44 protein-coding genes and 1 other RNA gene are annotated in these 49849 nt (G+C 35.6%); 16 read left to right on the forward strand and 29 right to left on the reverse strand.

Annotated elements, in window-relative coordinates; all coding sequences use genetic code 11:
- Nucleotides 1-1109, forward strand: a 1109-nt coding sequence (locus B6C99_RS09150) for a hypothetical protein (RefSeq protein WP_216819445.1), incomplete at its 5' end; no start/stop codon positions are given.
- A 574-nt stretch (nucleotides 1110-1683) separates the two neighbouring features.
- Here the strand turns inward: B6C99_RS09150 and B6C99_RS09155 are convergent.
- The 3 genes from B6C99_RS09155 to B6C99_RS09165 all read right to left on the reverse strand — a co-directional run bounded on the left by B6C99_RS09155 (nucleotide 1684) and on the right by B6C99_RS09165 (nucleotide 5320).
- Entirely contained in the window at nucleotides 1684-2208 is a 525-nt protein-coding gene (locus B6C99_RS09155; protein ID WP_086359549.1) for an MltR family transcriptional regulator, read from the reverse strand.
- Nucleotides 2209-2214: 6 nt separating this feature from the next.
- Nucleotides 2215-3375, reverse strand: coding sequence for a mannitol-1-phosphate 5-dehydrogenase (locus B6C99_RS09160; RefSeq protein ID WP_086359550.1), 1161 nt, complete (start codon nucleotides 3373-3375; stop codon nucleotides 2215-2217).
- Between the two features lie 76 nt (nucleotides 3376-3451).
- Complete coding sequence (locus B6C99_RS09165) at nucleotides 3452-5320, reverse strand: PTS mannitol transporter subunit IICBA (RefSeq protein ID WP_086359551.1); 1869 nt, start codon at nucleotides 5318-5320, stop codon at nucleotides 3452-3454.
- 398 nt (nucleotides 5321-5718) lie between these two features.
- On the opposite strand from B6C99_RS09165, the gene B6C99_RS09170 reads away from it, so the two are divergent.
- Entirely contained in the window at nucleotides 5719-6027 is a 309-nt protein-coding gene (locus B6C99_RS09170; RefSeq protein ID WP_086359552.1) for a hypothetical protein, read from the forward strand.
- A gap of 378 nt (nucleotides 6028-6405) precedes the next feature.
- On the opposite strand, the gene glmS is transcribed toward B6C99_RS09170, so the two are convergent.
- From glmS to B6C99_RS09185, 3 genes are all read right to left on the reverse strand, one after another.
- A complete protein-coding gene (glmS, locus tag B6C99_RS09175; RefSeq protein ID WP_086359553.1) occupies nucleotides 6406-8238 on the reverse strand; it encodes a glutamine--fructose-6-phosphate transaminase (isomerizing) in 1833 nt (610 codons plus the stop codon).
- Nucleotides 8239-8241: 3 nt separating this feature from the next.
- Nucleotides 8242-9624 carry a bifunctional UDP-N-acetylglucosamine diphosphorylase/glucosamine-1-phosphate N-acetyltransferase GlmU gene (gene glmU, locus B6C99_RS09180; RefSeq protein ID WP_086359554.1) on the reverse strand — a complete coding sequence of 461 codons (1383 nt, stop codon included), beginning with the start codon at nucleotides 9622-9624 and terminating at the stop codon, nucleotides 8242-8244.
- 139 nt (nucleotides 9625-9763) lie between these two features.
- Nucleotides 9764-11080 carry an MFS transporter gene (locus B6C99_RS09185; RefSeq protein ID WP_086359555.1) on the reverse strand — a complete coding sequence of 439 codons (1317 nt, stop codon included), beginning with the start codon at nucleotides 11078-11080 and terminating at the stop codon, nucleotides 9764-9766.
- Between the two features lie 482 nt (nucleotides 11081-11562).
- On the opposite strand from B6C99_RS09185, the gene B6C99_RS09190 reads away from it, so the two are divergent.
- The 4 genes from B6C99_RS09190 to B6C99_RS09205 all read left to right on the forward strand — a co-directional run bounded on the left by B6C99_RS09190 (nucleotide 11563) and on the right by B6C99_RS09205 (nucleotide 15816).
- Nucleotides 11563-12939, forward strand: coding sequence for an MFS transporter (locus tag B6C99_RS09190; RefSeq protein ID WP_086359556.1), 1377 nt, complete (start codon nucleotides 11563-11565; stop codon nucleotides 12937-12939).
- A gap of 20 nt (nucleotides 12940-12959) precedes the next feature.
- Nucleotides 12960-14036 carry a zinc-binding dehydrogenase gene (locus B6C99_RS09195; RefSeq protein WP_086359557.1) on the forward strand — a complete coding sequence of 359 codons (1077 nt, stop codon included), beginning with the start codon at nucleotides 12960-12962 and terminating at the stop codon, nucleotides 14034-14036.
- A gap of 17 nt (nucleotides 14037-14053) precedes the next feature.
- Nucleotides 14054-14893: a ketose-bisphosphate aldolase gene (locus B6C99_RS09200; RefSeq protein ID WP_086359558.1), complete on the forward strand. Its 840-nt coding sequence runs from the start codon at nucleotides 14054-14056 to the stop codon at nucleotides 14891-14893.
- Nucleotides 14894-15057: 164 nt separating this feature from the next.
- Nucleotides 15058-15816: a DeoR/GlpR family DNA-binding transcription regulator gene (locus tag B6C99_RS09205; RefSeq protein WP_086359559.1), complete on the forward strand. Its 759-nt coding sequence runs from the start codon at nucleotides 15058-15060 to the stop codon at nucleotides 15814-15816.
- A gap of 141 nt (nucleotides 15817-15957) precedes the next feature.
- Here B6C99_RS09205 and B6C99_RS09210 read toward each other — a convergent pair whose 3' ends face one another.
- Genes B6C99_RS09210 through B6C99_RS09220 form a run of 3 tightly spaced genes read right to left on the reverse strand, consistent with a single transcriptional unit; the run spans nucleotide 15958 to nucleotide 18966 of the window.
- The gene (locus tag B6C99_RS09210) at nucleotides 15958-16938 is read right to left on the reverse strand and encodes an aldo/keto reductase (RefSeq protein ID WP_086359560.1); all 981 of its coding nucleotides are present in this window, start codon (nucleotides 16936-16938) and stop codon (nucleotides 15958-15960) included.
- A complete protein-coding gene (locus B6C99_RS09215) occupies nucleotides 16931-17908 on the reverse strand; it encodes a carbohydrate kinase family protein (protein WP_086359561.1) in 978 nt (325 codons plus the stop codon). The genes B6C99_RS09210 and B6C99_RS09215 overlap by 8 nt, the downstream gene beginning before the upstream one ends.
- Nucleotides 17909-17922: 14 nt before the next feature.
- On the reverse strand, nucleotides 17923-18966 hold the full coding sequence (locus B6C99_RS09220; protein WP_086359562.1) for an NAD(P)-dependent alcohol dehydrogenase: 1044 nt from the start codon (nucleotides 18964-18966) through the stop codon (nucleotides 17923-17925).
- A 429-nt stretch (nucleotides 18967-19395) separates the two neighbouring features.
- Between B6C99_RS09220 and hemG the strand changes: the two genes are divergently transcribed.
- Both hemG and typA read left to right on the forward strand, forming a co-directional pair.
- Nucleotides 19396-19935 carry a menaquinone-dependent protoporphyrinogen IX dehydrogenase gene (hemG, locus tag B6C99_RS09225; protein WP_086359563.1) on the forward strand — a complete coding sequence of 180 codons (540 nt, stop codon included), beginning with the start codon at nucleotides 19396-19398 and terminating at the stop codon, nucleotides 19933-19935.
- A 147-nt stretch (nucleotides 19936-20082) separates the two neighbouring features.
- Nucleotides 20083-21906 carry a ribosome-dependent GTPase TypA gene (typA, locus tag B6C99_RS09230; RefSeq protein ID WP_086359564.1) on the forward strand — a complete coding sequence of 608 codons (1824 nt, stop codon included), beginning with the start codon at nucleotides 20083-20085 and terminating at the stop codon, nucleotides 21904-21906.
- Nucleotides 21907-21944: 38 nt separating this feature from the next.
- On the opposite strand, the gene B6C99_RS09235 is transcribed toward typA, so the two are convergent.
- Complete coding sequence (locus tag B6C99_RS09235) at nucleotides 21945-22331, reverse strand: RnfABCDGE type electron transport complex subunit B (RefSeq protein WP_086359565.1); 387 nt, start codon at nucleotides 22329-22331, stop codon at nucleotides 21945-21947.
- A 13-nt stretch (nucleotides 22332-22344) separates the two neighbouring features.
- Complete coding sequence (locus B6C99_RS09240) at nucleotides 22345-24051, reverse strand: formate--tetrahydrofolate ligase (RefSeq protein ID WP_086359566.1); 1707 nt, start codon at nucleotides 24049-24051, stop codon at nucleotides 22345-22347.
- A gap of 145 nt (nucleotides 24052-24196) precedes the next feature.
- Between B6C99_RS09240 and sohB the strand changes: the two genes are divergently transcribed.
- From sohB to B6C99_RS09265, 5 genes are all read left to right on the forward strand, one after another.
- Complete coding sequence (gene sohB / locus B6C99_RS09245; protein ID WP_086359567.1) at nucleotides 24197-25249, forward strand: protease SohB; 1053 nt, start codon at nucleotides 24197-24199, stop codon at nucleotides 25247-25249.
- Between the two features lie 346 nt (nucleotides 25250-25595).
- Nucleotides 25596-27080 carry a hypothetical protein gene (locus B6C99_RS09250; protein WP_086359568.1) on the forward strand — a complete coding sequence of 495 codons (1485 nt, stop codon included), beginning with the start codon at nucleotides 25596-25598 and terminating at the stop codon, nucleotides 27078-27080.
- A 305-nt stretch (nucleotides 27081-27385) separates the two neighbouring features.
- Entirely contained in the window at nucleotides 27386-29827 is a 2442-nt protein-coding gene (rnr, locus tag B6C99_RS09255; protein ID WP_086359569.1) for a ribonuclease R, read from the forward strand.
- 3 nt (nucleotides 29828-29830) lie between these two features.
- The gene (gene rlmB / locus B6C99_RS09260) at nucleotides 29831-30604 is read left to right on the forward strand and encodes a 23S rRNA (guanosine(2251)-2'-O)-methyltransferase RlmB (protein ID WP_086359570.1); all 774 of its coding nucleotides are present in this window, start codon (nucleotides 29831-29833) and stop codon (nucleotides 30602-30604) included.
- 5 nt (nucleotides 30605-30609) lie between these two features.
- Nucleotides 30610-31212, forward strand: coding sequence for a hypothetical protein (locus B6C99_RS09265; protein WP_143413915.1), 603 nt, complete (start codon nucleotides 30610-30612; stop codon nucleotides 31210-31212).
- A gap of 48 nt (nucleotides 31213-31260) precedes the next feature.
- Here B6C99_RS09265 and B6C99_RS09270 read toward each other — a convergent pair whose 3' ends face one another.
- The 13 genes from B6C99_RS09270 to B6C99_RS09330 form a co-directional block, all read right to left on the reverse strand.
- Nucleotides 31261-31806, reverse strand: coding sequence for a 5-formyltetrahydrofolate cyclo-ligase (locus B6C99_RS09270; RefSeq protein ID WP_086359572.1), 546 nt, complete (start codon nucleotides 31804-31806; stop codon nucleotides 31261-31263).
- A gap of 29 nt (nucleotides 31807-31835) precedes the next feature.
- A non-coding RNA gene (gene ssrS / locus B6C99_RS09275) (6S RNA) lies at nucleotides 31836-32018 on the reverse strand.
- Nucleotides 32019-32083: 65 nt separating this feature from the next.
- Nucleotides 32084-32368 (reverse strand): cell division protein ZapA, encoded by a 285-nt coding sequence (gene zapA / locus B6C99_RS09280; protein WP_034903801.1) that lies wholly within the window; start codon nucleotides 32366-32368, stop codon nucleotides 32084-32086.
- A gap of 7 nt (nucleotides 32369-32375) precedes the next feature.
- Nucleotides 32376-34241 (reverse strand): 1-deoxy-D-xylulose-5-phosphate synthase, encoded by a 1866-nt coding sequence (gene dxs / locus B6C99_RS09285; protein ID WP_371265835.1) that lies wholly within the window; start codon nucleotides 34239-34241, stop codon nucleotides 32376-32378.
- A gap of 12 nt (nucleotides 34242-34253) precedes the next feature.
- Complete coding sequence (gene ispA / locus B6C99_RS09290) at nucleotides 34254-35123, reverse strand: (2E,6E)-farnesyl diphosphate synthase (protein ID WP_086359574.1); 870 nt, start codon at nucleotides 35121-35123, stop codon at nucleotides 34254-34256.
- A complete protein-coding gene (xseB, locus tag B6C99_RS09295; protein WP_086359575.1) occupies nucleotides 35116-35361 on the reverse strand; it encodes an exodeoxyribonuclease VII small subunit in 246 nt (81 codons plus the stop codon). The genes ispA and xseB overlap by 8 nt, the downstream gene beginning before the upstream one ends.
- A gap of 118 nt (nucleotides 35362-35479) precedes the next feature.
- A complete protein-coding gene (gene rmuC / locus B6C99_RS09300) occupies nucleotides 35480-36853 on the reverse strand; it encodes a DNA recombination protein RmuC (protein ID WP_086359576.1) in 1374 nt (457 codons plus the stop codon).
- 2 nt (nucleotides 36854-36855) lie between these two features.
- Entirely contained in the window at nucleotides 36856-37830 is a 975-nt protein-coding gene (gene epmA, locus B6C99_RS09305) for an elongation factor P--(R)-beta-lysine ligase (RefSeq protein ID WP_086359577.1), read from the reverse strand.
- A gap of 64 nt (nucleotides 37831-37894) precedes the next feature.
- Nucleotides 37895-40249 (reverse strand): glucans biosynthesis glucosyltransferase MdoH, encoded by a 2355-nt coding sequence (gene mdoH, locus B6C99_RS09310; protein WP_086359578.1) that lies wholly within the window; start codon nucleotides 40247-40249, stop codon nucleotides 37895-37897.
- Nucleotides 40250-40270: 21 nt separating this feature from the next.
- Nucleotides 40271-41830, reverse strand: coding sequence for a glucan biosynthesis protein G (locus tag B6C99_RS09315; RefSeq protein WP_086359579.1), 1560 nt, complete (start codon nucleotides 41828-41830; stop codon nucleotides 40271-40273).
- A gap of 19 nt (nucleotides 41831-41849) precedes the next feature.
- The gene (locus tag B6C99_RS09320) at nucleotides 41850-42506 is read right to left on the reverse strand and encodes a hypothetical protein (RefSeq protein ID WP_086359580.1); all 657 of its coding nucleotides are present in this window, start codon (nucleotides 42504-42506) and stop codon (nucleotides 41850-41852) included.
- 171 nt (nucleotides 42507-42677) lie between these two features.
- Entirely contained in the window at nucleotides 42678-42920 is a 243-nt protein-coding gene (locus tag B6C99_RS09325) for a YecH family metal-binding protein (protein WP_086359581.1), read from the reverse strand.
- A 175-nt stretch (nucleotides 42921-43095) separates the two neighbouring features.
- Nucleotides 43096-45039: an exoribonuclease II gene (locus B6C99_RS09330; protein ID WP_086359582.1), complete on the reverse strand. Its 1944-nt coding sequence runs from the start codon at nucleotides 45037-45039 to the stop codon at nucleotides 43096-43098.
- A 122-nt stretch (nucleotides 45040-45161) separates the two neighbouring features.
- Here B6C99_RS09330 and B6C99_RS09335 point away from each other — a divergent pair, with 122 nt between their 5' ends.
- A complete protein-coding gene (locus B6C99_RS09335) occupies nucleotides 45162-45911 on the forward strand; it encodes an alpha/beta fold hydrolase (protein ID WP_086359583.1) in 750 nt (249 codons plus the stop codon).
- Nucleotides 45912-46009: 98 nt separating this feature from the next.
- Here B6C99_RS09335 and B6C99_RS13070 read toward each other — a convergent pair whose 3' ends face one another.
- From B6C99_RS13070 to B6C99_RS09355, 5 genes are read right to left on the reverse strand one after another with little or no spacing between them, the layout of a single operon-like run.
- Nucleotides 46010-46195 carry a hypothetical protein gene (locus B6C99_RS13070; RefSeq protein ID WP_143413916.1) on the reverse strand — a complete coding sequence of 62 codons (186 nt, stop codon included), beginning with the start codon at nucleotides 46193-46195 and terminating at the stop codon, nucleotides 46010-46012.
- A 5-nt stretch (nucleotides 46196-46200) separates the two neighbouring features.
- Nucleotides 46201-46527, reverse strand: coding sequence for a prepilin-type N-terminal cleavage/methylation domain-containing protein (locus B6C99_RS09340; RefSeq protein ID WP_143413917.1), 327 nt, complete (start codon nucleotides 46525-46527; stop codon nucleotides 46201-46203).
- A 4-nt stretch (nucleotides 46528-46531) separates the two neighbouring features.
- Entirely contained in the window at nucleotides 46532-46969 is a 438-nt protein-coding gene (locus B6C99_RS09345; RefSeq protein WP_086359585.1) for a DUF2509 family protein, read from the reverse strand.
- Nucleotides 46953-47516 (reverse strand): prepilin peptidase-dependent protein, encoded by a 564-nt coding sequence (locus tag B6C99_RS09350; protein ID WP_086359586.1) that lies wholly within the window; start codon nucleotides 47514-47516, stop codon nucleotides 46953-46955. Before B6C99_RS09350 ends, B6C99_RS09345 begins: the two co-directional genes overlap by 17 nt.
- Complete coding sequence (locus B6C99_RS09355; RefSeq protein WP_086359587.1) at nucleotides 47510-47986, reverse strand: hypothetical protein; 477 nt, start codon at nucleotides 47984-47986, stop codon at nucleotides 47510-47512. The genes B6C99_RS09350 and B6C99_RS09355 overlap by 7 nt, the downstream gene beginning before the upstream one ends.
- Nucleotides 47987-48203: 217 nt before the next feature.
- On the opposite strand from B6C99_RS09355, the gene dapD reads away from it, so the two are divergent.
- Together dapD and B6C99_RS09365 are read left to right on the forward strand one after the other, a co-directional pair.
- Nucleotides 48204-49028 (forward strand): 2,3,4,5-tetrahydropyridine-2,6-dicarboxylate N-succinyltransferase, encoded by an 825-nt coding sequence (gene dapD / locus B6C99_RS09360; protein ID WP_086359588.1) that lies wholly within the window; start codon nucleotides 48204-48206, stop codon nucleotides 49026-49028.
- 93 nt (nucleotides 49029-49121) lie between these two features.
- Nucleotides 49122-49613 carry a YajQ family cyclic di-GMP-binding protein gene (locus B6C99_RS09365; protein WP_086359589.1) on the forward strand — a complete coding sequence of 164 codons (492 nt, stop codon included), beginning with the start codon at nucleotides 49122-49124 and terminating at the stop codon, nucleotides 49611-49613.
- The last annotated feature ends 236 nt before the right edge of the window (nucleotides 49614-49849 follow it).

Here is a 49849-nt window from a genome sequence, read left to right on the forward strand (position 1 = left end):
AGTTTAAGGTAGCACTATTGGATTTAGATGTGCAGAGCAATTATCAGGATGCTGATGGAGATAAAATAAGGGAAGCACAACCATTTAAAACAAAAACGACGTACGCTTGGCAAGATAATGAAGGAAAAGAAATAAAAGAAGACAAAGCGGAAACGATAATAGGGTGTGGAAGTGGTTATTCAATGCCACTAACCTTGACGATAAAGACGTTAGTAAATACGTATTCAGAACATGGGATCCCTAATGAGAGTGATTCGGTTGAGTTGATAAAAAGTTATAAGATAGCGGCAAAATCTGAATTGTGTTATGCCAAACCTAATTCAACTATTGTTTATCCTGAAGCTCAATGGCTCAGCTATAATAGTGATGGCAGTGGAGAAGATTGGAATGATATCAATCGAACAAGCAGACATGTTGTACATGGTGGAGGGTTTACCGCAGATTATGTTCCAGATATGGGCTTTAAAGCGAAACCAACCGTTTCAAGATTAACATTTCCCACTAGTGGATTTCCGGGAGCGAAGTTTCAGTTAGTCATGACAGGCGCTCAAAGTGATTATAGATTTACAATTATTAATAATCCTGGCGGGCAAGCAAGAATAGATGAAAATCAAGGTTTTGTAACTTTGAAAGGTAAACCAACAGGCTCTATAACAGTACAAGCAACGTTGATAAGGGATCCAAAAGTTATTCATCAATATACATTTAATCCGACGAGTTTTATTTGGTTGGAGCCTCAAGGAACCAACTATGTAACTTTTGATGATGCAAAAAATATATGTGGTGGTATACAAAACTTACCAACTTTAAGCATGTTTACTAATTCACCACAAAATAATATTGACAAAAATATTGATTGGCACTATTTCCCCAATACATTTACTCGTGCTATAGGTCAAGGTCTTTTTGCTGAGTGGGGGTATACTGATTATAATGCTTATCCTGATTCTGATTGGGGTAAGTTTATTCAAGCAAAAGATGGTAAAGCGTACTATTGGACTTCCAATGATCACTATAATGAAAATGTTATGTTCGTTGGTGATGCAAGAGCAGGAAACGTGAATGCATATCCGAAGTATTCGAAGCTTCTTGTAGCATGTAAAAGGTAATATCTTAATGGTATTTTTAAAGAAAAAATTTGAGATTATTAAGAAATAAAACTTAATAAACTTTATAAGTTTCAAACAAAAATTTCGTCTTAGGGCGTGAGCGACCTAAGACGAAATTTTTAGGTTAAAAAATAGACTGATTTTATTTTTAGATCAACTTTTATAATCAATATTATTGGTCAATTAATCTTAGAGGTTGTTTGAAATTTATATCAGTTTGTGAAATTTTAAATAATTTTATTCATAAATTATATAGAAATATTTAAATACTATTTTAAGAGATTAGTACAGTTATAATCTAAATGATTCAAATCAACAAAAATAGAATTTTTGATGTTGGTTTAACAGATATTTTCTAATTCTTTTATGACCTTTTAGGCGTTGTAACAAACAGTATTTTTGATACATAATTTTAAATCATCATAATTTTATTTATTTCTTCATTAACTACAAGAATAAAACATTATTTTCTTATATAACTTAAAAAGAACAAAATATGACCTCTTGCTTTTATTATCATAACTAAACTTTAATAATCTAATTAGTAGAATGGTTTAGAGAATTATTCAATTTTCTATTTATTCACAATTCGTAAAGTTAAGTCGGTGATTGAGATGATTAGTGCTGAACGGATCACCTGTTGATGACGGTTTTGGTACAAGGATGATTTTAATGTGTCGACAATACCATTGTCTTGATTGGGTGGATAGTTCCAGTTAGGAGGAACTATCATATCGTGTAACAAACTGATTGGGCCTAAGATTTCATCATCTAGATAGGTGTAGTTTTTGCCATCTTGTTCTAGCTCGTCTAAAATTGCCATTAACAATTCAATGTCTTCATAATCTTCACGTGTGATAATCCCCAGAGCATAGAGTAATTTCAAGCAGACCGAGGTGTCATTAAGCGGGCCATTTTTACCGATTAATGACGGGATGACAAACTTACTTGCATGGGGATCTTTACGAAAAACTTTTAGAATTAGTTGATTCACGCTGTCATTAATTAGTTTGATAGCAACCCTCAGCAAGCCATGTATATCGGCTTGCTGATTGAGTTTTTCCAGTATGGTGTCTTCTGCTAATGTCTGCTTTGGCATTGTCACTTAAAATTGATGATTTTGCATAGCAGTATAAAGTTGTTCTATTTGGCTAACAACTGGATTATCACTTTCAATTTCAGAAATATTACAAAATGCTTGTTTTAAGCTGCTTTTAGCAATTTGATTTGCTAAATCGATAGCTTGTTCGTCGTCATTATTGCGATAGTTAAGCGCTGCAGCAATACCAATAAGTAAATTTTGGTTACCAAGTTGATATTCAAAGGTGCCCAATAATGGTTTAATTAAACGATCGCCCCGGCCTAATTTGCGTAGTGGTTGACGACCTACTCGGGCAGTATCATCGTGGAGATAAGGATTTTCAAAACGGCTTAGGATTTTTTCAATATATGCTTGATGTTTGACAGGATCAAAATGATAGCGTTTGATTAACACTTGACCACTTTCTTCCATAGCGCCACGAACAATTTTACGAATTTTATCATTTAAGATCGCATCACGGATGGTAGCAATATTATTGTAGAAACCTAAATAAGCTGTAATAGCATGTCCAGTATTTAGGGTAAATAATTTACGCTCCACAAAGGCCATCAGGTTATCAACAGACTCCATACCTTTGATTTGCGGGATCGCGCCAATAAATTGGGTTTTATCGACAATCCATTCCGAGAAAGTTTCAACCGTCACCTCTAATATATCGCCTGTTTTAGACGTTGCTGGTGGTACGATACGGTCAACGGCTGAATCAACAAAGCCAATATGCTCATTAACCCATTGATGTAGATCATCAGGTAAATATTTAACAATTTCTTGTTTAAACTGGCTAGTGCCGCGCACCATGTTTTCACAAGCAATAATATTGAGTGGAGCATTGTTACCTGATGCATGGCGGGCGATAATACCTTGTGCAACACTTTGCGCAATACGAGCTAAAATTTGAGGACCCACCGCAGTTGTAACCAGATCGACCTTGGCAATGTAATCACTGACTTTAGGCGAGGTGCTGTTGATGGCATCAACATTCTTAACAATTTCGCTCACCGATTGTTCACCGACCACATTGACTGGATATTGATGACGACTCGCTAGTTCATCAATCACTTGTTGATTAACATCAGCGAAGGTGACATGTACACCTGCATCAGATAATAGTTTACCAATAAAACCACGGCCGATATTGCCGGCGCCAAAATGTAATGCTTGCATAATAAAACCCTTAATCTCAAATCATTTTTAATATGTTAGACTACTTCCTAGCTAATCAGGAAGTAGTTAAGTTGTATTAGCTTAATATTGCTAAAACTTCTTGAATATTATTAGTGGTAGCCAATTTTGCAATAATCTTTTCGTCATCAAGTGCATTGGTTAATTTAGCGATAACATCAAGATGTTCATTGTTGCGAGCGGCAATACCAATTACAATTTTAGCTTTGTCCTGCTCCTCTTCACCAAATTGTACACCTGCTGGGTATTGGCAAAATACGATACCGGTATTAATGACATCATCCTTAGCCTCAATTGTGCCATGTGGAACTGCAATTGATTCGCCTAAGTAAGTGGAAGTCAGACGTTCACGTTCTAACATGGCTTCGACATAAGTCGGTTTCACATAACCTTTTTCAACCAATTTTTGACCTGCAAAGCGAATAGCTTCTTCTTTAGTTTGTGCGGTTAGACCTAAAAAGATATTTGTTTCATTCAATTTAAATAACGGTTGTTGGCTGTCTGTTTTTGATAGCGTAGTGGGCGCGACCTCTTGACCTCTTGCCTTGATTAAATCATTCACCAATTGATTATATAAATCACTATCTAAAAAGTTAGTTAATGAGATATGATAAGCGTTGGGCGCATATTGTTTAGCACGTGCAGTTAAGTCTTTGTGGGTGATGATGATATCAGCATCTGTTGGCAAATTATTAATCGCTAGATTGGTCACATTAATATCTAAATGAGTATCTTCTATTTTTTTACGTAATACGCCGGCGCCCATCGCACTTGAACCCATGCCGGCATCACAAGCAACGATAATTTTTTTCACCTTAGTAAGGTCTAGTTTACCGTTGGTTACTCCTTTAGCTTCGTTTTTCATGTTAGAAACATCAGATTTGGCATCTTCAAAGCTTTTATCAGCATTTTTAGTTGTTTTTAACAAAATCGCAGAACTAATGAAAGTCACTGCTGCTGCCGCGATGACGGATGCGCTTACACCAAGAAGCGAATCTTTTGGTGTAACAGCAAGTACAGCAATGATAGAACCTGGTGAAGCAGGTGAACTTAAACCTGCACCAAAAATAGTCAATGTAAATACGCCTGTCATACCACCACAGATCATAGCAATGATCAAACGAGGATTCATTAATACATATGGGAAGTAAATTTCGTGAATACCTCCAAAGAAGTGAATAATTGCCGCACCACTGGCCGATCCTTTTGCAGCACCTTTTCCAAAAAACATATAAGCAAGTAATAAACCCAACCCAGGACCAGGGTTTGCTTCAATTAAAAAGAAAATCGATTGAGTGTGTTCCGCGGCTTGTTGAATACCTAGTGGTGAAAATACGCCGTGGTTAATTGCATTATTTAAAAATAGGATTTTTGCCGGTTCAACAATAACAGAGGTTAATGGTAGTAAATTATGTTGAACCATGAAGTCAACACCACTAGCAAGTACATTTGATGCAACAACTACTGATGGGCCTATAGCAAAGAATGATAATAAAGCAAGTAACATACCAATAATGCCAGCAGAAAAGTTATTCACTAACATTTCAAACCCACTTTTGATTTTACCGTCAATCACTTTATCGAATTGCTTACTGACCCAACCACCAAGAGGGCCGACTATCATGGCACCTAAGAACATTGGAATGGCAGAACCAACAACGACACCCATAGTGGTAATTGCTCCCACAACGGCACCGCGTTCACCGTGAACAAGTTTGCCACCGGTATAACCGATTAATAATGGTAGTAAATAAGTGATCATTGGGCTTACTAATTTTGCTACTGTTTCATTTGGGTACCATCCGGTAGGAATAAAGATAGCGGTTATAAATCCCCAAGCAATAAATGCGCCTATATTTGGCATCACCATGTTGCTTAAAAATCGCCCAAAATTTTGGACTTTTAGTTTAATGTTTGATGTTGTCATACTAATCTTTCCTTATTGATTGACATAATCATTATGCAACTATTGTAGAAGTATTTAGTTAGTAGATTCATCAAAAATAATCAAAAAATGTGATAAACATCACACTGTTAAAAGTGGCGTATTTTCTTGTTTTGTGATTTAGATCACATTTCCGCCTTGGGTAACCACAAGAATGGGGTAATTGGCCGTTGTATGAGTGAATTGGTGGCTATCAGAGTAAAGTAAAGGTAAAAATGATAATTTATTGATACGTTACCAGCATTTAATTGCATTATTGTGAATAGTTTTATCTCAGATTAAAATTTGTTATTATTTGCAGGCTTTGGCTTGATATTAATTTTATAATAAATTATTTAATCAGTAGATTTTAATTAAGCATCTTTTTGAATAGAGGTAAAATGAAAGCACTATCAATTGTTGGATTAATTTTCGCTATAATATCTATTTTTATTCCTATATTTGGTATATTTATCGCCATGTTATGTAGTTTATTAGCATTAATTACATTCGTTAAGCAACCAACTATTTCTGGTGCTATTTTTGGTATTAATATCATTAACACAGCATTTTTGTCTCCAGTATTAGCTTCTGCAGCCGCAAATTCAGGAATTGGTACTTATCTATTTTTTGTTAAATATCATGTAGTATTGATGTTTGTTGCCTTTATTTTATATTTAATTTTCCGCAAAAAAAACAGTGCGGCATAGTCTCTGGTTAGACTGAAAAATCAATTTGCTGAATAACCCTATGAGTTTATAAATTTTATTAAATAATAGTTAGTAAAAGTTAATAGTCATTCTATTTTTATCAATCCAATTTAATAAAGTTTAATTAATTATTTTATTGATATTTAAATATTGTTTATAGTTGCTATCAAAATTATAAAAAATAGTTGAGACATTTTAGATGAAAGGAGGCAATAAAGTTAAGATAGCTATTTAAACAACTAGCAATTCATTAGTAAGAGAAGCTATGCAAATATTTTTATAAACTATAAATGCTTGTTATGAGGTTTTAATAAGTAAATGTGAGAACTTTTTCCTAAAGATCCTATTAAAGCAAGCCCTCACATTTAATCTAATAAATTACTCCACTGTTACTGATTTTGCTAGGTTACGTGGTTGATCGACATCGGTACCTTTAATTAGGGCAACATGGTAAGCAAGTAATTGTGTCGGTACGGTGTAGTAGATTGGTGCAGTGAGTTCTTCAATATGTGGTAAATCGATAATATGCATAGTATCGTCACTGACAAAACCTGCATCTTGCTCGGCAAACACATAAAGTTGGCCACCACGGGCACGCACTTCTTCAATATTGGCTTTGAGTTTTTCGAGTAAGTCATTGGTTGGCGCCATTACAATCACTGGCATATCGGCATCAATTAACGCTAAAGGACCATGTTTTAATTCACCAGCGGCGTAAGCTTCGGCATGAATATATGAGATCTCTTTTAATTTTAATGACGCTTCCATAGCGATTGGGTACTCGTCGCCACGGCCTAAAAATAGTGCATGGTGTTTATTGACAAAGTGACCTGCAAGTTTTTTGATTATAGGTTCTGCCATTAACACTTGTTCAATGCGGTTTGGTAAGGTTTGCAGGGCATGGACGATCGCTTGTTCGGTGATTTCGGCCATATTATTAAGTCGCCCTAATTTGGCCACTAAAAGTAATAATACTGTCAATTGGGTGGTAAAAGCTTTGGTTGAAGCAACGCCAATTTCAACGCCAGCTTTGGTCAATAACACCAAATCCGCTTCACGCACCAGAGTCGAGGCCGCCACATTACAGACAGCAAGGGTACTTAGGTAATTATTCTCTTTTGCTAAGCGTAATGCCGCAAGGGTATCTGCCGTTTCACCTGATTGTGATAGGGTGATAAATAAACTGTTTTTACGACGCGCGGGTTTTCGATAGCGGAATTCTGAGGCGATTTCAACGTCACAAGGAATACCGGCCAAGGCTTCAAACCAATAACGAGCCACCATACCAGCATTATAAGCGGTACCACAAGCAACGATTTGCACATGTTCAACTTGTTTGAGAATATTTTCAGCATCGATGCCAAGTTCAGATAAATCCACTTTGCCATGCGCCATTCGGCCTTCAAGAGTATTTTTGATGGCATTAGGTTGTTCGTAAATCTCTTTCTGCATGTAGTGACTAAAGCCGGCTTTACTGCCTGCGTCATATTTAGCATCAGACTCAATACAAGGGCGATCGACTTCTTGATAATTTTTGTCAAAAATAGTTACTGTGCGATGGGTGACTAATGCAATATCACCTTCCTCTAAAAAGATAAATTGCCGAGTAACCGGTAATAACGCTAACTGATCTGAGGCAATAAAGTTTTCGCCAACACCACAACCAATTACTAATGGGCTACCTGATCGGGCTGCAACTAAAATGTCTGGATTGCGAGTATCCATTACCACTGTGCCATAAGCACCGCGTAATTGTGGGATTGCTTTTTGTACCGCTTCAAACAGTGAGCAATCTTCGGTTGTAATAATATCGTGAATTAAGTGAGCAATAACTTCAGTATCGGTTTCTGAACGAAATTGGTAGCCTTTTGCGATGAGTGTTTCACGTAGGGGTTCAAAATTTTCGATAATGCCATTATGAACTACGGCAATAAAGCCCGATACATGTGGGTGCGCATTGTGTTCGACTGGTTCGCCGTGCGTTGCCCAGCGAGTATGCGCAATCCCTGTTGATCCTTTGATCGGATGCTCGTCTAGTGCATCTTTAAGCGCCTTTACTTTTCCGACACGTCTTACTCGCTGTAATTCACCAGTAGGTGAGATAATTGCCAGTCCAGCAGAATCATAACCACGATATTCTAATCGTTTTAACCCTTCTAATAATATTTCTGCCACATCACGCTTGGCGATAGCACCGACAATACCACACATTATTTATTCCTCTTTAAATTTAGTTGGTCTTTTCCAACCAGCAAGTTGTTTCTGTTTTACGCGACTAATTACAAGTTCATTTTCATTGACATCATTGGTTACCGTTGTCCCCGCGGCAATGGTTGCCCCTTTACCAATTTTGACAGGTGCAATAAGTTGGCTGTCAGAACCGACAAACACGTCATCGGCAATCACGGTTTTAAATTTGTTGGCACCATCATAGTTACAGGTAATTGTGCCGGCGCCGATGTTGACGTTACTCCCAATTTCACTATCACCTAAATAACTTAGATGACCTGCTTTGCTGGCCTTACCGAGATGAGCTTTTTTCAATTCGACAAAGTTACCTACATGAGCATGATCATCAAGTTTGCTACCTGGTCGTATACGGGCAAAAGGGCCGATAGTACAATACTCGGCAATGACTGAATCTTCAATTACAGTGTAAGGACTAATTTCGCTGTTATCAGCAATGGTGCAGTTTTTCAAAATAGAGCCGGCACCGATAAAGACATTATTTCCTAATGTAACCTCACCTTGGATAATCACGTTAGTATCAATTGTGACATCCTTGCCATGGGTTAACTTACCGCGTAAATCAAAGCGTGCTGGATCAAGTAACGTAACGCCAGCAAGTAAAAGTTGCTCGGCTTGATGCTGTTGATAATGGCGCTCTAAGGTTGCTAACTGCAAGCGGTTGTTAACACCTTCAACTTCGAATTGTTTTATTGGGTGTGAAGTCAAAATTTCATAACCATCTTGGTAAGCAAATGCGATAATATCGGTTAAATAGAACTCTTTTTGCGCATTGTGATTGGTTAAGCGCGATAGCCACTGTTTAAGTAATTTGCCAGTTACAAGCATGATACCAGTATTAATTTCAGTAATTTTTTGCTGTTCAGCATTGGCATCTTTTTGTTCAACAATAGCCACAACTTTACCGTCTTTACGTTCGATTCGACCATAACCAGTTGGATCATCTAAAATCACCGTCAATAAGGCAATGCCTTCTTGTGGCTTACTGGCGATAAGATTTTGCAAGGTTTCAATTGAGATAAGTGGCGTATCACCATATAAAATCAAGATATCTTCATCATCTTGAATAAAAGGAATAGCTTGTTGAACAGCATGTCCTGTACCCAACTGTTCAGCTTGATAAACCAGTTGAACAGGTTGATCTTGTAGCGATTTTTCCAACTCGCTTTTGCCATGACCATAAACAATATTGATGCGATCAGTATTAAGTTGTTGAACTGTATCAATAACATGTTGTAACATCGGCTTACCGCCGATTTTTTGTAAAACTTTAGGTAGGTTGGAATACATCCGTGTGCCTTTTCCTGCCGCCAAAATAATTGCACTACGTTTTGGAGGTGAAATTGCCATAATCAGTTCCGGTCTGGTTAAATAAAGCTAATACTATAATCAAAGTTTTTCACAAAATCACCCCGAAATTGTTAATTTTTATCATAAAAAAAGTTTTACGATTATCTATTCCGCTAATCTTTGCGCTGAAACTTCATTATTAAATTGACTCTAGGCTTTTGTTATAAGTCTCAATACCCAAACTATAGACAGCTATAGCCTGTATGCATAACAAAATAGCGATCAACGAGGTTACCATTAATATACCGCCATAGTTATACAGCAAGACGACAAAGAATGGCATGATAATTGAGGATATACGACCACAGATGACGCAAATTGCTGATAACCGCATTCTAACATCGGTTGGAAAAAGTTCAGGGATATAACCAGCTTGGATTACTGAAACCAAATAATAGATTAACGAAAAGGTAACAAAACCACAAAGTGTAGCATATAATTGTGATGAACTAAGTGCGTATAAAATCCCTGATAATGCTGCAAGTAATGAACCTAAGATTATTGCCGGTTTTCGTCCTATTTTGTCAGTTAAACAATAGGCAAAAACTGCTCCGGTTGGTCCCCCTAAGGTCATAAGTACAGTGATAGTTAGTGATACATTAGCCGATATTCCTTGACTTACCATTAATGACGGTAGCCAAGCGACAAAACCATAAATAGAAATACTTTGTACTACCATCATTAGTGACCCTAAAAATATTCGTTTGCGAAAACGTGGCTCAAAAATACTTATTTTGGGTTTGATATATAAACTTGAGTGGTTATCAGTATTGGGTATCGGTAAATTACCTTGGTAATACTTATTTTCAATATTGCTGACAATGATTTCCGCTTCTTGTTTTCGTCCTTTTCTACTTAACCATCGAGGTGATTCAGGTAGTTGCTTGCGAGCTATATATACTAATAATCCACCAAGACCAGCAATCACAAACATTGTTCGCCAGCCGGCTAATGGAATGATTAGCCAACTAGTAAAGGTAACAAAAAATAGACCAAATTGACCAATAAATGACATAAGAGCCCCCCAACGACCACGGTGGGTAGGCGGAATAAATTCACTCAGTAAACCATAACCGACGACAATTTCAGCGCCTAACCCAATACCGGTTAAAAATCTAAAGAAAATTAACCAATACATATCTGGTGTCAAAGCACAGGCAATTGATGCAAAACCAAATATCAGCAAATTAATTTGATAGGTAGATTTTCGTCCATGTTTATCACCAAGGTATCCAGCCATAATTGAGCCGAGTAACATGCCTAATGAAGTTCCAGATAAAAAACAGGCATTTAAATGTAATGTAGACCAGTTTTCTTCGATTAAAATACTTAAAACTGAATTAGCCAGATAATTATCAAAACCGTCAAAAAACATTCCTCCACCAATAATAATCAGTAAATTTCGATGAAAAGAACTGATTGGGAGTCGATCAAGTCGTGCTGCTAAATTACTCATTATTACTCCAAATCATTTAATTTTTAAAAAGATAAAATACTATTGCAACTGTCAATATTTCTATGCTTTTGCTAATTCGTTTCACTCATAGCAATAAATATTAAGTAATCATTAATATCCCTAATGATTAATCAAAATGATAATGTAATATTCCAAGAAAAAATGATTAATTCAAACAGAAAATCTTTTTTATGTGCGCTGTTTCACAAAATTTGCAGAATGTTATTGGTGTGATAAATCAATACATATGTTTTTTTTATTTTTTGGTTATTTGCATAATTAAATGATTATAATTAAATTTTATTTAATTGGGTTGTTCAAAAACAACAATGTTACAATTCAACATTAAATCTTTGAATAAAAGAATTTATATTGACTTTAAAAAATAATGGTGTCATATTTTGTCTGTTTTCAAAAAAGGTGATTGTTAATTAATAAGTAATCGTTTGGTTGTTTGGCTTAATTGAATAAGGTTGGAAGCAATGAATGAGATAACAAAGCCCTATTGTGGGGCAAGATTAGATAGGTTACCAACAAGCAAAAATCAATGGAAAATTTTTGGTTTAGTCGCTTTTGGTTTGTTGGTTAGTTGGAGTAATGCAATTGGTGGTTTAATGCTCGCCCAATTGCAAGAAATTGGTTGGACAAACAATAACATTACCGCGATCTTTTCGTCGCTAACTACAGCTGGTATGTTTTTTGGTGCTTTTATCGGCGGGATTATTGGTGATAGGATTGGCAGAAGAAAAAGCTACCTGCTTTTTGTCTTTATCCATATTATTTCGATGGTTATTGGTGCTATGTCACCTAATATGACGTTTTTAATTGTCTGTCGATTTGTTATGGGATTTGCCCTCGGTGCCTTACTAGTAACATTATTTGCCGGTTTTACTGAATATGTTCCTAGTAAAACAAGGGGAACATGGTCTGCACGTGCTTCGTTTATAGGAAATTGGTCTTATCCTGTTTGTTCATTAATTGCCATGGCTATTACTCCGGCTATCGCCCCGGAAATGAATTGGCGTATACAGCTTTTAGTTCCCGCTTTTTTATCGACTATACTCTTTTGGGTTACCTATCGTCATTTTCCTGAATCGCCTCGATGGCTTGAATCTCAAGGTAGATATGCCGAAGCTGAAAAAATAGTTTCAGATATTGAAAAACGTGTTATTGCCGAAACAGGTGAACCATTACCACCATATGAGAAACTGGATAATGCTAAAGAAACCAATATCTCCTATTCACAACTGTTTCAAGGGGAATTATTAAAACGTGTCATTTTAGGATCATTTGTTCTTATCGCAATGAATGTCGTGCAGTACACCCTAATTAATTGGCTACCAACCATCTTCTTGAAACAAGGTATCAATTTAAAAGATTCAGTTTTATTAAATACGATGAGTATGTTTGGTGCACCAATTGGCATATTTATTGCGATGTTCATTATTGACAAAATTCCAAGAAAAATCATGGGTATTGGTCTATTAATTATTATTGCTGTCTTAGGCTATATATATTCATTACAAAGCGATATGACAACAATATCTATCTTGGGATTTTTCTTAATTACCTTCGTTTATATGTATGTGTGTTATGCATCAGCAGTTTATGTGCCAGAAATATGGCCAACAGCTGCAAAAATGCGTGGTGCAGGACTTGCCAATGCTGTCGGGCGAGTGAGTGGCATCATTGCACCATATGGCGTTGCCTATTTTTTAAATACTTCAGGCGTTGTTGGCGTGTTCTTACTGCTTGGTGGCGTGGCTATTGCTACCGCGTTAATCATTGCCATTGTTGGTATTGAGACGAGGAGCGCATCCGTTGAGGATATTGGTAATATTGTTAAAAAAGAGAGTTAATTTAATCTGGAGAGTGAACTATGAAAGCGTTAGCAAGATATGGAAAAGAGTTTGGTGGATATCGTTTAATTGATGTTCCTGAGCCGGTTTGTGGTGATGAAGATATTGTCATTGAAGTTAAAGCCGCAGCTATTTGTGGTGCTGATATGAAACATTTTCGTGTTGAAAATGGTTCTGATGAATTTAATTCCATCAGAGGTCATGAATTTGCAGGGAAGATCGTCAAAGTTGGTAGCAAAGTGACTGATTGGCATGTTGGGCAAAGGATAGTCTCTGATAATTCTGGACATGTTTGTGGTAAATGTCCGGCTTGTGATAAGGGCGATTTTTTAACCTGCAAAGAAAAAGTAAATCTTGGTCTTGATAATAACCGTTGGGGAGGTGGGTTTTCAAAATATTGTTTAATCCCCGGTGAAATTCTAAGAATTCATAAACATGCAATTTGGGAAATCCCTGAAAATTTAGATTATGAAGAAGCTTGTGTACTTGACCCAATCTGTAATGCTTATAAAGCAATTGCTCAACGTTCAAGTTTTTTACCGGGCAACGATGTGGTAGTTATTGGTACTGGTCCTTTGGGATTGTTTTCTGTGCAGATGGCAAAGCTAATGGGCGCGGTAAATATTGTCATGGTCGGGCTTGAAGAAGATACTAAGAAACGTTTTGCAGTAGCTAAACAACTTGGTGCAACGCATTTAGTCAATGGTTCTAAAGAAGATGTTGTAAAACGATGCCAGGAAATATGTGGCGTAGATAATTTAGGTCTAGTGTTGGAGTGTTCAGGCGCCAATATCGCACTTAAACAGTCAATTGATATGCTTAGACCGAATGGTGAAGTGGTTCGAATCGGTATGGGTTTCAAACCTTTTAATTATCCAATTAATGATATTACGTCATGGGCAATAAGTATTATTGGACATATGGCTTATGATTCAACCACCTGGCGTAACGCTATTAGATTATTAGCAGATGGAAAAATTAAAGTTAAACCAATGATAACACACAGATTTGGACTATCTGAATGGGAAAAAGGTTTTGAGTTAATGGCAAACAAAGAAGCGATTAAAGTAATTTTGACTTATGACTTTAATGACTAAAACGAATAGGAGATAACATGTTAGCAAATATAAAATATTGGGAAGAATTTGCACAAAAGAACGGTTTTGCTATTCCACATTTTAATGTATGGAATGCCGAAATGCTAATGGGCGTTATTGATGCCGCTGAAGAAACTAAAGCGCCAATTATTATCTCTTTTGGTACAGGTTTTATCGGTAATACTATATTTGAAGAGTTCGCACCAATGATGGTTTCGATGGCTAAAAATGCCTCTGTTCCAGTTATCACTCATTGGGATCATGGACGAAGTATGGAGATTGTTCAAAATGCCTATAATTATGGTATGAATTCGGTTATGCGAGATGCTTCTGCTTGCCCATTTGAAGAGAACATTAAACTAACCAAAGAAGTTGTTGATTATTTTCATCCGTTAGGTGTACCTGTTGAAGCTGAATTAGGGCATGTGGGGAATGAAACTATTTATGAAGAAGCGTTATCGGGTTATCATTATACCGAGCCTTCACAAGCGGCAGAATTTGTTGATAGAACACAGTGTGATTCTTTGGCGGTCGCTATTGGTAATGTGCATGGGGTTTATTCTTCAGAACCTAAAATTGCTTTTGATGTTCTTGAAAAAGTAAGAAATGCTGTTGATATTCCAATTGTTCTTCATGGAGCATCAGGGATTGCCGATCATGATATCAAAACTTCAATATCTTTAGGTATTTCGAAAATCAATATTCATACGGAACTTTGTTTGGCTGCGATGGATGCGATTCGAAAAAATGTTAATGCATCCTTCCTTGAGCTTGAAAGAAGTGTTCGAGCCGCAGTAAAAAATAGAGCGATTGAAAAAATCACACTATTTGGTGCTGAAGGCAAAAGCCCGCAATAATGGCTAACCACCCAAAAACTATAGAAGTGTTAGTTTCTATAGTTTTTGATTTAAAAAATGAATTTATTTATTTTTTTCACAGAATAACGTTGTAGAAGTAACTTTTTTTTCTGCAAAAAAATATGATATTATGCAATGAAATCCAAAATTCAGAGCTAAATACTATGAAAGGAACAAATCGATTAGCAACTATTAGGCAATTATTACTTAATGAAAAAAAAGTATTAGTGTCTGATTTAAGCCAAAAGTTTTCAGTCACCGAAGAGACAATAAGAAGAGATTTAGAAAAACTTGAAGCTGAAAATTTTGCGACTAGAACTTATGGCGGTGCAGTATTTAATGGGGAAGAGATTGTATCCAATATCCCATTCTATAAAAGAGCTGAAAAGAATTTTGAGCAAAAACAAAATATCGCAATTAAAACTGTACAACTGCTTAAAAACCGGTCAACCATATCGGCTGATTCTAGTTCGACCGTAATGGAAACCTTAAAATTATTAAAAGATCGCAATGATTTGACTATTGTTACTAATTCGACTGAAGCATTGCGTGAACTTATGCTGTCATCGGTGAATATTTTGTCTACTGGCGGTATGTTTAATAAGCAATCACTTTCACTACAAGGCACATTAGCTGAGCAATCGATTTGCAACTATAATGTAGATACCGCCGTTATTAGTTGTAAAGGATTAGACATTGCTACAGGTATTACCGATTCCAACGAAGATGAAGCTAAATTAAAAATGCGCATGATCTCACAAGCTACTGAAGTGATACTACTTGCAGATTCATCAAAATTTAACAAAAAAGCATTTGTTCATTTAACCAATCTATCTAATATTACCACCATTATTACGGATAAAGAGCCGAGTAAAGAGTGGATTACCTATCTCAAAACTAACCAGATAGAGTTAATATATTAATTATTGAGTTTGATAAGTTAGAGAGCAAATAGCGTTATTTTCTGTTTTAACTTATGGTAAATAACTATCAATATAACCTACTAAATTAATTTGATTATCTTAACTTAGTAGGTTTATTCGTCAGCTGAATGAGCCTTGTTTTTATGAAATATCTTCGGCTAGTTTTCTAATATAATTTTTATCTTGTTCGGATAAGTTTATATCTGTCGCTTTGCTGTTTTCATCTAATTCAGCTTTAGTGGTGGAACCACTAAGCACATTAATATTATCACCTTGCGCAAGTATCCAAGCGATAGCAAGATTGGCGATACTACAGTTATATTTTTCACATAATGGTTTCCATTTATTCATCATATCAATTGCATTAGATAGATTTTTAGGTTCAAACCACTTTTTTCCAAATCTTGCTGTACCTTTAGGGGCAATATAATCTTTTTCAATGGCACCAGTTAAAATGCCCATTTCTAAAGGGGAATAAGCTTGTAGAGTAATATCATGTTTCTTACACAAAGGTAACAGCTCTTTCTCAACTTGCCTATCTAATACACTGTATTTTGCTTGGACAATATCTAATTGACCATATTTTAGATATTCTTTGACATGATTGATATCTACATTGGCTGCACCGATTGCCTTTATTTTGCCTTCTGCTTTCAATTCATTTAACACTGCAACGGTTTCTGAAATTGGTGTAAAAAAAGGTTCAACTGATTGCCAATGAGTCATATAAACATCAATATAATCAGTTTGTAATCGTTTTAAACTGCTCTCAACTTCTAATCTAATTGATTTTTTTGATAAATTTTTAAATAGAGAGCGTTCGCCAACTTTATTAAAAAAACTTCCTTCTCGTTCCCATGTAATACCACATTTGGTAATAATGATGTATTTGTCGCGTATTCCTTTAATTGCTTCGCCAACAATTGACTCACTATTGCCAAAATTATAAGCTGGAGCGGTATCTAAAAAATTTATATTTTTTTCAAGTGCATATCTAATTGTTTCTATTGAAGCTTGTTTATTATCTTGATTGCCAAAAGCGGGACCCCCACCAATTGCCCATGTTCCTAAGCCAATTCTTGATATATCAAGTCCAGTTTTACCTAATTTCATTTTATTCACAACTCACTCTCCCATTACTTTTTTCATAAATTGCAATCATCTCTTCTACTTGTTTACGACTTTTTACGCCGGTTGTTGCCCCTAGTGACTCAATTGATACTGAAGCTACTGCATTACCAAATACCGCACACTCTTCAATTGATTGTCCTCTTAATAAGGCAGAAATAAATCCAGATGCAAAATTATCGCCTGCACCGATAGTATCAATTTTGACGCCTTTAGGTTTTTTGAATGCTGGGGCAATTTTGCTTAGATGTTGGTTTTTAATGTAACAACCTTTTTTTCCAATTTTGATAAGGACGTTCTTTACCCCTAATGCAATGAAAGTATCCGCAATCTCACGCAGTTCTGTTTTCCCTGTGAGCTCAGATGCTTCATCATAATTGGGGAAGAAGTAATCAATATAACTTAATGCTTCAGCTATATCGTTTAAACCTTCACCTAACCGACTCTTAACCATATCAGCGCAAATAATCATATGTTCAGATTTTGCTTTTTTGAAAATTGAAACTAATGCGTGATTATCCAATTTAGGATTATTGAAAATACTTGCTAAAGATAAGATTTTTGCTTGTTTGATATTAGCCAGTTCAATGTCTTGTAAGGACATCTTCCAAAGACTACCATTTCTATTGGTGACAAAAGTTCGCTCACCATCTTCCTGAACCAAGCCTACATTTATAGATGTGGTGATATCTTCTCGGGTTATTAAATTGTCTGTAATAATATTATTTTGTTGGGCAAAATCTTTAATAAATTTACCTGCAACATCATTACCAACCATCGCAAATAATGATACTTTGTGACCAAGTCTTGTAATAATTGTTGCTTCATTTATTGCATCTCCGCCTATCGTCATTGATATATTATCAACTGGATAAGAAACATTTTTAAAGATATGTTCACCTACCGGATATAAAGGTAAATCAACAATTGCTGCACCAATACAAATCACCTCAACATTGCTCATTTCCGAACTCCTTTTTAATCAGCTACTTTGATTACGCCTTTAATTAACTCTTTTTTGTTGTTAACTGAAAATTCAAAGGCCTTCTGAGTATCTTGGTAATTGAAAAAACGATCGGCAATTGAATCTACGTCAAAGTCTCCATTAGCGATAGAATCTATGGTTGCCGGGAAATCATTGGCATATCTGAAAACAGTTTGAATGGTGACTTCACGATTAATTTTCAAAAATTCAACAGGAACACCACCTGCAATAGAACCAACGATTAGAATTTTTCCTCGGCGTTTAACAACTTCTAAAGCTTTTTCCGCAGTGAAAATTGAACCAGCAGTTTCTAGTACCACATCAGCACCATATTCACCAACAATACTTTTAACTTTCTCGGTTAATTGCGGATCGTTACCTTTGAGGGTTGCAGTGGCACCTAGTTCAATGGCTTTAGTTAACCGATTGTCTAAGATGTCGATCATTACAATTTTTGCCGCGCCTTTCAATTTGCATGCTTGTAGTGTCATCAGACCAATACAGCCAGCACCTAAAATCACAACGGTTTTACCTAATAAATCTCCGGCCATTTTAGCTGCATGAATACCTACTGCCGCAGGTTCAACAAGTGCACCTTCTATTAGTGACATGTTTTCAGGAAGATGGAAGGTCATTGCTTCAGGATGGGTTAAATAGTTAGTAAGTGCGCCACGATAATTGGGCTGAGTAGCCATAAAGTCAACATTAGGACAGACATTGTAATGACCAGATAAACAAAACTCACAGGTATAACAAGGTACGCCAGGTTCTATACATACTCGTTGTCCCACCTTGAATTTTCTAACATTTTTACCAATTTTTTTTATAATTCCTGAACATTCATGCCCCAAACCAATAACTTGATTTGGGTCTTTAGGTGGAATATAGGGGCCGTGTTCAAATCCATGAACATCTGAACCGCAGATACCTACATATTTTACTTCAATTAAAACTTCATCATCTTTAGGGGTAGGCATTTGCGTCTCTTTGATAACCATTTTTCCCGGTTTTTCCAATATTGCGACAGTATTTTTCATAAGATATCTCCAGATGTATAAATAGTTTTTTGTTGTGCTTAATGTCTATAACAGACAATAAATTGATGCTAAAAAGATTAAAACACAGATTTATTCTTTATAATAAAGATATGAATTTGGTATTTCAAACTTTTTTTCTGTGAATTGCTAGCTATATCACAAAATTCTATCAACCAATTCCATCTCGATTACTCTTGGTTTAACCAAAAAAGCCGTCATTTCTTTTTAAAAAATAAAAAAGTAAAATTAACGCATTCGTTTTTCTGTTTTAATATTGGTATATAATATGTTGTTATTTTTATTTCTTAATTTGTCTATTGCGAAGCATAGGTTTATGTGAAATCAACTTGGCAATAGCTTTTAAGACAAATTTTAGGCGACAATCCGTTGTCCTCGGGTACATTTATAAACGCTAATAGGAAACGTAAAATGAAGGCCTTACTGCTTTACACCACTCACGAAAAGCAAACCTTTAAAATCATTCAACGAATAAAAACAGAACTTGCCGGTAAATGTGATTGTGATTTGATTGAGTTACTACCAGATAGCCACATAGATCTTACTAATTACCAAGCGGTATTAATTGGTTGTTCTATTCGCTATGGTTTTTATAGTAAAACCATGAAAAAATTTATTGATGCTAACTATCTGCAATTAAACACACTTAAATCTGGCTTTTTTGGCGTAAATGTGGTGGCAAGAAAATCGAATAAAAATACACCTGAAACCAATTTATACACCAAAAAATTTCTCGCTAAAATTGCATGGCAACCAACTATTAAAGCGGTATTTGCTGGCGCGCTTTATTATCCAAAATATAATTGGTTTGACCGTAATATGATTCGATTCATTATGTGGCTAGGTAAAGGTGATACAGACGTGACTAAAGAGGTAATTGAATATACAAATTGGGCTAAAGTCGATGAATTCGCCGAGCAATTTGTCGCACTTATTGATTCTCAGTCTTAGTATTTTGCTAAAATAAGGCACTATTTTCGTTAAATATCAAGTCTTAAACTTCTTTTTTAGAAACTTTGTGATATATATCAACTTTTTTACTAAAAAGGTGTACAATATCGCGCCTAAAGAACCTGTCTCCTAACTGGGATTTTAATTGTGATTGAAAATTTAAGAAATATTGCCATTATTGCACACGTTGACCATGGTAAAACAACTTTGGTTGATAAACTATTGAAACAGTCTGGTACGCTTGATAATTTGCGTGGCGATGACAACGAAAGAATAATGGATTCTAATGCGCTTGAAAAAGAGCGTGGTATTACTATTTTAGCTAAAAATACTGCTATTAATTGGAATGGTTACCGAATTAATATCGTGGATACTCCGGGCCATGCTGATTTTGGTGGTGAAGTTGAACGTGTAATGTCAATGGTTGACTCAGTACTATTGCTTGTTGATGCAATGGATGGACCAATGCCACAAACACGTTTTGTAACGCAAAAAGCGTTTGCTTATGGTCTAAAACCAATTGTAGTAATCAATAAGGTTGACCGTCCGGGTGCTCGCCCTGATTGGGTTGTCGATCAAGTATTCGACTTATTTGTTAATCTTGGTGCAACTGATGAACAACTTGACTTCCCAATTGTTTATGCATCGGCTTTAATGGGGATTGCTGGTCTTGATCATGAAGACATGGCGCAAGATATGACACCATTATTTGAAGCGATAGTTGAACATGTAGAGCCACCAAAAGTGGATTTAGATGGACCATTCCAAATGCAAATTTCGCAACTTGATTATAACAATTACGTTGGTGTTATTGGGATTGGGCGTATCAAACGTGGTCGCGTTAAACCAAATCAACAAGTCACTATTGTTGATAGTGAAGGTAACAAACGCACCGGCAAAGTTGGTCAAGTATTAGGTCATTTAGGCTTACAACGTTATGAAGCAGAAGTTGCCGAAGCTGGGGATATTATTGCTATCACAGGTTTAGGTGAACTTGGTATCTCAGATACAATTTGTGATAACAGCTGTGTTGAAGCATTACCAGCATTAAGTGTTGATGAACCAACTGTAACCATGTTCTTTAATGTTAATAGCTCACCATTTGCTGGTAAAGAAGGTAAATATGTCACTTCTCGACAAATCCTTGAACGCTTAAATAAAGAACTCGTGCATAACGTGGCATTACGCGTTGAAGAAACCCCGGATCCGGATGCATTTAAAGTTTCAGGTCGTGGTGAGTTGCACTTATCTGTTCTTATCGAAAATATGCGTCGTGAAGGTTATGAGCTTGGCGTATCTCGTCCTAAAGTTATCTATAGAGAAATCGATGGTAAAAAGCAAGAACCTTTCGAACAAGTGACTTTAGATATCGAAGAACAGCACCAAGGTTCAGTGATGGAAGCCTTAGGTTTACGTAAAGGTGATTTAACCAACATGCTACCTGATGGTAAAGGTCGCGTACGTTTAGATTATGTGATCCCTAGCCGTGGTCTTATCGGTTTCAGAACTGAATTTATGACTATGACATCCGGTACAGGTTTACTTTACTCAACATTTAGCCATTACGATGATGTACGTCCGGGTGAAATTGGCCAGCGTAACAATGGGGTAATGATATCAAACGGCACTGGTAAAGCGTTAGCTTATGCACTGTATAGTTTACAAGATCGTGGTAAATTATTCCTTGGTCATGGTGCTGAAGTATACGAAGGGCAAATTATTGGTATTCATACACGCTCAAATGATTTAACTGTTAACTGTTTAACTGGTAAAAAATTAACTAACATGCGTGCATCGGGTACTGATGAAGCGACTACGCTTTCACCACCGGTTAAAATGACGTTAGAACAAGCATTAGAATTTATTGATGATGATGAATTAGTAGAAGTTACACCATTATCTGTACGTTTGCGTAAACGTCATTTAACTGAAAATGATCGTAAACGTGCATTTAGAAGTAATAAAGAGTAATACTTTTAATGGTCTAAAATAAAGAAAATAAAACCTCGCTAATTAGCGAGGTTTTTTTTGGCTTTAACTCGGGCGATGGCGTCGGCAATCGATTGTTTGCGATCTTTCTGTGTAGTCGCACTACTTGTCGACATCGACCTAGGAAATAAAATAGTAGGTGGAACTAACTGATTACGACTTAAGCGTTGTTGTTTCTTCTCGGTTAACAGTAACTCTTCTTGTTCACTTAGGGCAACGCCAAGGGTACTTAATGTAATACAGTCAGTTGGACAGGTATTAATACAATTACTACAAGAGGTGCAGAACTGTGGTAATATCGTATGGAGCACCTGTTTGCTACCAACAATAGCATCAGTAGGGCAAACGCGAATACATTTACCACAACCAATACAATTTTCTTCATCAATAAAAGCTTTATATTGCATAATAAATTTTGAATTAACTTAAACCAACAATATTACCATCTTTGTCAATATCAATATGACGATAAGCTGGATTGGTACCGAGCCCAGGCATTGTCATTACATTGCCTGCATAGACACGAATAAAACCCGCTCCTGCCGAAATTGCTAAATGGCTGATATCGACATCAAAGTCTGTCGGTACATTTTTTAAATTTGCATCGGCACTAATCGACATCGGTGTTTTCGCAATACAAAGTGGTAGATGATCGAGCTTCAACGCCTCAATTTCCTTAATGTTTTTAAGCGCAGTTTCCGATAAATTGGCTTTATTGGCACCATATTTTTTTACCATAGTTTGGATCTTATCCATTAATGACATACTGTCGGAATAAGGTAACTTGATTTCACTTGGCATATCACACGCTTTAATCACATGTTTAGCCAGTTTCTCTGCGCCTTTACCGCCTTGAGTAAATACTTCACTGACTTCACAGGCAAATGCACCATGTTCAATCGCGTATTTTTGTAAAAATGCTAATTCTTCTTCACTATCATGTGGGAATCGATTGATTGCAACAATCACTTGTAAACCATAACTTTTAGCATTATTGATATGCCACGCTAAATTAGCTGCACCAATTTCCAGTAATTCTACATTAGACTCTGAGATCTCTTTCGGAATGGCTTGCCCTGGTTTGATATTATATTTACCGCTATTGGATTTTAAGCTACGTACAGTTGCGACTAAAACCACACACGACGCTTTAACGCCAGCTTGTCGATATTTAATGTTAAAGAATTTTTCCATGCCCATGTCAGATCCGAATCCGGCTTCGGTTATCACATAGTCAGCTAATTGCAAAGCAATGCGGTCAGCGATAACCGATGAGTTCCCATGGGCAATATTAGCAAATGGACCAGCATGGATTAATACAGGAGTATTTTCCACTGTTTGCATAAGGTTTGGATTAATGGCATTTTTAAGTAACACCGTCATGGCACCAGCCACTTCAAGTTGTTCAGCAGTAATTGGTTCACCACTAGTATTATAGGCTAAAATAATTCGTCCAATTCGTGCGCGCATATCGTGTAGATCAGATGCTAACGCTAAAATTGCCATAAGTTCTGATGCAGCGGTAATTTCAAAGCCGTCTTGGCGTTCAATACCGTTAACTCCACCACCGAAACCAACAGTAATATTTCGTAGCGCACGGTCATTGTGATCAATAACGCGTTTCCAGACAATACGGTTTATATCGATATTTAGACGAGGCAAACCTGTTTGTGTTGTAAATTCATCACCAAGGCGCTCTTCATGATAAAGACGAGAATCTAATGCTGCTGAAGCCAGATCATGGGCTGCAGTTATAGCGTGGATATCACCAGTAAGATGAAGATTTAATGTTTCCATCGGCAAAACTTCGGCTTGACCGCCACCGGCAGCACCACCTTTAACCCCAAAAACTGGTCCTAAGCTAGGTTGACGAATACAGGCGATAGCAGTTTTACCTAAATAGTTAAGACCTTCACTCAAGCCTATGGTATTAACCGTTTTACCTTCACCTAACGGAGTTGGCGTAATAGCGGTAACTAAAACTAGTTTACCATTCGCTCTATTTTGCTTGTTGTTAAGAATTGATAAGTCGATCTTGGCAACATGCTTGCCGTAAGGAAGTACGTATTGTTCAGGAATATTACATTTTTCAGCGATTTCAGTTATTGGGCGTAAAGGCATTTTCATTCTCGTATTGCAATAAATTAGGCTGTCAGTATAAAGAATTTAAAATGCCGAATAAAGCAACAATTTAATCTTTATTGATTTTCGGCACAATCGTCAATTATCTTGTTATAATAGCAAAAATTTTCAACTTAAGGATATTAGTTAAATGAACTGGTTTTCACAGTATTCTCTCTTCTTGGCTGAAACAGCAACTGTTGTTATTGCTATTTTAGTGTTATTAATTTTTATTTTAAGTCAACGCCGAAAATCATCAACGATTGCTGGACGTTTATCAGTAAAAGATATTAGTCAAGAGTATGAACAAGTCAAAGATGACATGCTAATGTCAAGTATGGATGAAGTTGAAGCCAAACAGTTTAATAAAGAACTTAAAAAACAAAAAAAACTCGAAAAGAAACAAGCTAAACAAGCTGCTAAAAAGAAAGACAGCATCGATGAAAATGCTAAATCATCAGATGCTAAACCTAAATTATTTGTTCTATCATTTAACGGCAGTATGGATGCCCACGAAGTTGAAGAGCTACGTCAAGAAATCACGGCGGTGCTCGCCATCATCAAACCAGAAGATCAAGTGGTAGTAAAACTTGAAAGCCCAGGAGGGGTAGTTCATGGTTATGGACTTGCTGCTTCACAACTATTACGTTTTAGAACACGTAATATTCCATTTACAGTAGTGGTTGACAAAGTTGCTGCCAGTGGTGGTTATATGATGGCTTGTACCGCCAGTAAAATTGTTGCAGCGCCATTTGCAATCGTCGGTTCAATTGGGGTAGTTGCGCAAATTCCTAACTTTAATAGATTACTTAAAAAACATGATGTTGATATTGAATTGCAAACAGCTGGTGAATACAAGCGAACTTTAACTATGTTTGGCGAAAACACCGATGAAGGTCGCCAAAAATTTAAGCAAGAACTAGAAGAGACTCATCTATTATTTAAAGACTTTGTAAAAGAGTATCGACCAAATATCGATATAGAACAGGTGGCTACCGGCGAACACTGGTTTGCAACACAGGCTAAAGAAAAGGGCTTAGTCGACGAAATTAGTACCAGTGATGATTTTATCTTATCGCATTTAGACACGCATAAAATCATTGCGGTTAACTATCAACGTAAACAAAAACTAACCGAAAAACTGTCAAAAAACGTCGTAAAAGGTATGGAGAGATTATTCTTTAGACAAGGAAACGGACTATAACAGTCCGTTTTTTTAAATTTATTACTCAACTTTACTACAAATCTACATAATATTTGAGAAATGTACTTTTTAGTCCAAAAATTGAGGAACAGTATTTTAAGTTTTAAATGTGCAAAAATTTTTAGAGTTTAATTACATTCTTGCTTAGAAATATTGGTTTTGATATCTAATATATTGTTATTTATAATAACCAAAATATTTTTAGTTAATTATTGTTTACATATCTTAACAATTTATCATTAGTCAAAATTTGTCAGAATTAACTAATTTATTTATACTGTTATGTAGAAGTAAAAGTATTTTTATTGTATATGAAATACGGATATAGTGACAAAGGATTGAAAATATGTTAAAATACAATAAGTTAGTTTGCGATCGGCCAACCAAATGTAATATTCTGGCCATTTTTCGAGCTAAACAAACATTACAATTAAAATCAACCATACACTTATCTTCCTATAATCTAAAAACTTATATAGCAAAAATAAATCCAAAAAGGTATCAAACCCTATTTACTAAATTAATTGTTATTCTAAGTAGTAGTTGGTTATTGGTGACTAATGTATCGGCATTATCTTCAAAATCGGCTGAAACTGAAAAAATGATAACGGGTAATCCACCTTATATTTTGTTATCTGATGGCATAACACCATTAACCGATTTACGTCAAATTATGGGTATTAATTTCCCTAATCGTAATGGACAAGGAGGTACTGAATGGATTAGTGCATGGGATACAGATCAAACCTTGCGAGCACCTAAGGGAATGCATTTCAATGATGTTTGGGCTTATGCAACCCCAACAGATGGCGTAGCATATAATCCACCAGCACTCAATGTTGATGATAATGATGGTGATCAAGTTGGTGGTTATGTCTCTGGTACAATTAGAGCAACTTGGTTTGAAAATGACATTCAAATACCTAATGATAAGTTAAGCTCGGAGATTTGGAATTGTGGTGGACCTTATAAATTACGCGTAGAAGTTTCGAATATTCAAGCCAAAACTCAATATGGTTTACCTAATAATCGTGACTATGGTAGTAGTTCGGTAGAATACAGGATAATTCCAAATGGTCAAATATGTTATTTACGACCGTATGAAATGACCAATTTTGGTGATCATGATCCCAATGTCTTTAATAATACTTATGGTTTCTCTCGAAGTAGTGGTTTTCCAACTACCGGTTTTCAAGGAGCGACCTACACTTTAGTCGGTAGTGGTTCGGATCAAAGTCGTTATCGTTGTTCTTCAAATAATGGTAATGGTAAAATAAAATTAGCGACATTAAATGGTTATGGTTCGAATTGTCAAGTAACTTATACTGCTGCGCAAAAAAGTGCATTTATTCAAAATGGCACACCAACAATAACAATGGAATATTATAATGGTCGTGATTGGGAATGGTTAGATAGTTTTACTATTCCAGTTCCTGCAAAATGGCCTAGTAAAGGCTCTGGTAGAGAAATGTATTATAGTGATGACAGGTATGTAAACGGTAGTAGACAATTTATTGCATTAGAGTTTTGTGCTGGTGAGAAAGTTATGTATGGCTCAGCACTTAATCAAACTTTTCGTGAAAAATATCTTTATAAAGCTTCTGAACTTAGTAATAATGATTCTCATTTTATAAGGGCTGTAGGTACGTTTATGGGGGAGTGGGGTATTACAAAAAGATATGGTGGAGTTTGGCGCCCTGATGGTGATCTCTGGACAGCTGACTTATCAAGTAATCTTCAAAGAGTTTACCGGGTAATGGGAATGACTGGTCGAATTGAAACTCAGTCGCCAAGGTATCAGAGTACAACAACTGTTTGCCGAGGCGATTAATATATATTTAATAAAAATCAACAACATTTTAGGTATACTGTAAAGAAAAATTGTTCTAGTACGCAAAGCGTAGCTGGTGGCAATTTTTTGATCAAAAAAATAAATAAAGTATAAATTATATTTATACTTTATTTAGATAAATTACCTCATCATCATCTCCTATTTATTAATCATGAATCTTAATAATTAATAATTATAAATATGTTGTGAATAAAGGCTTTTGCACTGCAAAAAAGTAATCTTGATTTTAAGTTATGCAACTCTATGTTATGCTTAACCTAATATTCGATCACAGGACGTTCCATATGATAAAAGATCCATTTTATGATCGTGAGGCGCAAAAATATGATTCGCCGATCGCCAGCCGTGAGCTGATTTTGGACTATCTAACTAAAGAAGCAAAACCTGCTAATTTAGACAAGATAGCTCAAGCAGTATCAATTAAGAATGGTGAACAAAAAGAAGCATTACATCGAAGATTGCGGGCGATGGAACGTGATGGTCAAGTGGTGTTTACACGTCGTAAATGTTATGCCTTACCGGAAAAATTCGATATGGTGAAGGGGAGTGTTATTGCCCACCGTGATGGCTTTGGTTTTTTAAGAGTAGAAGGAAAACCAGAAGATTATTTTTTATCACCTGAACAAATGAAAAAAGTGTTACAGGGTGATGTTATATTGGCTCAGCCAATCAACAGTCAATACCGAGGTAAGACCGAAGCGCGCGTGGTGCGGATTTTAGAACCCAGAACTAACCAAATCGTTGGGCGATATTTTATTGAACAAGGTGTTGGCTTTGTGGTACCTGATGACAGTCGATTGAACTTTGATATTTTGATCGCGGGTAAACCAAATCGCACCGTAAGAATGGGGTCGGTTGTGGTAGTTGAATTACAACAACGTCCTGAGCGTCGTCAAAAAGCAGTAGGTATTATTAAAGAAGTTCTTGGTGAGATTATGGGAACCAATTTAGCAATAGATATTGCGTTACGTAATCATGAGATCCCTTACGAATTTCCTAAAGCAGTTGAAAAAGAGGTCAACAAATTTAGTGATCAAGTGCCTGAAAGTGCTAAAAAAGGACGTAAAGATCTACGAGATTTACCGTTAGTTACTATTGATGGTGAAGATGCCCGTGATTTTGATGATGCAGTTTATTGTCAAAAAAATCGTGGTGGAGGCTATCGATTATGGGTAGCAATTGCTGATGTGAGTTATTATGTTCGCAACGGTAAAGCTTTAGATAAAGAGGCTTGCTTACGAGGTACGTCGGTCTATTTTCCATCACGAGTAGTACCAATGTTACCAGAAGTGTTATCTAATGGCCTTTGTTCTCTCAATCCACAAGTTGATCGTTTATGTTTAGTTTGTGAAATGACGGTGTCGAATAAAGGACGTTTAACTGGTTATCAATTTTATGAAGCTGTAATGAACTCGCATGCTCGCTTAACTTATACTAAGGTTGCCAAAATTTTAGAAGGTGATAAAGAGTTACGTGAGCATTATCGAGAGTTAGTGCCTCATCTTGAAAATCTTTATGGCTTATATAAGGTATTAGATAATGCTCGGGTTACTCGTGGCGCAATCGGTTTTGAGTCAGAAGAACCAAAATTCATTTTTAATGCAGATAAACGTATTGAGAGTATTGAATTAGTACAGCGTAATGAAGCACATAAAATTATTGAAGAGTGTATGATTTTAGCCAATGTTGCTGCGGCAAAATTGGTCATTAATGCCGAGATCCCGTCTTTATTCCGTGTGCATGATAGACCTGATGAAGAGCGTATGAATAATTTACGCAGTATTTTGAGTGAACTCGGTTTATCACTTGGCGGTGGTGCAAACCCAACTCCTAAAGATATTGCCAAATTAATGGGTGATGTTGAAGCAAGGCCCGATCATGAGATGTTACAGACTGTAATTTTACGCTCAATGAAGCAAGCAATTTATGATCCCGAAAATCGTGGCCATTTTGGCCTAGCGCTTGATGAATATGCCCATTTTACGTCGCCAATTCGTCGTTATCCTGATTTATTATTACATCGTGCCATTAAATGGGTTCTGGCGAATGAACAACATAAAACCAGTAAAACTGGTGGACATCGTTATACCACTAGCGAAATGCTTTATTTTGGTGAACACTGCTCAATGACTGAACGTCGTGCCGATGAAGCCGTGCGTGATGTCGTTGATTGGTTAAAATGTGATTATATGCAAGATCATGTTGGTGAGGTCTTCAATGGTACCATCTCTAGTGTGGTTAATTTCGGCTTTTTTGTACGGTTAGATGATCTGTTTATTGATGGTTTAGTGCATGTTTCGTCACTGGAAAATGATTATTATATTTATGATGCATCACGTAATCGTCTAATTGGTGAGAATACTCGCTTTAGTTATCGTTTAGGTGATAAAGTTCAAGTAAAAGTCGATAATGTTAACCCCGAAGAGCGTAAAATTGATTTTTCTTTGGTCGGCAGTAATAATAAGCCACAACGTCAAGGTAAGACGGCAAGAGATAAAGCTAATAAAACTGATATAAGTTTTGCTGCTGATTTACCAGTAAAACGCAAAGCTAAAAGTCCACCAGATAGCAAAAAGAAAAAAGCGAACGCTAAAGTAGCAAATAAAGCAGAAGCTAAAGTGAAAAGTAAAAAGCGCACAAAAGCTAAAGCAAAATCTAAAGAGGCATCTAAGACTAAATCTAAATCAGTATCGACATCAAGTAATAAAAGAAAAAAGAGTAATTAATAGATGAGTGAAACAGTATACGGTATCCACGCTATTGAAGCATTGTTAACGCGTGCTCCAGAAAGAATTATTGAAGTTTTTATCGCTAAAGGACGAGAAGATAAACGCTTGACAGCCCTTGTTCAAGAATTAGAACAGTTAGGTTTAACAGTGAAAGTAACCAATAGACAATATCTAGATGAAAAATCAAAAAATGGTGTTCATCAAGGTATATTAGCGATGGTAAAACCAAGCCGTGGTTACCAAGAAAATGATATACCTTTACTGATGGAACAACATCCCAATCCAGTTATTTTAATTTTAGATGGTGTGACCGACCCACATAATTTAGGTGCCTGCATTCGTACCGCTGATGCCGCTGGTGTCAATTTTATTATTGTGCCAAAGGATCGCTCTGCACCTCTTAACTCAACCGCACAAAAAGTTGCTTGTGGCGCCGCTGAAAGCGTGCCTGTAGTTAGAGTTACCAATTTAGCTCGAACTATGCGGATGTTACAAGATGAATATCAAGTCTGGATTGTAGGTACTGCCGGTGAAGCAACCAGCACACTTTATCAGACTGATTTTTATAAAAGTTCAAAAGACTTATCTCTGGCCTTAGTAATGGGTGCTGAAGGAGAAGGTATGCGTCGATTAACCAAAGAGCATTGTGATGAGCTAGTCAGTATACCTATGGCAGGAATTGTCTCTTCACTTAATGTTTCGGTAGCGACAGGTGTTTGCTTATTTGAAATTGTTAGACAAAAAATAGATAGTTTGAGTGATATATCATGTTAGGATTTTTGAAAAAACTTTTACCCAGCAAAAAAACACAATCTTTATCAGAACGAGACTTAAATGGTCGTAATAATGTTGGTTATCCTACCATGCAACTATCTCGCGAAATTGATAGTTTAGTTAAGTCGAAATATAGTGCAGCTAAACATATCATCAATTTGTATAAAGATACGCTATTTTTTAAATGGGGGCCGAGCGTTTTCAACAACAAATTGTCTGATGAACAGCTTGCTAGTTTATCTGGGCGAAATGTTCAAATGGTCTATTTATTACTGTTTCGTGATATGTTGAGGCACATTGCAAGCTTTGCTAAATTTAAGCACTTTGCGGATGATTGGTCAGAACAATTTGCCCAAGAACTATTAGATAACTGTAAAATGCTTAGCGACAGTGATGATGTAGATATTGCTAAAAAGCAAGATTTATTTGCTAGTACTGAGCTTTATACTGTAGATAATCCGATTGATCCAAAACATCCGGAAACTACTGAAATACCTGATTGGACTATACCGCTAGCCGAATTAGTGATGTTAAAATCTGACATGATTTATCATTGCCATCGTCCGTTAATGGCAGCCATTCTGAAAAAGTCGAATAAACTAAAATAACCAGTTATTAATTAATCATAGTTTGTTTGATTTTATGATAATGCCAGTTTAAGCATAAATTATTTCTGGCAATTTGATATCCCAAGGTTGATTATCAATCTTGGTCAATTTTTGGCAGGAAAATGCGAGCCCAACGGGTAATATCTGTTGTTGTTGATAATTAGCTAGCATTCGGTCGTAATAGCCACCGCCCATTCCCATACGATAACCTCGTTCATCAAAAGCAACTAATGGTGTAAAGACGATATCAAGTTGTGTAAACGGAATGACATTATTGACATTAAGCTCTGGTTCAAAGATGCCAAAATGATTTTTTATAAGTTGCGTATTTGTGGTGTACTTTAAAAAGAGTAGGTGATTTTTACAAAATGGATGGATAATTGGTAAGTAGACTGATTTGTTTTGTTGCCATAGATATTCAATAATCGGTTTAGTATCGACTTCCCCATCAAATGACAAAAAAATAGCAACATTTTCAGCTTGATTCAAAGCTGGATGATTTTTAATTTTTTGATAAATAATTTGCTGCGCATCATTGCGTTGTTCTGGAGATAATTCACGTCTTTTTTTACGTATCGCTTGCCGAATATTCATTAGTTATCGATTGAAAAAGAAAAGTAAAGAAGCACTCCAAGATGTCGTTAGGGTCGTAACCCTTGAACCCAAGGTTCAAGGTGAGTTGCATGTTTTAATTTTTAGGTTTCCTAAATAAATTAGGCATACACACCAATTAAAAACCACACCACTCTAAATTAAAGAATATCGGCTCAGGGGACTAACCCTTATCCCGAGCATCTCAGAGATAATTAATATAATACAAAATTTAGAAAATCATACAATAGTCTTTGTTGATTATTTACGTTTAAACTAACTAATTGTTGGTATTTAAAGCGGAATCAAGTAACTGCTGTAACATTTTTAATCTATTAGCGAACTCATCGCTTTTTTCTTTCTCTTTAGTTAGTTCATAAGATATATTTAGTGCAGCAGTCATAATAAGTTGATCGCTGCCAACTTGTGGTGATTTTTCTCGTAAATTTGTTAAGCGTGCATCTAAATCTTTAGCCGCATTTGTGAGTGCGTCAACTTCTTCGACAGGGCAATTAAATTTTAACGTTCGCCCAAAAATCTGAACCGTGACAGCTTGAGTTTCCATATTTAACCTATATTTTTATAAATGTATTAATTTTGTCGATTATATGTTTGGCGTTTAATCCAACTTCATCACGCATTTCTTGTTGCGATCCTTGTGGAATAAACACATCAGGCAATCCGATGTTTAAAATATCACATTTTATTTTTTTCGATAACAAAAATTCATTGACGGCGCTTCCAGCCCCACCTTTGATACTGTTCTCTTCGATGGTGACAAGTATATTATGGCTTTGACCAATGTGCAAAAGGACTTTTTCATCTAGTGGTTTTACAAAACGCATATCTATAACTGTAGCATTTATTTGATCGGCTGCTTGTAAAGCTTCAGGTAATAATGTACCAAAATTGAGTAAAGCAATATTTTCACCTTCACGACAGTATTTTGATTGTCCCAATGGTATTGGATTGAGTGGTTGTAAGCTAGCACCACATCCTTCACCACGAGGATAACGTACCGCTGAAGGGCCATTATGTAAATAACCTGTATAAAGCATTTGTCGACATTCATTTTCATCACTCGGAGTCATAATAACAAGATTAGGAATACAGCGTAGAAAACTTAAATCGAAAGCACCTTGATGGGTTTCACCATCAGCTCCAACAATGCCTGCTCTATCTATAGCAAACAAGACAGGTAAATTTTGGATAGCAATATCATGGATCACTTGATCATACGCACGTTGCAAAAAAGTGGAATAGATGGCTACTACCGGTTTTAATTCACTAATAGCAAAGCCAGCGGCTAACGTTACTGCATGTTGCTCAGCAATGGCTACATCGAAAAATTGATTAGGATAGCGTTTTGCAAATTCAGTCATACCAGAGCCTTCACCCATGGCAGGGGTAATTGCCATTAAACGTTTATCATGTTCTGCTATCTCACAAAGCCAATCTCCGAATATTTTGGAATAGGTTGGTGCAACTTTCTTTGAAATCGGTAAAGTTCCTTCGTTGGGATTAAATTTGGGAACACCATGCCATAAAGTCGGGTTTTGTTCGGCAGGGCCATAGCCTTTACCTTTTTGAGTAATAATGTGCAGTAGTTGTGGTCCTTTTAACTGCCTCATATTTTGCAAGGTAGCTACAAGTGTTTCGATATCATGACCATCTGCTGGGCCAATGTAATTGAAGCCTAATTCTTCAAATAAAATGGCTGGAGTAACTAATCCTTTTAAATGTTCTTCGGTTTTCTTGAATAATTCTTTTAATGGCGGAATATTTGAAAGGACTTTTTTACCACTTTCACGAAAAGAGGTATAAGCTTTACTTGATAAAATTTGCGCTAAATGCTGATTAAGTGCGCCGGTGTTTTCAGAAATCGACATATCGTTATCGTTAACAATGACTAACATATCAGGTTTTATATGACCTGCGTGATTCATTGCTTCAAATGCCATACCAGCGGTTAATGCTCCATCACCAATAATTGCTGCTACTTTTTGTCCCGTTTGCTTTTGTTGTTCAGCAATAGCAATACCTAGCGCGGCACTAATAGATGTTGATGAATGGCCAGTAGTTAACACATCGTATTCACTTTCATGACGATGAGGAAAAGGGTGCAATCCACCTTTTTGGCGAATGGTTAACATCTGATCACGTCGACCAGTAAGGATTTTATGCGGATAAGCTTGATGCCCTACATCCCATATAATTTTATCAAATGGGGTGTTATAGACATAATGTAAAGCAACGGTTAATTCGACTACACCTAAACCTGAAGCTAAATGGCCACTAGATTGACTAACACTATCTAATAAAAATTGTCGTAATTCCTGACAAATCGCTGGTAATTGTGATAGCGGATAACGTTTAAGATCTGTGGGAAAATTGATTTGCTTTAATAAAGGAAATTTATCTAAATTCATTTTTATCATCTAGTTATTAGGTTAACTATTTCGATTAATAATAAAACCAGCAAGATCTTGTAATGGTTGGCTATTATAAGGTATTTGCCGCAGACTATCGATAGCTTGCCGATATAATGTGTTTGTCATTTCAATGGCATTTTGTAAACCAACTAATGCCGGATAAGTACTTTTTTCAAGTGCAATATCTGAACCTTGTGGTTTACCCATTAGTTCTTGTTCACCAATAACATCTAAAATGTCATCTTGAATTTGAAATGCTAATCCAATAGCTTGAGCATAGTTATCTAAGATTTGATAATAGGGTTTGGCTACCTCACCACTAGCATAAGCACCAAGCCTAACTGCTGCTTGAATTAAAGCACCGGTTTTATAATTATGGATATTTTGTAAATGTTCAAGGGTTACTTTTTTTTGTTCTGCTTGTAAATCAAGTGATTGACCTAAGCACATACCCGCAAGACCACTGGCGTTAGCAAGTTCACTAATCATATTAATTTTACTTTGGTTATCAATATGTTGATTTTCGCATAATAAGCTAAAAGCTAGCGATTGTAAGGCATCGCCAGCAAGAATGGCTTCTGCTTGACCAAATTGAATATGACAAGTAGGTTTACCCCGCCTGAGGTTATCATTATCCATGGCAGGTAGATCATCATGAATTAAAGAATAAGTATGCATTGATTCAATAGCTGCTGCAATGGGATCAAGTTTTTCTAAAGGACAATTGAACATCTGCCCAGTTAGATAAACTAGAATCGGGCGGATTCGTTTGCCTCCGGCAAGCAGACTGTAGCTCATCGCCTGTTGCAAGTGTGAAGGGGCAAATTGCGAAATATATGTTGTTAAATAATTATCGATACGTTCTTGTAATGGTTTTGTGCTATTCATTATTATCAATTGAAAATTCAGATAATTGAGCATCACTATTTTCAGTTAACAAAATTTGGATGCGTTGTTCAGCTTCATTAAGTTGTTTTTGACCTGAACGGGCTAATTTAATCCCTTTTTCGAACTCATTTAAAGCTTCGTCTAATGGTAAATCACCATTTTCAAGTTGAGTGACAATTGCTTCAAGTTGTTTGATAGTTTCTTCAAAACTTGCTTCTTTATCTTGTTTTTTTGCCATATCGTCCCCCTTTGTGTTAAATGAGTATACACGTATTTTTTCTGATGGTGAATTAAGATATTTAAGTTAAATTATTACATTAATTAAAACGTCATTTGCCAATGAGTTGCGATTAGTTTTATTGAGTATCATGGCAAGATGGATAATCTTTCTGTTCACGTTCAAGTTCATCAACTGATAGTCGGGCTATATCAGGATTGATCGTTTTTTTTACTTCAATTCCTAATTCCCTGAATCGTTCTATTTGACCAACAACATTACCTCGTCCTTTAGATAGTTTGTTCATTGAATTTTGATAGGTCTGTTGTGCTTTATCTAAACAGTTACCTAGGTTTTCCATATCTTCAATAAAACCGCGAACTTTATCATATAGTTTACTTGCTCTATCAGCAATAAGTTCGGCATTACGATTTTGGTATTCAAATCGCCACAAATTATGAATAGTTCTTAACGCTACCAATAAGGTTGTTGGACTAACAATCATAATATTGTTTTTTAAAGCATCATTAATTAATGCAGGATCTTGATCAATTGCTGACAAAAATGCTGGTTCGACTGGAATAAACATTAATACATAATCTAATGAATTGATACCAATTAATTTGTGATAATCTTTTTGGCTAAGTTGTTTTAGATGATTACGTACTGAAGCTAAATGATCGGCAATAGCCTTAGTTCTAATATCATCATCATCGCTGTTAAAATAACGTTCATAGGCAACTAAAGTAACTTTTGAATCAATGACAACATCACCGCCTTGAGGTAAATGAACAATTACATCTGGTTGCAATCGTTGATTATTTTCATTGGTTAAATTAACCTGAGTGTGATACTCATGTCCTAAGCGGAGTCCTGAGTTATCCAAAATTTGACTAAGAATGAACTCTCCCCAATTACCTTGAGTTTTGTTATTGCCTTTTAGTGCATTAGTTAAATTAGTGGCTTCTTTAGTCATTAATTCGTTAAGCTGTTGCAAATTGCGGATTTCATGGGTGAGAGTATGACGCTCTTTGGCTTCTTGTCCAAAGCTGTCTTGAACCTGCTTCTGAAAGCTTTCTAGTTGTTGTTTTAGTGGTGAAAGTAGAAAATCTAAACTTTGTTTATTTTGTTGCTCAATCTTTTTGCCGCTTTGTTCAAAAATTCGATTAGCCAAATTTTCGAACTGAGTTGTTAAGCGTTGCTCACTTTGTTCCAAGATGGTTTGCCGTTGCTGTGCTGCATTCATCGTCTCTTCTAAACGAGTTTGCAACTCGCTAATTTTGATATTTTGGGTGATACTTTGTTGTTGGCAATGATTTAATTCTTGTTCCAACTGTGTTATTTGATTGTTTAAAACCTGATTTTCTTGTTTTTTCTGATTCAGTTGTAAATCAAATAAGGCATGTAGATTATTGGCTCTAAATTGTGTTTTTAATAAAGCGATTAATAAAACAACGGCGATGATAGCAATTATTATTGCTGTCCATTCACTTAAGCCTAAACTTCCAAACATGATCAAGCCCTTGCAAAAGTGAATGAAATGACATCGTCTAAATTCATGGCATCAAGTGCTAACATAATTAAGCGGTCAAGTCCTACGGCAACACCGGCACAATCAGGCAAACCTGCTTCCATAGCTGCAATTAATTCAATATCAATATTTTGTGGTGGTAAATTTTGATTAGCCCTATCAATATTATTTTGTTCGAAACGCATCTTTTGTTCTTGCGGATTAGTTAATTCTTTAAATCCATTAGCCAGTTCAACCCCTTTATAATAAAACTCAAAACGGCTGGCGACTCGATGGTCTTCCGAACTGATTGCTGCTAATGCTGCTTGAGAAGCAGGGAAATTATATACTGCAACGGGCTTTTCTTGACCAATATGAGGTTCGACGCCGAAACTAAATAGGCATTGTAATAAAGTGTCTCGATCATAATCATCAGTATTGAGTTCGATATTAAGCTTTTTAATTGCATCAATTAGACTTGCTTGATCAGCTTCCAATGGGTCAATATTTAGATGACGTTGAAATGCTTTTTGATAAGAAATACGTTCGGCTGGTTCGCAATCTAAAATGTTTTGTAGAAGATCATCGACCTCGTTAATCATTTGCATCATATCAAATTGGATACGATACCACTCTAGCATAGTAAATTCAGGATTATGATAGCGACTCACTTCTTCATGATTACGAAAGCATTTACAGATTTGATAAATAGGACCACTGCCAGCCGCTAATAAACGCTTCATATGATATTCAGGGCTGGTGATTAATGACATTTTCTGCCCTTGTTGTTCATTTGTTTCACCAGGTTTTAAAAATAAGGTATGAAATGAGCTAAGATGCACATCTGTTACTGCATATTGGCTTAAAGTTGGCGTCTCGACTTCTAATATACAGCGATCAGCGAAAAACTGTCTTACTTGAGATACAATTTTAGCGCGCTTAAGTAAATTATTAATTGATGCAGTAGGTTGCCAAGTCATAAAAAAATATCCATGGATTTTGATTAATTACTAAAAGAAGAAATAGGGCATTAAGCCCTATCTCTTATTGCTGGCGTTCATTTTGCCATAATGAGAACAAATTGTCGTATTTTTCTTGCTGATGCCAGATGTGACAATGAAGTGCAGAAAGAATAATAGGGTCTTCTAAAATCGCTAATTGTTGTTCTTTACTGATTTTTTCTAAATCCACTTGCTGATAGTGCTCAATCAGTTGTTGGCGCAATTGCTGATTTTTTGTATTAGGTAAATGACGAGAAGTCGATAATGCACAGGCTAACGCATTATAAATAGGATCGACAAGTGCCATAACAAAACCATGTTCCATAAAAGCAGCTTCGGTTTGCACTAAATAGTCACCAGTGAGTTTTACTGCACGTGAAGGGTGGGTTTCTTCAGGCGTTAAAAATAACCCTGCTTTTTTAGCTTTCATACCAATACTGGATAAACCAGAAATGCGAATTACTAGCGGTGAAATAGTTAATGGAATTAAAATTGCGATATACCAATAGGTAAATTGTGGGTTTAACCAAATAATCACACATAACCACACAATTCCTAATAGCGATAAAGGCCAACAAAAGTAGAATGATTCCCCCCAAGTTAAGGCATCATCACTTCGTGATGGTGACTTCCATTGAATTTTGCTACCAAGCCATGCTTTAACAACGAATTTGCTATGGAAGATCATACGGATTGGAGCAAGGATCATAGACCACACCATTTCAATAAGAATTGATAAGGTTAGTTTAAATATTCCACCTACATCTTTTGCTCCTGTTCTGGCTATAATAATTCCGTAGCTAAATAATTTAGGTGCAAACAACAATACCATCGTGGTTGAAAGTAATTGAATAGCTAATTGTTCATCCCATCTTGGCCAAGTTGGATAAAATTGGTTGGGTTGGAAAAAATATTGTGGTTCAGAAATATTGAACACTAATAATAATAGTGTTGAGAAAATTAAAAATACCAACCATAATAATGATGAAATGTAAGCCATACCACTGGTTAAAAACATAACTCGATGGGTTAAAGTAATGCCACTTTTGAATATTAATCGAAGATTGATCAGATTACCCATACACCACCGATTATCTCGTTTAAGATCTTCAATCATATTACCTGGTAACTCTTCATAGCTACCATTCATATTATACGCAATCCATACACCATAACCAGCACGACGCATTAAGGTTGCTTCAACCAAATCGTGTGAAAGGATATGAATTGGACCCTTACGTTTTTGTAAAGGAGATAAAATACAATGTTTTATAAATGGTTTTAAGCGAATCATGGCATTGTGGCCCCAATATTGAGCTTCACTTAATTGCCAGAAGTGAGTACCTGAACAAAAAATATCACTGTATATTTGATTGGCAAATTGTTGAATACGACCGTATAAAGTTGTCATTCTGACTGATTTTGGTGGTGATTGTAATATACCTGCTGTCGGATTCATTTCCATCATGGCAATCATTTTTAAAATACAATCGCCAGTCATAATACTATCAGCATCAAGAATCATCATATACTCATATTGATGTCCCCAGCGACGACAAAAGTCATCGATATTACCGCTTTTACGTTTTACACGGCGTTTACGATGACGATAGAAAATATTACAACCATTATCGGCTTTTTTAGCATTAAAATCAGCCCAAGCCTTTAATTCATTAACATACAAATCAGGATCGTTAGTATCACTAAGAATATAAAAATCACAACATTGAGCATGTCCTGTTTCAACTAGTGATTCATAGGTGGCTTCAAGTCCAGCGAATACTCGTGAAACATCTTCATTACAGATAGGCATGACTAATGCAGTGCGATGTTTTGCGTCAATATGATCTGCGGGATCATTAGGAATAGCAATGGTATAGCGATCCTTTTTGAGCACGGCTAAAATTAGTCCCATGATGGCGGTCCAAAATCCAATTGAGATCCAACAGAATAAGATAGCAAATAGGGTAATGATAAAACCTTGTATGATATAGGGAATGATACTGTAAATGGCCAGTTCTGGGTTGATATCCCAATTTGCCATAAAATTAATTTTTTGCCAGCTTTGATAAGGTAGTAACGTTGATAAATAAATCGTACCATAATAAGTTTGTACGGCAATAAGCACAAACATAATTAAACGACGAATTAGTGCGATGATATTTAAACCAAATTTAGATTCTGGGTTATAACGTTCATTCCAAATTTGTGGTTGAATCGAAACACGTTCAACTTTTGGGTAAGTTGGTTGTTGTTTTCTTTCATCATTAAAATGATCAATATTGCCAATTTGATTGAGTCGATATTTTAAAAATTCGACATCACTACTTGGTATATCTTTCAATTTCTGACGCCAATTTTCGGCGTCAGATAAGTCATCGAAATATTCTTTTTTCATGTTATTTGCTTATTATTATAATCATTGAGCAGGAAATTGTCCGCTCCAAGTTTCGGACAAGATCTCACCTGTGGTTGCCGATGCTAATTGAAGACGAATGTCAGTAGGTTTTTTATTATCTTCAACATTGAATCGCACAATAACTCGCCAACCTTTTGTTACTGAATTGTATTGCGAATCACAGCTAACAATAGAACCGTTGTTAATACTAGAGATAATTTTGACTGGTTTTTGCTCAGATAAGTTTGGTCCAACAAAATCAATTACATATGCATTAGAACCATCAAGTTTACGAATCAAGTTAGCTTGTTTGATATCCCCTAAAGATAAACGTGTAGTTTCAGCTCTTGCTTCATTTTTTGGATAACGTTGTTGTTCGTTGAGTGAATAATGTAATCGATATTTGACATCTAACACATCACCGGCTTTATATTGTTTTTCTGGCACCCAGAAAGTAACGATATTATCGTTGGTTTCGTCGGCAGTCGGGATTTCAACCAGTTCTACGCGACCTTTTTGCCAATCATTCAATATTTCGACCCATACACTTGGACGCAGTTCGTAATGATCGTCGAGATCTTGATAGTCATCAAAACCTTTATCGCGTTGTATTAAGCCAAATGCTTTAGGGTTTTCTAAGCTGTATGATGAAAAAGATAAGCGTTTAGGGTTGTTTAATGGGCGCCAAATCCACTCATTTTTTGTCACGATTGACAGTCCATTTGAATCATGCATTGCTGGACGATAGTTTAACAGTGGCGAAGGTTGATTAGGACCATATAAGAACATACTAGTTAATGGCGCAATACCCAATTTTTTAACTGAATTACGGAAGAATACCTTAGCTTCTACCGTAACGGTGGTATCAATACTTGGTACTAGGGTGATTTTATAAGCACCAGTCACACTTTGAGAGTCAAGTAATGCATAAATGACTAAATGCTTTTGATTTGGTTCAGGGCGTTCAATCCAATACTCTTTAAACCGTGGAAATTCTTCTCCAGACATTTCGCCTGTATCAATCGCAAGTCCACGTGCGGAAAGACCATAACGCTGATCTTTGCCAACCGCACGGAAGTAACTACCACCTAGGGCGGTAAATATTTCGTCATCGGTTTTGGTTGGGTTATTAATTGGATAATGTACTTTGAATCCAGCAAAACCAAGTTTTTTAGTATCTAAGTTTTCTAAATGAACTGAACTTAAATCGAAGTAATCTGGATCAAATTTAATTTCATTAACTTGATTATTGACAATTTCATTGATTTTGACTGGCACATCAAAATACATGCCTTCATGATAAAATTCAAGTTTGAAACGGCTTTTGCGATCATTCCAATACGCTTTGTCATGTTTAAAGTATATTTTTTGATAATCGGCAAATTGTAACGACGATAATTCGCTAGGAATATTTTTAGATGGTTGGACGTAAGCTTTTTTTGATAGTTTTTCTGCTTTTGTCACAACATCGTTAAAGGTAAAAGCCCATGAAGAAAAACTTAAACAAGATAGAGATGCAATACATGCAATCTTGTAAGTTAATGTTTTACTAAATCGACTAATAGGAAATAAATTGGACATAAAAAGACTCACTTGAGTATTATCTAAAAATATTAATGTAATTGATAATATTGTCTTTAGGGCTGCTTAAGCATTTTTCCATAAAGTCAGCTCTCATTTCTTGAAGGATACTTGGATTTTCATCAATCAAAAAGTGAGAGTAATTATCTTTAAGAATTTTAGCTTTTAAAGTGGCCATATCTTGCACTGACATTTTAAACAAAGGCTGATATCGTATATTTATATTATCAATATCATTAGTGTAAACCGCTTCAACAAAATCAGCTGACCATTGACAGTAGTTTTTAACATTACCTTCAGTTGGGTTGATTTTTGTCAACTCAATTTTATGTTCGGCTTGGTTTTCCTCAATAACTTTTTTAAGTTGAATGTCATATTTTAACTTGTAGTATTGGTTAAGATAAAAATTTAACACACAAGAAGACTGGTTGCTGTCATCTTTACAATTTAAGATACCGTGTTTAGTTATATAGCTGTCAAAGTGATTGTCTCCAACAAGTTGGAGTAATTGCTTTTTGGCATTTACAACAAATGGGTTATTTTGTTCCGATCGTTGTTTTAAAATCGTTAACTGATCGACTTCAATTTTTCCGTTAGTTGAAGATGTATTGTTTTTTACACAGCCTGCGGCAAGAATAGAGACAATGGCGTATGTAAGGATATTACTTATTTTCATATATCAAATTCCATGAACATATTCTTGAGTTGTAATTTCAGGATGAGCAACTTAACACTGTTTAGTGAAGTCGTAGCGCAAAATTATATACTCTTATTCTTTTAAAAACACTAGATGATTACATTTATTTAATAAAAAAGCATTAAATATTCTTTTATACGTTTGTATTTATTAATGTCGACATATTTTTCGAACATCGACAGTAAATTGTGAATCATCAGCTAAAGAAAGCTTAAATTTTCCTTTTGCCTTTAAAAAGGCAATAAGCTGCTTGGCATTCATATCGGAGTTAGAACAAGTATGAAATCTGGCCTCAGTACCAAATTTTTTATGGATAGCATCAAGTAAAGATGATTCTGTGTAAACATTTCCATCCATCATATCTAATACTTCATGGCCGTGAATAGATATCATTTTTCCTCTCTAAGTAGCAGTTTAAACTAACTTTGTTTTCTTTTTTTAAGCTGTGAAAGATAGCAGATATTATCAATAAAAAAAAGAGGTAATATGTTAAAATTGTTATTAATATTTTTAACTAAACCCTGATAATTATCAGGGTTAAATAAAGATTGGTTAATCTGATCAAGAATTATGAGTTAGATTGACTCAATTTAACAATTACTGATTGATTTTCAGTTTTAACTTGATAGATTGCGACAGTGATTGTATCTGTGAGTTTATATGCAATCTCATCATTTATTTTAATTAGCCCATCCTCAGGATAGGTGCTTATTTCATCACGAACCTTGTGAATCATTGACAGTGGTAAAAAAGCAAATGCGCCAATATCAGTTAAGCGAACCCGCGCACCGCCACGATTGATATCAACAATTTCCGCTGCAAATGTCTGTTCTTGCTTATCTGATAAGAATTGACTGTAAAGATTTTCAGCAATATCGCGTTCAGCTAAGCGTAATTTTTTTCGTCTATCTGACATGCTTTTTAATTGCTCGTTAGTTGGAGCCGTTATTCCTTGTCCTTTAAGTGATGCTTTGAGTAAACGATGGTTTATCATATCTCCATATTTTCGAATTGGTGATGTCCAGGTTGCATAAGCTTTAAATCCTAAGCCAAAGTGCGGTTCTGGGGTTAATGAAAAATCAGCTGGAGTTTGGAATTTTCTTAACTTTGCCGATAGGAAGTCATTATCATCAATCAATCGACGTAATTTGACATAACCAGCAAATGTCATTAGTGATTCTTTATCGAAATCAGTGATGCCATTATCGGCCAATATTTTTAAGATCTGTTCAATGTATTTGCTATCAAAACCTGAATGGGTATTAAACACCCCCGTGCCTACTTTTTCTTGCAAATACATAGTTAGAGCTAAATTGGCAATAATCATCACTTCTTCAACAATGTTATTACCAATACCACGTAATTCTTTAATGATATTTTTTACTTGGCGATTATCATCTAGTACGAATCGATAATCATTATTGGCTTTAAATACTAACGCATTTTGTTGTCGCCAATTTATACGTGCTTTTGCTAGTTCTGATAGCAATTTAAGTTGTTTTTTTATCGTGGCGTCATCGATATTTAAATCACTTCGACCTTCTAAGAAGTTAGAAACATTGTTATAAGCAAGTTTAGCTTTCGATTCAATCCACGCAGGAGTGAAACTAATATCATCATTAGCAAATTGACCATTTTTATCAATGTTAATTTTACAAACCATGGCTGGTCGTTTTTCATTGGCTTTTAATGAACATAGATTGTCCGCCAACTGTTTTGATAACATAGGAATATTAAAGTCTGGTAGATAAGTAGTAAAGTTTCGAATTTTAGCGATGTTATCGACTGCACTATCTTGAGGAATATACGCGGTTGGGTCGGCGATGGCGATCATTAACTGATAGTTAGCGATTTCATCTTGGGAAATGGAAATGGCATCATCCATATCTTCGGTATTTTCACTATCAACCGTGAAAAATGGTACATCAGTTAACTCTTGACGATTTTCCTGTTCAGACTTTGATATTGTGAAGGCTTCCTCTTGAGGTGCTTTATCTTCTAAATCGTAACGCGCCAAAGTTTTGAGCCATAATTGATAAATTGAATCAGAACCGGCGATAAATTTGGTTACTTCAGCAGAAAAATGATTTTTATCTTTTTCTAATGGATGTGATTGTAATGTAGCAACAACCCAATCACCTTCTTTCAATTTTTGTGCAACTTGCGGATTAACTTTACAGCGTATGGCAAAACTTGTTGGCATATTTTCTGGATAAATGACCATGGCGCGATCTAAAAAGCCGATTTTTCCAATAAATTTTTGTAAACTACTTTCAATTAATATCTCAGGTTCAAAGAACTCTTTATCATTATTCGTGATGATGGTTCCGGATACTTTATCACCATTGCATAACAGCTTCATTTTTGCAACCGAAATGAAATAATTGGTTTTATTATCAACATCAAGGAAACCAAAACCTTTTTCATGTGCTCGAACGATACCTTCAACACGCGGTTTTTGTTCGTATAATTCTTTTTTTAGTTGGGCTAATAGTGGGTTATTTTGAAACATAGGTCTTAATATTAATTGAAAAATTTAGACTAAATTCTATCATAGTTATGCTTGTAGGGGGTATTGAATTGTTGATCAATGACTTTCTGTTAATCTAAATTACCATAAAAATAAGTGACATTATGAAATTACATTACAAAATACAAGGCGATAACCAAGCAATTTTGTTATTACATGGGCTATTTGGCAGCTTAGATAATTTAAATATGTTAGCTAAAGATCTGTCGATTAATTATCAGACTATTCAGATTGATTTGCGCAATCATGGACAATCACCATGGTCAAATATAATGAACTATCAAGCTATGGCTGAGGATGTTGCCGAGTTATGCCATGATCTACAATTAGCAAATATCATCTTGATTGGTCATTCGATGGGGGGAAAAGTTGCTCTACAATTAAGCCAATTTATTCCGCTACAGATTAACAAAATTTGTGTAATTGATATTGCGCCAGTTAAATATACTCAAACAATTAATACTCCTGTCATAAAAGCATTGGCACAATGCATTGAACAACAATTAGTTGATAGAAAGCAAATCGCTGAAGTTATGAGGCAACATGGATTAAGTGAACCAACGATTTTATTTTTGCTCAAATCCTTTAAACATGAGCGTTGGCTATTTAATGCTGATGTAATTATTAATCAGTATGTCAATATTTGTGATTGGCAAACTATTTCACCCAGTGCCATACCAACGTTATTTATTGGCGGTGGTAATTCTAGCTATATCAGTGATAAAAATTATCCAGCTATATTTAATCAATTTCCCAATGCTCAAATTGATATTGTAGAAGGCGCTGGTCATAATGTTCATGCGGAAAAAACGGAGCAAGTATTGCAACATTTATATCATTGGTTAGCTGACTGATTATAATTATTTCATTAATAAAAATTAATCAGAAGCACCATTGTTTAATTGATGGTTGCTGATTTTTATTTTTTTCATTTAAACTAAAGATTGCTAGATTAAATAAGCAATAATACTAAAAAATAAGATTGTTGTTTGGTAAATTCAATCAACAAACATGCATAACTATTTTTATCTAAAGGAATGAAACTCATCACGCTAGAATTAGCGCAAACGGGATGTGGTATTGCCGTAGCATGGAATAAAAAAGTAGACAATAAACAGCGCGATTTATTTTTAGACATGAATATTAATCACATAAAAAACGTTGTTGTTTAATCGTTTTGTGATGAATAGGGTTGACGCTAACAAAAACCATCTGACAAGACCTACCATAAGGTTGGCTATAAACTTGATATTGCCAATTATTCGGTATGATTTGCGGTACAGTATGAGGATAACTATCAAGTAAAGCAAAGGCAATTTGCTCCGCTTTAAACTGTTTTTGGAAATAGTGGTGTTGACTAATAATTGCGGTTAAATAACCACTAAAACCTAACATAATGATGGCAAACAGCAAGCAAGACAACATGACTTCAATTAAACTAAAACCAGCGATATTTTTACGTTTTATCATTCTATTATTCACAATCAATCATCTTCTTTTCAGGACAATAATCTAACCAATGCCCCTTTTCAACAATAAGTTGGTTATCTTCAAAATGCGTTAACATATAAAGATAATAGTCATCAGCTTGAGCGCGTACTAAGGTATAGTTATCTACTTTTAATCGTGATTTTTTTATACATGCTGTTAAATGATACTGCGCATCAGATAAGCATTGCCACTCTTCGGTCGGAAGTTGCCAGATCTGCTGGGTTGCCCAATTTAAACTTGAGCTTGCTTGATTAAACTGACGATAGTGTTGAATTTCAATCAAATAACTCTTTTTTAACGAATCAATTGTCGCCTGAAAACCTGTTAATAATAGTAGCCCGACAATAGTTAAGATAATTACCATCAACAGTGTGCTAAAGCCAGCGTTTGGTGTTCCGGTCTGATTACAATGGATTTTCATTTTTGATAATGGTTACCGTTTGATATTTAATTTTATTGTTATTTTTCAATTCTGCACTAATAGCTACCTCAAAATGATTGCTCTGTTGTTTGACTGAAAATTGGGTTATTTTAATGTTGTTAGGATCAAATATTTTTTCCCAATTGCTTCCTTCACAATTAGCTGCACCTACCTTATACTCTAAATTATTTTTATAAAAACGATAGACGAAGATATCGGAGTTAGTCGGATTGAGACGATCATAAACCCAATCATTACGAATTTCGCTGTCATAGCGAAAAATGTAACAATTAGCGAAAGTATTAATTTCAATGGCTAGCTTCTTCATTTTTTCTGGTTGATTGACGATAAATCCCGCACGTTTTAAATCTTTAGCGATACTAGCCAGTCCTTGGCGAATATTTTTTTTGAGATGAATATTAAGATTTTGTTGAAGCAAAACAGATTGTAGCTTACTGTAAAATGTTGATGTACCAATGAAAATGAGGCTAGAAATGCTAATGCTTAACAACATTTCAAATAGCGAAAATCCATTTTGTTTTAACATTGCGGTAGTCCAGGCAAATAACTATTCTTCTTACAAAATCTAATTCGTCCACGATATGAAATGATAATTTGCGTGGTACCAATGGCATTGTGCAATTCGATTGTACCTGTTTGCGCCATATTTTTTCGCCCCCAAAAGGAGATGTTTTTTTTATCAGTTAAATCACTTAATTCAACAGAATTGTTGGTCTTCATAAAATAGGCGGTACCTTCTTGGCAAGTGGCTGGTCTTTCGCCTTTACTGACGCTCAAACACCAAGGTGTCAAAAAATAATAGACGTGAACGTTTTCGTTGGCATGGTAAGCTTTGGTTTGAACTTCTTCCAAAAAAAAGGCTAATTGTTTAGTGGTGGTGAAGAGTTCATTACGCAGTTGTAAATCTTTCCAATGCTGTATACCGATTGAAGCTAAAATGGCAGCAATACAGATCATCAATAAAAGTTCTAGTAAAGAAAATCCACCGTTTTGCATTATTTTTTGTTATGAAATTTAACGAGGTTTAAACTCTATCTTCAAATAAAACGGCGTATTAAATTTTGCTCAGCTTTTGTGAAAGTTATTCCAAATAATTTGTCGTTTTTGAGAAATTGCAATAATGCGATAAACCACTTAAAAATAGTGGCATATTATATTATACTGTTAGGCCAATTAAATTTGCTAACGGACTTAAAGTTAAAGGAAACGAGAAATGCAACAATTACAAACTATTATTGAGGCAGCATTTGAACGTCGTGCTGAAATTACACCTTCAAATGTTGATACAGTAACACGTGATGCAATTAATCAATGTATCGCTTTATTAGACAGCGGTAAAATGCGTGTCGCAGAAAAGATTAATGGCGATTGGGTGACTCATCAATGGTTAAAAAAAGCTGTGTTACTCTCTTTCCGTATTAATGAAAACCAACTTATTGATGGCGGTGCAACCAATTACTATGACAAAGTGCCATTAAAATTTGCTGATTATGATCAAACCCGCTTCCAACAAGAAGGTTTCCGCGTCGTTCCATCTGCGATTGCGCGTAAAGGCGCTTACGTTGCTCGTAATACAGTGTTAATGCCATCTTATGTAAATATTGGTGCTTATGTTGATGAAGGTACCATGGTTGATACATGGGTAACTGTTGGCTCATGTGCGCAAATCGGTAAAAATGTTCATTTATCTGGCGGTGTTGGTATCGGTGGTGTATTAGAACCACTACAAGCGAACCCAACAATTATAGAAGATAACTGCTTTATTGGGGCTCGTAGTGAAATCGTTGAGGGTGTGATTGTTGAAGAAGGCAGTGTAATCTCAATGGGCGTATTTATTGGTCAAAGTACCAAAATTTATGATCGGGCAACCGGCGAAGTTCATTACGGTCGTGTACCAGCTGGTTCCGTTGTGGTGTCAGGTAACTTACCAACTAAAGATGGCAAATACAGTCTCTATTGTGCAGTAATTGTTAAAAAAGTAGATGCTAAAACTTTAGGTAAAGTTGGCATTAACGAATTACTTCGTACTATCGATTAATCTTAATTATAAAGCCGCCGTAAATATTGTGGCGGCCACTAAAAGAGTTGTTTAGAATAATTAATACTTTTAACGATTAGAAGAGGAAAATTTATGCCTTCTTTTGATATTGTGTCAGAAATTCAAATGCCAGAAGTAAAAAACGGTGTCGATAATGCGACTCGTGAATTGGCAACACGTTGGGATTTCAAAAATGTCGAAGCATCATTTGAGCTTAATGAGAAAAATGAAACTATCAAAGCGACGAGCCAATCAGATTTCCAAGTACAACAGTTACTGGATATTTTACGTGATAAGTTAGCTAAGCGTGGTATTGATGGTGGTGCGCTAGAAATTCCAGAAGAGATGGAACATAGTGGTAAGTTTTATAGTATTACAGTTAAGCTTAAACAAGGTATCGATAAAGAATTAGCTAAAAAAATAATTAAATTAATCAAAGATAGTAAAATTAAAGTCCAAGCGCAAGTACAAGGAGACCAAGTTCGCGTTACTGGAAAATCACGTGATGATTTACAAGCAACTATGGCACTAGTTAAAAATGGTGAGTTAGGTCAACCATTTCAATTTACTAATTTCCGCGACTAACAATTACTTTATTCATTATTACCGACATTGTTTTAAAAACCGTGTTCGGTAATTTTTTTATTTATTCTATCAATGAATCTTAAAAAAAGTTGAGATAGGTACTTTTTGAAGTCTATTTTTTTAAGAATAAGTGCTTTTGCCTTTATATTTTTATTCGTTATTTCTAAATAACGGGATTTTTTTAGTTAAATACGTTATGCTATCCACTTGTCTATCCTCTTAAATATAAAAATACT

Origin of the sequence: Gilliamella sp. N-G2 (genome assembly GCF_002142215.1) — a bacterium.
In the GTDB taxonomy this organism is placed as follows: Bacteria; Pseudomonadota; Gammaproteobacteria; order Enterobacterales; family Orbaceae; genus Gilliamella.

What these genes read in the sequence shown, in the direction of transcription:
- B6C99_RS09155 (WP_086359549.1), bottom strand. Translation starts at nt 2,208, where the DNA reads ATGCCAAAGCAGACATTAGCAGAAGACACCATACTGGAAAAACTCAAT.
- B6C99_RS09160 (WP_086359550.1), bottom strand. Translation starts at nt 3,375, where the DNA reads ATGCAAGCATTACATTTTGGCGCCGGCAATATCGGCCGTGGTTTTATT.
- B6C99_RS09165 (WP_086359551.1), bottom strand. Translation starts at nt 5,320, where the DNA reads ATGACAACATCAAACATTAAACTAAAAGTCCAAAATTTTGGGCGATTT.
- B6C99_RS09170 (WP_086359552.1), top strand. Translation starts at nt 5,719, where the DNA reads ATGAAAGCACTATCAATTGTTGGATTAATTTTCGCTATAATATCTATT.
- glmS (WP_086359553.1), bottom strand. Translation starts at nt 8,238, where the DNA reads ATGTGTGGTATTGTCGGTGCTATCGCCAAGCGTGATGTGGCAGAAATA.
- glmU (WP_086359554.1), bottom strand. Translation starts at nt 9,624, where the DNA reads ATGGCAATTTCACCTCCAAAACGTAGTGCAATTATTTTGGCGGCAGGA.
- B6C99_RS09185 (WP_086359555.1), bottom strand. Translation starts at nt 11,080, where the DNA reads ATGAGTAATTTAGCAGCACGACTTGATCGACTCCCAATCAGTTCTTTT.
- B6C99_RS09190 (WP_086359556.1), top strand. Translation starts at nt 11,563, where the DNA reads ATGAATGAGATAACAAAGCCCTATTGTGGGGCAAGATTAGATAGGTTA.
- B6C99_RS09195 (WP_086359557.1), top strand. Translation starts at nt 12,960, where the DNA reads ATGAAAGCGTTAGCAAGATATGGAAAAGAGTTTGGTGGATATCGTTTA.
- B6C99_RS09200 (WP_086359558.1), top strand. Translation starts at nt 14,054, where the DNA reads ATGTTAGCAAATATAAAATATTGGGAAGAATTTGCACAAAAGAACGGT.
- B6C99_RS09205 (WP_086359559.1), top strand. Translation starts at nt 15,058, where the DNA reads ATGAAAGGAACAAATCGATTAGCAACTATTAGGCAATTATTACTTAAT.
- B6C99_RS09215 (WP_086359561.1), bottom strand. Translation starts at nt 17,908, where the DNA reads ATGAGCAATGTTGAGGTGATTTGTATTGGTGCAGCAATTGTTGATTTA.
- B6C99_RS09220 (WP_086359562.1), bottom strand. Translation starts at nt 18,966, where the DNA reads ATGAAAAATACTGTCGCAATATTGGAAAAACCGGGAAAAATGGTTATC.
- hemG (WP_086359563.1), top strand. Translation starts at nt 19,396, where the DNA reads ATGAAGGCCTTACTGCTTTACACCACTCACGAAAAGCAAACCTTTAAA.
- B6C99_RS09235 (WP_086359565.1), bottom strand. Translation starts at nt 22,331, where the DNA reads ATGCAATATAAAGCTTTTATTGATGAAGAAAATTGTATTGGTTGTGGT.
- B6C99_RS09240 (WP_086359566.1), bottom strand. Translation starts at nt 24,051, where the DNA reads ATGAAAATGCCTTTACGCCCAATAACTGAAATCGCTGAAAAATGTAAT.
- sohB (WP_086359567.1), top strand. Translation starts at nt 24,197, where the DNA reads ATGAACTGGTTTTCACAGTATTCTCTCTTCTTGGCTGAAACAGCAACT.
- B6C99_RS09250 (WP_086359568.1), top strand. Translation starts at nt 25,596, where the DNA reads ATGTTAAAATACAATAAGTTAGTTTGCGATCGGCCAACCAAATGTAAT.
- rnr (WP_086359569.1), top strand. Translation starts at nt 27,386, where the DNA reads ATGATAAAAGATCCATTTTATGATCGTGAGGCGCAAAAATATGATTCG.
- rlmB (WP_086359570.1), top strand. Translation starts at nt 29,831, where the DNA reads ATGAGTGAAACAGTATACGGTATCCACGCTATTGAAGCATTGTTAACG.
- B6C99_RS09270 (WP_086359572.1), bottom strand. Translation starts at nt 31,806, where the DNA reads ATGAATATTCGGCAAGCGATACGTAAAAAAAGACGTGAATTATCTCCA.
- zapA (WP_034903801.1), bottom strand. Translation starts at nt 32,368, where the DNA reads ATGGAAACTCAAGCTGTCACGGTTCAGATTTTTGGGCGAACGTTAAAA.
- dxs (WP_371265835.1), bottom strand. Translation starts at nt 34,241, where the DNA reads ATGATAAAAATGAATTTAGATAAATTTCCTTTATTAAAGCAAATCAAT.
- ispA (WP_086359574.1), bottom strand. Translation starts at nt 35,123, where the DNA reads ATGAATAGCACAAAACCATTACAAGAACGTATCGATAATTATTTAACA.
- xseB (WP_086359575.1), bottom strand. Translation starts at nt 35,361, where the DNA reads ATGGCAAAAAAACAAGATAAAGAAGCAAGTTTTGAAGAAACTATCAAA.
- rmuC (WP_086359576.1), bottom strand. Translation starts at nt 36,853, where the DNA reads ATGTTTGGAAGTTTAGGCTTAAGTGAATGGACAGCAATAATAATTGCT.
- epmA (WP_086359577.1), bottom strand. Translation starts at nt 37,830, where the DNA reads ATGACTTGGCAACCTACTGCATCAATTAATAATTTACTTAAGCGCGCT.
- mdoH (WP_086359578.1), bottom strand. Translation starts at nt 40,249, where the DNA reads ATGAAAAAAGAATATTTCGATGACTTATCTGACGCCGAAAATTGGCGT.
- B6C99_RS09315 (WP_086359579.1), bottom strand. Translation starts at nt 41,830, where the DNA reads ATGTCCAATTTATTTCCTATTAGTCGATTTAGTAAAACATTAACTTAC.
- B6C99_RS09320 (WP_086359580.1), bottom strand. Translation starts at nt 42,506, where the DNA reads ATGAAAATAAGTAATATCCTTACATACGCCATTGTCTCTATTCTTGCC.
- B6C99_RS09325 (WP_086359581.1), bottom strand. Translation starts at nt 42,920, where the DNA reads ATGATATCTATTCACGGCCATGAAGTATTAGATATGATGGATGGAAAT.
- B6C99_RS09330 (WP_086359582.1), bottom strand. Translation starts at nt 45,039, where the DNA reads ATGTTTCAAAATAACCCACTATTAGCCCAACTAAAAAAAGAATTATAC.
- B6C99_RS09335 (WP_086359583.1), top strand. Translation starts at nt 45,162, where the DNA reads ATGAAATTACATTACAAAATACAAGGCGATAACCAAGCAATTTTGTTA.
- B6C99_RS13070 (WP_143413916.1), bottom strand. Translation starts at nt 46,195, where the DNA reads ATGTCTAAAAATAAATCGCGCTGTTTATTGTCTACTTTTTTATTCCAT.
- B6C99_RS09340 (WP_143413917.1), bottom strand. Translation starts at nt 46,527, where the DNA reads ATGATAAAACGTAAAAATATCGCTGGTTTTAGTTTAATTGAAGTCATG.
- B6C99_RS09345 (WP_086359585.1), bottom strand. Translation starts at nt 46,969, where the DNA reads ATGAAAATCCATTGTAATCAGACCGGAACACCAAACGCTGGCTTTAGC.
- B6C99_RS09350 (WP_086359586.1), bottom strand. Translation starts at nt 47,516, where the DNA reads ATGTTAAAACAAAATGGATTTTCGCTATTTGAAATGTTGTTAAGCATT.
- B6C99_RS09355 (WP_086359587.1), bottom strand. Translation starts at nt 47,986, where the DNA reads ATGCAAAACGGTGGATTTTCTTTACTAGAACTTTTATTGATGATCTGT.
- dapD (WP_086359588.1), top strand. Translation starts at nt 48,204, where the DNA reads ATGCAACAATTACAAACTATTATTGAGGCAGCATTTGAACGTCGTGCT.
- B6C99_RS09365 (WP_086359589.1), top strand. Translation starts at nt 49,122, where the DNA reads ATGCCTTCTTTTGATATTGTGTCAGAAATTCAAATGCCAGAAGTAAAA.